The 56,366-nt window shown below is 71.8% G+C and carries 50 protein-coding genes and 5 pseudogenes (2 of these 55 only partly in view); 25 read left to right on the top strand and 30 right to left on the bottom strand.

The genetic code is table 11. The annotated features are described in order from the left end of the window. Positions 1-909: the 3' portion of an AraC family transcriptional regulator gene (locus LJ657_RS30975; RefSeq protein ID WP_232652148.1), read on the top strand. The gene continues 204 nt to the left of window position 1, outside the view; the window shows 909 of its 1,113 coding nt (coding positions 205-1,113); the start codon falls outside the window, past its left edge; the stop codon is at positions 907-909. A gap of 464 nt (positions 910-1,373) precedes the next feature. On the opposite strand, the gene LJ657_RS30970 is transcribed toward LJ657_RS30975, so the two are convergent. Then, complete coding sequence (locus tag LJ657_RS30970; RefSeq protein ID WP_232652147.1) at positions 1,374-2,846, bottom strand: APC family permease; 1,473 nt, start codon at positions 2,844-2,846, stop codon at positions 1,374-1,376. A gap of 53 nt (positions 2,847-2,899) precedes the next feature. Continuing rightward, complete coding sequence (locus LJ657_RS30965) at positions 2,900-3,625, bottom strand: FadR/GntR family transcriptional regulator (RefSeq protein ID WP_232652146.1); 726 nt, start codon at positions 3,623-3,625, stop codon at positions 2,900-2,902. 179 nt (positions 3,626-3,804) lie between these two features. On the opposite strand from LJ657_RS30965, the gene LJ657_RS30960 reads away from it, so the two are divergent. Next, a complete protein-coding gene (locus LJ657_RS30960) occupies positions 3,805-5,220 on the top strand; it encodes an amino acid permease (protein ID WP_232652145.1) in 1,416 nt (471 codons plus the stop codon). A 73-nt stretch (positions 5,221-5,293) separates the two neighbouring features. On the opposite strand, the gene LJ657_RS30955 is transcribed toward LJ657_RS30960, so the two are convergent. Continuing rightward, positions 5,294-7,201: an ABC transporter ATP-binding protein gene (locus LJ657_RS30955; RefSeq protein ID WP_232652144.1), complete on the bottom strand. Its 1,908-nt coding sequence runs from the start codon at positions 7,199-7,201 to the stop codon at positions 5,294-5,296. A gap of 159 nt (positions 7,202-7,360) precedes the next feature. Between LJ657_RS30955 and LJ657_RS30950 the strand changes: the two genes are divergently transcribed. Continuing rightward, positions 7,361-8,350, top strand: a complete 990-nt coding sequence (locus LJ657_RS30950) for a lysylphosphatidylglycerol synthase transmembrane domain-containing protein (RefSeq protein ID WP_372487990.1) — start codon at positions 7,361-7,363, stop codon at positions 8,348-8,350. Between the two features lie 14 nt (positions 8,351-8,364). On the opposite strand, the gene LJ657_RS30945 is transcribed toward LJ657_RS30950, so the two are convergent. Beyond that, the gene (locus LJ657_RS30945) at positions 8,365-9,174 is read right to left on the bottom strand and encodes an SDR family oxidoreductase (RefSeq protein WP_232652142.1); all 810 of its coding nucleotides are present in this window, start codon (positions 9,172-9,174) and stop codon (positions 8,365-8,367) included. 104 nt (positions 9,175-9,278) lie between these two features. Here LJ657_RS30945 and LJ657_RS30940 point away from each other — a divergent pair, with 104 nt between their 5' ends. Beyond that, positions 9,279-10,043 (top strand): crotonase/enoyl-CoA hydratase family protein, encoded by a 765-nt coding sequence (locus LJ657_RS30940; RefSeq protein WP_232652141.1) that lies wholly within the window; start codon positions 9,279-9,281, stop codon positions 10,041-10,043. On the opposite strand, the gene LJ657_RS49520 is transcribed toward LJ657_RS30940, so the two are convergent. Continuing rightward, positions 10,030-10,164, bottom strand: coding sequence for a hypothetical protein (locus LJ657_RS49520; RefSeq protein WP_505016523.1), 135 nt, complete (start codon positions 10,162-10,164; stop codon positions 10,030-10,032). The genes LJ657_RS30940 and LJ657_RS49520 overlap by 14 nt on opposite strands. A gap of 112 nt (positions 10,165-10,276) precedes the next feature. After that, a pseudogene (locus tag LJ657_RS49515) lies at positions 10,277-10,342 on the bottom strand (hypothetical protein); the annotation flags it as partial. 466 nt (positions 10,343-10,808) lie between these two features. Between LJ657_RS49515 and LJ657_RS30935 the strand changes: the two are divergent. Beyond that, positions 10,809-11,912: a mechanosensitive ion channel family protein gene (locus tag LJ657_RS30935; RefSeq protein WP_232652140.1), complete on the top strand. Its 1,104-nt coding sequence runs from the start codon at positions 10,809-10,811 to the stop codon at positions 11,910-11,912. A 29-nt stretch (positions 11,913-11,941) separates the two neighbouring features. On the opposite strand, the gene LJ657_RS30930 is transcribed toward LJ657_RS30935, so the two are convergent. Continuing rightward, a complete protein-coding gene (locus LJ657_RS30930) occupies positions 11,942-13,501 on the bottom strand; it encodes a M1 family metallopeptidase (protein WP_232652139.1) in 1,560 nt (519 codons plus the stop codon). A gap of 220 nt (positions 13,502-13,721) precedes the next feature. Here LJ657_RS30930 and LJ657_RS30925 point away from each other — a divergent pair, with 220 nt between their 5' ends. The 5 genes from LJ657_RS30925 to LJ657_RS30905 all read left to right on the top strand — a co-directional run bounded on the left by LJ657_RS30925 (position 13,722) and on the right by LJ657_RS30905 (position 19,181). Further along, positions 13,722-15,941 carry an NADP-dependent isocitrate dehydrogenase gene (locus LJ657_RS30925; RefSeq protein WP_232652138.1) on the top strand — a complete coding sequence of 740 codons (2,220 nt, stop codon included), beginning with the start codon at positions 13,722-13,724 and terminating at the stop codon, positions 15,939-15,941. A gap of 155 nt (positions 15,942-16,096) precedes the next feature. Beyond that, a complete protein-coding gene (locus LJ657_RS30920) occupies positions 16,097-16,396 on the top strand; it encodes a hypothetical protein (RefSeq protein ID WP_232652137.1) in 300 nt (99 codons plus the stop codon). A 141-nt stretch (positions 16,397-16,537) separates the two neighbouring features. Further along, positions 16,538-17,086, top strand: coding sequence for a YciI family protein (locus tag LJ657_RS30915; protein WP_232652136.1), 549 nt, complete (start codon positions 16,538-16,540; stop codon positions 17,084-17,086). Beyond that, entirely contained in the window at positions 17,086-17,889 is an 804-nt protein-coding gene (locus tag LJ657_RS30910; protein ID WP_232652135.1) for an N-formylglutamate amidohydrolase, read from the top strand. The genes LJ657_RS30915 and LJ657_RS30910 overlap by 1 nt, the downstream gene beginning before the upstream one ends. A 71-nt stretch (positions 17,890-17,960) precedes the next feature. Next, entirely contained in the window at positions 17,961-19,181 is a 1,221-nt protein-coding gene (locus tag LJ657_RS30905) for a cytochrome P450 (protein WP_232652134.1), read from the top strand. Between the two features lie 15 nt (positions 19,182-19,196). On the opposite strand, the gene LJ657_RS30900 is transcribed toward LJ657_RS30905, so the two are convergent. Genes LJ657_RS30900 through LJ657_RS30890 form a run of 3 tightly spaced genes read right to left on the bottom strand, consistent with a single transcriptional unit; the run spans position 19,197 to position 21,771 of the window. Next, the gene (locus LJ657_RS30900; RefSeq protein WP_232652180.1) at positions 19,197-19,694 is read right to left on the bottom strand and encodes a hypothetical protein; all 498 of its coding nucleotides are present in this window, start codon (positions 19,692-19,694) and stop codon (positions 19,197-19,199) included. A gap of 5 nt (positions 19,695-19,699) precedes the next feature. Beyond that, a complete protein-coding gene (locus tag LJ657_RS30895) occupies positions 19,700-20,275 on the bottom strand; it encodes an RNA polymerase sigma factor (protein ID WP_232652133.1) in 576 nt (191 codons plus the stop codon). 59 nt (positions 20,276-20,334) lie between these two features. After that, positions 20,335-21,771, bottom strand: a complete 1,437-nt coding sequence (locus LJ657_RS30890; RefSeq protein ID WP_232652132.1) for a S8/S53 family peptidase — start codon at positions 21,769-21,771, stop codon at positions 20,335-20,337. A gap of 110 nt (positions 21,772-21,881) precedes the next feature. On the opposite strand from LJ657_RS30890, the gene LJ657_RS30885 reads away from it, so the two are divergent. Beyond that, a complete protein-coding gene (locus LJ657_RS30885; RefSeq protein WP_232652131.1) occupies positions 21,882-24,485 on the top strand; it encodes a CHAT domain-containing protein in 2,604 nt (867 codons plus the stop codon). A gap of 143 nt (positions 24,486-24,628) precedes the next feature. Next, positions 24,629-25,156 carry a hypothetical protein gene (locus LJ657_RS30880; protein ID WP_232652130.1) on the top strand — a complete coding sequence of 176 codons (528 nt, stop codon included), beginning with the start codon at positions 24,629-24,631 and terminating at the stop codon, positions 25,154-25,156. 89 nt (positions 25,157-25,245) lie between these two features. Here the strand turns inward: LJ657_RS30880 and LJ657_RS30875 are convergent, their stop codons facing one another. Then, entirely contained in the window at positions 25,246-27,195 is a 1,950-nt protein-coding gene (locus LJ657_RS30875; protein WP_232652129.1) for a LuxR family transcriptional regulator AbsR2, read from the bottom strand. Positions 27,196-27,290: 95 nt separating this feature from the next. On the opposite strand from LJ657_RS30875, the gene absR1 reads away from it, so the two are divergent. Both absR1 and LJ657_RS30865 read left to right on the top strand, forming a co-directional pair. Continuing rightward, positions 27,291-28,376, top strand: coding sequence for a beta-glucuronidase AbsR1 (gene absR1 / locus LJ657_RS30870; RefSeq protein WP_232652128.1), 1,086 nt, complete (start codon positions 27,291-27,293; stop codon positions 28,374-28,376). Positions 28,377-28,680: 304 nt separating this feature from the next. Further along, positions 28,681-28,980 carry a hypothetical protein gene (locus LJ657_RS30865; protein WP_232652127.1) on the top strand — a complete coding sequence of 100 codons (300 nt, stop codon included), beginning with the start codon at positions 28,681-28,683 and terminating at the stop codon, positions 28,978-28,980. Positions 28,981-28,997: 17 nt separating this feature from the next. Here the strand turns inward: LJ657_RS30865 and LJ657_RS30860 are convergent, their stop codons facing one another. Then, positions 28,998-29,606 carry a TetR/AcrR family transcriptional regulator gene (locus LJ657_RS30860; protein WP_232652126.1) on the bottom strand — a complete coding sequence of 203 codons (609 nt, stop codon included), beginning with the start codon at positions 29,604-29,606 and terminating at the stop codon, positions 28,998-29,000. 148 nt (positions 29,607-29,754) lie between these two features. Between LJ657_RS30860 and LJ657_RS30855 the strand changes: the two genes are divergently transcribed. The 5 genes from LJ657_RS30855 to LJ657_RS30835 all read left to right on the top strand — a co-directional run bounded on the left by LJ657_RS30855 (position 29,755) and on the right by LJ657_RS30835 (position 35,536). Continuing rightward, on the top strand, positions 29,755-30,690 hold the full coding sequence (locus LJ657_RS30855) for an NAD(P)-dependent oxidoreductase (RefSeq protein ID WP_232652125.1): 936 nt from the start codon (positions 29,755-29,757) through the stop codon (positions 30,688-30,690). Positions 30,691-30,799: 109 nt separating this feature from the next. Next, a complete protein-coding gene (locus LJ657_RS30850) occupies positions 30,800-32,317 on the top strand; it encodes an APC family permease (RefSeq protein WP_232652124.1) in 1,518 nt (505 codons plus the stop codon). Positions 32,318-32,425: 108 nt separating this feature from the next. Next, positions 32,426-33,898, top strand: coding sequence for an FAD-binding protein (locus tag LJ657_RS30845; protein WP_232652123.1), 1,473 nt, complete (start codon positions 32,426-32,428; stop codon positions 33,896-33,898). A 105-nt stretch (positions 33,899-34,003) separates the two neighbouring features. Then, positions 34,004-34,450, top strand: coding sequence for a P-loop nucleotide/nucleoside kinase family protein (locus LJ657_RS30840; RefSeq protein WP_232652122.1), 447 nt, complete (start codon positions 34,004-34,006; stop codon positions 34,448-34,450). A gap of 234 nt (positions 34,451-34,684) precedes the next feature. Beyond that, a complete protein-coding gene (locus LJ657_RS30835) occupies positions 34,685-35,536 on the top strand; it encodes a methyltransferase domain-containing protein (protein ID WP_232652121.1) in 852 nt (283 codons plus the stop codon). A gap of 72 nt (positions 35,537-35,608) precedes the next feature. On the opposite strand, the gene LJ657_RS30830 is transcribed toward LJ657_RS30835, so the two are convergent. Continuing rightward, a complete protein-coding gene (locus LJ657_RS30830) occupies positions 35,609-36,574 on the bottom strand; it encodes a cytochrome c oxidase assembly protein (RefSeq protein ID WP_232652120.1) in 966 nt (321 codons plus the stop codon). Between the two features lie 218 nt (positions 36,575-36,792). Between LJ657_RS30830 and LJ657_RS30825 the strand changes: the two genes are divergently transcribed. Then, positions 36,793-37,302 (top strand): hypothetical protein, encoded by a 510-nt coding sequence (locus tag LJ657_RS30825; protein ID WP_232652119.1) that lies wholly within the window; start codon positions 36,793-36,795, stop codon positions 37,300-37,302. Between the two features lie 3 nt (positions 37,303-37,305). On the opposite strand, the gene LJ657_RS48725 is transcribed toward LJ657_RS30825, so the two are convergent. From LJ657_RS48725 to LJ657_RS30760, 15 genes and pseudogenes are all read right to left on the bottom strand, one after another. Further along, positions 37,306-37,836 (bottom strand): LLM class oxidoreductase, encoded by a 531-nt coding sequence (locus tag LJ657_RS48725; RefSeq protein WP_232652185.1) that lies wholly within the window; start codon positions 37,834-37,836, stop codon positions 37,306-37,308. A 251-nt stretch (positions 37,837-38,087) separates the two neighbouring features. After that, positions 38,088-38,327, bottom strand: a pseudogene (locus LJ657_RS48720) (LLM class flavin-dependent oxidoreductase); the annotation flags it as partial. 17 nt (positions 38,328-38,344) lie between these two features. Then, positions 38,345-39,718, bottom strand: coding sequence for an NtaA/DmoA family FMN-dependent monooxygenase (locus LJ657_RS30810; RefSeq protein ID WP_232652118.1), 1,374 nt, complete (start codon positions 39,716-39,718; stop codon positions 38,345-38,347). Positions 39,719-39,739: 21 nt separating this feature from the next. Next, positions 39,740-40,993: an LLM class flavin-dependent oxidoreductase gene (locus LJ657_RS30805; RefSeq protein WP_232652117.1), complete on the bottom strand. Its 1,254-nt coding sequence runs from the start codon at positions 40,991-40,993 to the stop codon at positions 39,740-39,742. Positions 40,994-41,072: 79 nt separating this feature from the next. Beyond that, the gene (locus LJ657_RS49110; protein ID WP_363183319.1) at positions 41,073-41,141 is read right to left on the bottom strand and encodes a putative leader peptide; all 69 of its coding nucleotides are present in this window, start codon (positions 41,139-41,141) and stop codon (positions 41,073-41,075) included. A 41-nt stretch (positions 41,142-41,182) separates the two neighbouring features. After that, positions 41,183-41,919 (bottom strand): annotated as a pseudogene (locus LJ657_RS30800) (GNAT family N-acetyltransferase). Between the two features lie 36 nt (positions 41,920-41,955). Continuing rightward, positions 41,956-42,978, bottom strand: coding sequence for a transporter substrate-binding domain-containing protein (locus LJ657_RS30795; RefSeq protein ID WP_232652116.1), 1,023 nt, complete (start codon positions 42,976-42,978; stop codon positions 41,956-41,958). A 51-nt stretch (positions 42,979-43,029) separates the two neighbouring features. Further along, positions 43,030-43,827 (bottom strand): amino acid ABC transporter ATP-binding protein, encoded by a 798-nt coding sequence (locus LJ657_RS30790; protein WP_232652115.1) that lies wholly within the window; start codon positions 43,825-43,827, stop codon positions 43,030-43,032. After that, positions 43,824-44,804 carry an amino acid ABC transporter permease gene (locus tag LJ657_RS30785; RefSeq protein WP_232652114.1) on the bottom strand — a complete coding sequence of 327 codons (981 nt, stop codon included), beginning with the start codon at positions 44,802-44,804 and terminating at the stop codon, positions 43,824-43,826. The genes LJ657_RS30790 and LJ657_RS30785 overlap by 4 nt, the downstream gene beginning before the upstream one ends. A 157-nt stretch (positions 44,805-44,961) precedes the next feature. Next, the gene (locus LJ657_RS30780) at positions 44,962-45,120 is read right to left on the bottom strand and encodes a hypothetical protein (protein WP_232652113.1); all 159 of its coding nucleotides are present in this window, start codon (positions 45,118-45,120) and stop codon (positions 44,962-44,964) included. A gap of 111 nt (positions 45,121-45,231) precedes the next feature. After that, entirely contained in the window at positions 45,232-46,095 is an 864-nt protein-coding gene (locus LJ657_RS30775) for a glutathione S-transferase C-terminal domain-containing protein (RefSeq protein WP_232652112.1), read from the bottom strand. Positions 46,096-46,151: 56 nt separating this feature from the next. Next, positions 46,152-46,262: a putative leader peptide gene (locus tag LJ657_RS49105; RefSeq protein WP_372487989.1), complete on the bottom strand. Its 111-nt coding sequence runs from the start codon at positions 46,260-46,262 to the stop codon at positions 46,152-46,154. A 117-nt stretch (positions 46,263-46,379) separates the two neighbouring features. Continuing rightward, positions 46,380-46,637, bottom strand: coding sequence for a hypothetical protein (locus LJ657_RS30770; RefSeq protein ID WP_232652111.1), 258 nt, complete (start codon positions 46,635-46,637; stop codon positions 46,380-46,382). A 602-nt stretch (positions 46,638-47,239) separates the two neighbouring features. Then, positions 47,240-48,679, bottom strand: a complete 1,440-nt coding sequence (locus LJ657_RS30765) for an NAD-dependent succinate-semialdehyde dehydrogenase (RefSeq protein WP_232652110.1) — start codon at positions 48,677-48,679, stop codon at positions 47,240-47,242. 88 nt (positions 48,680-48,767) lie between these two features. Next, entirely contained in the window at positions 48,768-50,039 is a 1,272-nt protein-coding gene (locus LJ657_RS30760; RefSeq protein ID WP_232652109.1) for an aspartate aminotransferase family protein, read from the bottom strand. 242 nt (positions 50,040-50,281) lie between these two features. On the opposite strand from LJ657_RS30760, the gene LJ657_RS30755 reads away from it, so the two are divergent. Beyond that, positions 50,282-51,895 carry a PucR family transcriptional regulator gene (locus tag LJ657_RS30755; protein ID WP_232652108.1) on the top strand — a complete coding sequence of 538 codons (1,614 nt, stop codon included), beginning with the start codon at positions 50,282-50,284 and terminating at the stop codon, positions 51,893-51,895. Here the strand turns inward: LJ657_RS30755 and LJ657_RS30750 are convergent. Beyond that, positions 51,879-52,088, bottom strand: a pseudogene (locus LJ657_RS30750) (hypothetical protein); the annotation flags it as partial. The gene LJ657_RS30755 and the pseudogene LJ657_RS30750 sit on opposite strands and share 17 nt — an antisense overlap. On the opposite strand from LJ657_RS30750, the pseudogene LJ657_RS30745 reads away from it, so the two are divergent. The 4 genes and pseudogenes from LJ657_RS30745 to LJ657_RS30730 form a co-directional block, all read left to right on the top strand. Then, positions 52,050-52,319, top strand: a pseudogene (locus LJ657_RS30745) (LysR substrate-binding domain-containing protein); the annotation flags it as partial. The pseudogenes LJ657_RS30750 and LJ657_RS30745 sit on opposite strands and share 39 nt — an antisense overlap. Positions 52,320-52,432: 113 nt before the next feature. Then, entirely contained in the window at positions 52,433-52,630 is a 198-nt protein-coding gene (locus LJ657_RS30740) for a hypothetical protein (protein WP_232652184.1), read from the top strand. Between the two features lie 153 nt (positions 52,631-52,783). Then, positions 52,784-54,118, top strand: coding sequence for a PP2C family protein-serine/threonine phosphatase (locus LJ657_RS30735; RefSeq protein WP_232652107.1), 1,335 nt, complete (start codon positions 52,784-52,786; stop codon positions 54,116-54,118). A gap of 95 nt (positions 54,119-54,213) precedes the next feature. Further along, a complete protein-coding gene (locus LJ657_RS30730; protein WP_232652106.1) occupies positions 54,214-55,230 on the top strand; it encodes an MASE1 domain-containing protein in 1,017 nt (338 codons plus the stop codon). A gap of 8 nt (positions 55,231-55,238) precedes the next feature. On the opposite strand, the gene LJ657_RS30725 is transcribed toward LJ657_RS30730, so the two are convergent. Next, positions 55,239-56,366 carry the 3' portion of an ABC transporter ATP-binding protein gene (locus LJ657_RS30725; RefSeq protein ID WP_232652105.1) on the bottom strand. 777 nt of this gene lie beyond the right edge of the window, so only the last 1,128 of its 1,905 coding nucleotides appear in the window; its start codon lies beyond the right edge, outside the window; its stop codon occupies positions 55,239-55,241.

Genomic DNA, 56,366 nt, shown 5'->3' with positions numbered 1-56,366 from the left:
GTCATCCGCCAGGCGGTGAAACTCACCGGGGACGAACACCTGGGACTGCGCGTGGGGGCGGCGCAGCACCTCACCGCGTGGGGGCTGATCGGCCTGGCCATGATGGCTGCCGACGCCCTTCAGGACGCCATCGAGACCGGCGTGCGCTATCAGAACCTGTCCGGGGCGATGACGGTGTGGTCGGCCCGCTGGGAGGACGCCGGCTATGTGCTGCGCGCCGATCTGCCGGACCCCGCGCTGGATCCGACGGTCGCCGTCTTCCTCACCGAGGAGGCGTACTCCAGCGTCGTCACCCTCACCCGGCTGAGCATCGGGGCCGCATTCGCCCCGCAGACGGTCGAGTTCGCCTTCCCGGCCCCGCGCGACACGCGCCCGTTCGACGAACTCTTCCGCTGCCCGCTGCGCTTCGACGCCACCGGCAACCGCATGGTGTTCCCCACCCGGTGGGCGCGTGCGACCATGCCGGGTCGGGACCCCATCACCCACGCCTCGGTGCGGGGCGTGCTGGACGGGGAGATGGCGTCACGACGCGACCAGCAGGACCTGCTCGAAGTGCTGGAGATCTCCCTCGCGCAGAGCCTTCCGGCTGTCCCCTCGTTCAGCGAACAGGCCCGCAGGCACGCGTCCAGCGAACGCACCCTGCGCCGCCGCCTGGCCGAGTGCGGCACCACGTACGAGGCCATCGTCGACGGGGTACGCCGCGAGCAGGTCGAACAGCTCCTACGGCGACCGGAACTGACGCTCCGTGACATCACCCGCCAGGCGGGCTTCGCCGACGTGAGCGCGCTCCGGCGGGCGATTCGCCGGTGGCACGGAGTGACCCCGCTCGAATTGCGCACCGGTCTGCTGGAGCGGGAGGCACCGACCGGCCGACCGCATGCGCTCCCCGAGCGGGGCGCCGAGCCCTAGCCAGTCGTGCGGCTCGCACACGAAACTGTGGTTGCCCGGCCCGAGGTCCGACACCGTGACCACCCCTTCGGTCACCTGCACGTCAGGCGTCGACGCACGATGTCGGTCCCACAGCGTGTGCCGGGCTGCGCGCACGCGGCGGTGGTGCCTTCGGGCCACCGGGGAGCCGCCTCGGGGGCGCGGGCGCCGCAGGACCGTCGCGGCCCCGCCGGGCTTGAGCAGGGCCTCCGCGTTGTCGACATCGCCTCTGCTCGTGACGGTGCGGACGGGCTGTACGGTGCGCGAGGACGGTGCCTGGACGTAGCGGTGCCAGCCCTTGGCGCGACGAGACCTGCCCGTCCCGGCCGGGGGCCGCTCCCTCCTCGGCGGAGAGTGCCGCCGGCGCGGGGAGCCCGGCGGAGGCGAGCGCCACCGTCAGGCCGACCGCGGCGGCCCCTGCCGTCACGGCCCGGCCGGGAACGCCCTCACTCGGCGTCGGCGACCACCGAACCAACTCGCTCGGCCAGCCCCGGATCGCGGCGGACCAGCAGGGTCGCGTAACCGACGGAGAGCAGCAGGGCGACCAGCGCTGCGACGGGGAACCAGTTGTACGGCGCGGGCTGGCCGGGCTTGGCCAGGTAGTACAGCGGGACCAGGATGGCCAGCGCGCCGAGGCAGGGCAGCACCAGGTGGCGGACCGTGCGGAACTCCTGCGGACGGTAGCGGCGGTAGTACAGCGGCAGGGCGATGTTGGACGCGAGGTAGACCAGCAGGATCAGGATGGAGCCCAGGCTGGAGGACTCGGTGAAGAAGACGACGGGGTTCATGGGGCCGCCGTCGGCCCCCAGCAGATGGCCCAGGCCCCAGCCTCCGATGATCAGCAGGGAGATGGCGGCGAAGGTGACGATCGCGTTGTTCGGCGTACGGCGGGTGGGGTGGACGTAGCCGAGGAATGCCGGCAGCAGTCCCTCGCGTCCGGCGTTGAACACCAGGCGGGCCTGGGAGTTGATGCCGGCGATCAGCACGCCGAGCGTGGAGGTCAGGCCGCCCAGGTAGGCGAGGAAGGCCAGTGCGCCGAGGGTGTGGTGGGCGACGTCGATGAAGGGGATGCGTGCCTCGCCGAGCCGGGCGACGTCGTAGTCGAAGCCGGTGACCGTGGCGTAGGAGAAGAGGATGTAGCTCACGGTCATGATGCCGATGGAGGAGAACACGGCGCGGCCGACGTTGCGCCGGGGGTTCTCCGTCTCCTCCGCCAGGGCCGCGGAGTTCTCCCAGCCGATGAAGAGGTAGACCGCGAGGGGGAAGCCCGCCGCCAGGCCCCGGAGGCCGTGGTGGATGTGGTCGGGCAGGAACGGCGCGGCGGAGAGGTTGCCGCGGTGTTCGACGAGCGCCGCGACCGAGACCACGACGAGCACCAGCATCTCGACGCCGAAGAAGTAGCCGGCCCACTTGGTGGAGACCACCACGCCGCGCAGCATCAGCACCACCGACAGCCCGGTCAGCAGCAGTGTCCAGATGATCCAGGGCAGGTCGACGCCGGTGTAGTGGTGCAGCGTGATCTGCACGAAGCCGCCGGAGATCGCGATGACGGAGGCCATCGCGATGATGTAGCCGAGTACGGCCAGCAGGGCCGTGGTCACCGCGCTGACCGGCCCGAAGGTCTTGCCGACGAAGGTGATGAAGCTGCCCGCCGAGGGATGCGCGCGGGAGAACTGGGCGAGCGTGTTGCCCAGCAGCGCGACCGCGACGCCCGCGGCGAGGATGGTCAGCGGGGACGCCACGCCGGCCGTGGTGGACAGGAAGGCGAAGCCGAAGAAGAAGCTCATGGCGGGGCCGACGTTGGCCATGGTGGCGGCGGCGATGTCCGCCATGCCGAGCACACCGCCGCGCAGCCGCTGGGGCGTGCCGCCGACGGCGCCCGGCGTCGGCGGCGGGCCGACGGCTTTGGGGTCGGGCATGGCGGCGGCTCCTTCTGATCCGGTGCGGCGGTGCGAGCGGTGCGCGGGGGATGTCAGCCGGGGTGGGTGTGCTGGTGTGCCTTCACGGCCTGTACGGCGGGGTCCAGCGCGCCGCGGCCGAGTTCGGTGAGCAGCTCGGCGTGGCAGCGGTTGCGTGCCCGTACGACCGCGAGGTCCGGGGCGGGCTGGACCAGGCACAGCCGGCCGAGGAGGTCGGCGGTGAGTTCGCGGACGCCCGCGCCGCCGAGCGCCTCGGCGAGGTCGAGGTGGAAGCGGGTCTCCAGCATGAGCAGTCGTCCGGGGTCCTCGGTCAGGTCCAGCGCGTCGACCAGCGTCTGCAGTCCGTCGAGCCGGTCGGCCGGTACCTCGCCCGCGCCGTGCGCCACCAGGCCGCACTCCAGGAGCAGGTGGAAGGCGCTCAGCGAGGCCGCCTCGTCGGTGTCGTGCAGCGCCGGGACGATCGTGTCCCAGCCCTGGGCGACGAAGGTGCCGCCGGTCCGGCCGCGCCGCCGGTCGAGCAGACCGTCCTGGCACATGGCCTCCAGTGCGCGCCGCACGGTGATCTCGCCGATGCCCAGCTCCTCGGCCAGAACCCCGGCGTCCGGCAGCCGGTCCCCCGGCGAGACGGAGGTCAGGCGCACCTGCAGGGCGATCCGTGAGCGGACGAGCTCCGCGCCCGTCTGGCCCCGGCCGGGCAGTACACGGGCATCGTGCACGCCGGCGACCGGCGCCGGTGCCGGCTGGCCGTAGGGCCCGAACTTGCCCGCTGCATTCACCACGACGTCACCTTAACGGCCTGCTGAGCGGGGGTTACGGCGGGCGGCGGAGCGGTGCCCTGTACGCGCTCGGATGCATGCTCGGAAAATAGAGCATGGTGAACAGTTAAACAAGACTGTTCTTTTGGATCGCACTGAACTAATTTCCCGGTCACCGTCCCCGCTCCCCTCATGGATGTGTGATGACCTCAACGCTCACCAAGAGTCCGCCCGCCGAGCCCGGCCTCAAGGCCGGCCTGAAGAACCGCCATCTGTCGATGATCGCCATCGGCGGTGTCATCGGCGCCGGCCTGTTCGTCGGCTCCGGCTCCGGCATCGCCGCCGCGGGCCCCGGCATCCTCGTCTCCTACGCCCTCGTCGGCATCCTCGTCGTCCTCGTCATGCGGATGCTGGGCGAGATGGCGGCGGCCAACCCCACCTCGGGGTCCTTCTCCGCGTACGCCGACCGGGCGCTGGGGCGCTGGGCCGGGTTCACCATCGGCTGGCTGTACTGGTTCTTCTGGGTCGTGGTGCTCGCGGTCGAGGCGACCGCCGGCGCGAAGATCCTGGCCGGCTGGATACCGGCGGTCCCGCAGTGGGGCTGGGCGCTGATCGTCATGGTCGTCCTGACCGCCTCCAACCTGGCCTCGGTCAGCTCCTACGGCGAGTTCGAGTTCTGGTTCGCCGGCATCAAGGTGGTCGCCATCGCCGCGTTCATCGTGGTGGGCGGTCTCGCGATCTTCGGTCTGCTGCCCGGCTCCGACCACCCGGCCTCCGGTTTCTCCAACCTGACCGCGCACGGCGGGTTCCTGCCGCACGGGCCGGGAGCGATCCTCACCGGCGTGCTGATGGTGGTCTTCTCCTTCATGGGCAGCGAGATCGTCACGCTCGCGGCCGGCGAGTCCGCGGACCCGCAGGGCGCGGTCACCAAGGCCACCAACAGCGTGATCTGGCGGATCGCGGTGTTCTACCTGGGCTCGATCCTGATCGTGGTGTCGCTGCTGCGCTGGGACGACCCGGCCATCCTCAAGGACGGCTCCTATGTCGCCGCGCTGAGCTCCATCGGCATCCCGCACGCGAGCCAGATCATGAACGCCATCGTGCTGACGTCGGTGCTGTCCTGTCTCAACTCCGGCCTGTACACGGCCTCACGCATGGCCTTCTCGCTGGCCCGGCGCAGCGACGCCCCCGCCTCCTTCGGCCGCACCACGAAGCGCGGTGTGCCGCAGGCGGCCATCCTGGCCTCGGTGGTCTTCGGCTTCGTCGCGGTCGCCTTCAACTACCTGTGGCCGGACACGGTCTTCCAGTTCCTGCTCAACTCCTCCGGCGCGATCGCCCTGTTCGTATGGCTGGTGATCTGCTTCTCGCAGCTGCGGATGCGCAAAATCATCGAGCGGGAGACGCCGGAGAAACTCGTCGTCCGGATGTGGCTCTACCCCTACCTGACCTGGGCGACCATCGCCCTGATCACCTTCGTCCTGGGCTACATGCTCACCGACACGGCCGACGGCGGCGGACGCGACCAGGTGGTCCTTTCCACCCTGGTGGCCCTCGCTGTGGTCGTCTTCGCGCTGGTCCGCGAGCGGGTGGGCCGGAAGAAGGACGCGCTGGTCCCGTAGGACGAACGCGCTGTCCCGCAGGACACCGGAACCCCGAGGGGCGGCGGCCCCGCTCCTCGGGGTCGACCGTCTGCTACGCCACGGCCTCCCCGGCCGCGGCGATCCCGGTCGCCTCCGCCGCCGGCTCCTCGAACTGCGTCCGGTAAAGCTCCGCATACCGCCCGCCGGCCACCAGCAGTTCCTCGTGCGTCCCCCGTTCCACGATCAGCCCGCCCTCGATCACCAGGATCACGTCCGCGGCCCGCACGGTGGACAGCCGGTGGGCGATCACCACCGCGGTGCGGCCCTCCAGTGCCTCGGCCAAGGCCTCCTGTACGGCGGCTTCCGAGGTGTTGTCGAGATGGGCGGTGGCCTCGTCGAGGATGACCACGCGCTGGCGGGCCAGCAGCAGCCGGGCGATGGTCATGCGCTGGCGTTCGCCGCCGGAGAGACGGTAACCGCGCTCGCCGACCACCGTGTCGAGGCCGTCGGGCAGGGACCGTACGAGATCGTCGAGGCGGGAGCGGCGCAGGGCGTCCCACAGGTCGGCCTCGGTGGCGGTGGGGGCGGCCAGCAGCAGGTTGGCGCGGACCGAGTCGTGGAAGAGGTGGCCGTCCTGGGTGACCATGCCGAGGGTGGCGCGCAGGGACTGTGCGGTCAGGTCGCGGACATCGGTGCCGCCGACGCGTACGGCTCCCCCGTCGACGTCGTACAGGCGCGGAAGCAGTCCGGCGATCGTCGACTTGCCCGCGCCGGACGAGCCCACGAGTGCGACGGTCTGGCCCGGTTCGGCGCGGAAGGAGATGCCGTGCAGGACCTCGTCGCCGCCCCGGGTGTCCAGGCTCGCCACCTCCTCAAGGGAGGCCAGGGAGACCTTGTCGGCGGACGGGTAGGCGAAACGGACGTCGTCGAACTCGACGGAGACCGGGCCCTCGGGCACGGCCTGCGCGTCCGCTTTCTCCTCGATGAGGGGCTTGAGATCGAGCACCTCGAAGACCCGCTCGAAGCTGACGAGGGCGCTCATCACCTCGACGCGCGCCCCGGCGAGCGAGGTGAGCGGCGCGTACATACGGGTCAGCAGCAGCGCCAGCGACACGACCGCGCCCGGCTCCAGGCTGCCGCGCAGCGCGAACCAGCCGCCGAGGCCGTAGACCAGGGCGAGGGCCAGGGAGGAGACCAGGGTCAGGGCGGTGATGAACACCGACTGGGCCGTGGCGGTGCGTACGCCGATCTCCGCGACCCGGCTTGCGCGGGCCGCGAACTCCACCGACTCTTCCTCGGGCCGCCCGAAGAGTTTCACGAGCGTGGCTCCCGGGGCGGAGAACCGCTCGGTCATACGGGTGCCCATCGCCGCGTTGAGCGTCGCAGCCTCCCGCTGCATGCGGGCCATGCGGCTGCCCATGCGCCGCGCGGGGATCACGAACACCGGCAGCAGCACCAGCGCGAGCAGGGTGATCTGCCAGGACAGCGTCAGCATGACCGCGAGCGTGAGCAGGAGGGTGACCAGGTTGCTGACCACTCCGGACAGTGTGTTGCTGAAGGCACGCTGCGCGCCGATGACGTCGTTGTTGAGACGGGAGACCAGCGCTCCCGTACGGGTGCGTGTGAAGAACGCGACCGGCATCCGCTGCACATGATCGAACACAGCCGTCCTCAGATCGAGGATGAGTCCCTCCCCGAGCGTCGCCGAAAGCCTCCTGCCGAGGATGCCGAGGGCCGCCTCCGCGACCGCGATGAGCGCGATGAGCAGGGCCAGACGTACGACCGTGCCCTCGTCGCGACCCGACACGATCGCGTTCACGACACGCCCGGCCAGTACGGGGGTCGCGACGGCGAGCAGCGCGGTCATCACCCCGAGCAGGACGAACTGCGCCATGCGGGCGCGGTGTGGTCGGGCGAAGGCGGCGATGCGGCGCAGCGTGGCGCGCGCGAGGGGGCGGCGCTCCTGCTCGGCGTTCATGACACTGTGCAGCTGCATCCAGGCTGTGGTCTCCATGCTCATGAGAGAGACCGTAGGACCTCAAGCTTCATTGAGGTCAATGTTTTCCTGACGTCCCCCGCGAAGGACCCGATGACCGTACGCAAGCCGCTGTCCCCGATTCAGCCGCTGTCCCCGCTTCCGCAACCCGCCGTTGGCACGGCCTGGAAACCCTCTCCGGATGTGACTGCGGTACACCTTCCCCAGGGGCCACTCCGCCCGGGACGCCTCCCCCGACGCGTCCCGGCCCGCGTGCTGCGGCAGATCCTGTGCCTGCTGCCGCTGCTGCTCGTGTCCGTCGTGGCCGTGCAGCACCGGTCCGTGCTCGTCGAGGGCTTCGGCCATCTGCGGGCCGCCGAGTGGCCCTGGCTGCTGGCGGCGGCCGGCGCCACCTGTCTGACCTGGGTGGCGGCCGCCTGCACCCGGCAGGGCGCGGTCGTCGACCGGTTGCCCAGGAGGCGGCTGCTCGCCACACAGTTCGCGGCGGGCTCGGCCAACCACCTGCTGCCGACCGGCCTCGGCGCGGGCGCGGTCAACCTGCGGTTCATGACCGTGTGCGGGATTCCGCTCGCCCGCTCCTCAGCCGCGCTCGCCCTGTACCTCCTGGCCGAGTCGGTCGCCCGGCTGACCCTGCTGGCGGGGCTGCTGCTCGCCTTCCCGGACGCGTTGCGGTTCGGCGCGCTGCTGCCCCACGGTGCGATGGGCCCGCTGCTGCTCGCCGTCGCCGGGGCCCTGGTCGTGGCGGCGGCCGTCCTGCTTCTCGTACGACGGCTGCGCACGGCCGTCGTGTCCTTCCTGCGCACGTCCCTGTGCGAGCTGCGCTCGGTGCACACCCGTCCGTCGCGCGCGCTCGCGCTGTGGGGCGGTTCGCTCGCCTTCCCCGCGCTGCAGGCGGCCGGACTGGTCCTGGTCGGGCTGTCGCTGGGGCTGCCGGTACCGCCCGTGCACATGGCGGTCGCGTATCTGGCGGCGACGGTCGCCGTCGCGCTCGTGCCGACGCCGGGCGGGCTCGGCTCGGTGGAGGCGGCGCTGGTCGTGGCGCTGGTGGCGGCGGGCGGTCCGGTGGCCGTGGCGACCGCGGTGGTGCTCGCCTACCGGATCATCACGGTGTGGCTGCCGCTGCTGCCGGGCGCCTTGACCCTGGGCGCGCTGGTACGGCTGAAGGTGATCTGAGCCGACTCCTGGCCTCACCAGGGAACCGGTTTGCCGTCCCGGAAGAAGCCCCCGGTCGGCCCGGTGTCGGGCAGCGTGGCGGCCCACACGATCCCGGCGGCTCCTTCGGCGACGGGACGTCCGCCACCGCCGCCCATGTCGGTGGCGACCCAGCCGGGGCAGATCGCGTTGACGAGGACGCGGTGCCGGCGCAGTTCACCGGCCAGCAGGCAGGTCAGAGCGTTGAGCGCGGCCTTGGAGACGCTGTAGGCAGGGGTGCCGCCACTCATCGACTGCAGCGAACCTCCCTCGCTGCTCACCATGACCACCCGCGGGTGCGGGCTGCGCCGCAACAGCGGGAGCAGCGCCTGGGTGACCCGCCAGGCACCGAACAGATTGGTGTCCAGGGCCCGTTGGACCTCGGCGAGGTCGGCCGACCGGGCCTGCGCCCAGGTGTCGTACAGGATCGCCGCGTTGTTGACGACCACGTCCACGCGCCCCAGCTCCCCGCCCACCCGTTCGGCCATGGCGGACACGCTCGCCGCGTCGGAGACATCGAGCCGCACCGCGCTCACCCGCTCGCCGCCCGGGTCGATTCGCGCCGCGGCGGTGCGCCCCTTTGCGAGGTCGCGGGAACCGAGCACCACGCGGTGACCGCGGCCCGCGAGCTGCCGTACGACCTCGAACCCGATACCGCGATTGGCGCCGGTCACGACGGCGACCGGCAGCGCATCCGCGTGTTCACTCAGGTTCGCCTCGCGATGTCCGCGCGGGTCATCCCGGCCGACCTGCCTGTCTGCCGGGGGCCCGGGCGTTGTCCGCCGGGAGGACGCAGCAGCTGCCATCAGGAGCACTCCCTCTGTACGGTGTTCCAGCCTCGCACAGCCGTTCCACGATCACGGCGCCGGTCGCCGCCCGCGCCGGCACTCTCGGAGAAAGGGGCCGCACCATGCCGGTCCGTACCGAACGCCAGGGACACGTCACCACGGTCATCCTCTCCCGCCCCGAGGTCCGCAACGCGGTGGACGGCCCGACTGCCGCCGAACTCGTCGCCGCCTTCCGTGAGTTCGAGGCGGACGATCAGGCGCGGGTGGCGGTCCTGTGGGGTGAGGGCGGCACCTTTTGCGCGGGCGCCGACCTCAAGGCACTCGGCACCGACCGCGGCAACCGGGTCTCGGAGGACGGCGACGGCCCGATGGGACCGACACGGCTTCGGCTGTCCAAGCCGGTGATCGCCGCCGTCGCGGGACATGCCGTGGCCGGCGGCCTCGAACTGGCGCTCTGGTGCGACCTGCGGGTCGCCGAGGAGGACGCCGTCTTCGGCGTGTTCTGCCGCCGCTGGGGCGTCCCGCTGATCGACGGCGGCACAGTACGGCTGCCTCGGCTGATCGGGCAGAGCCGCGCCCTGGACATGATCCTCACCGGGCGGGCGGTGCCGGCGCGCGAGGCGTACGAGACGGGCCTCGCCAACCGGCTCGTCCCCACCGGCACGGCACGCACCGAGGCGGAGACCCTGGCCGCCGAGATCGCCCGCTTCCCGCAGGCGTGTCTACGGGGCGACCGGGCGTCGGCACTGGAGCAGGACGGGCTGGACGAGTCGGCGGCCATGCGGGGCGAACTCCGGTACGGGATGGGCGTGTTGGCGGAAGGCCTGGAGGGGGCGGCGCGGTTCGCGGGCGGCGCGGGACGACACGGGTCGTTCACGGACGGGTGAAGGACGCGTCTGCGGCCGGGCGCGCGACATGCGGCTTCGAAGAAGTGACAAAGGCGTAGAGCAGCGTCCGTGAGGTCGTGCGTTCCTGGTCGAGCTCCGCCCGGGTCTCGGCGCGGTTGATCCGGTCGATCGACTCCAGTGCCTGCCGGCCGGCCTCCGCCGGACCCGGCTCCCTCCGTCAGCGGCTCCACCCGGAACATCGCCTCCAACGCGCCGGCCCGCAGGGCCTGTTCTTCTCCGCGCAAGTCACGCAGATCGGATTCGGGCAAGCGGTCACGCCGTGCGAACCAGAGGTCCATCTGACCCCGGCGGTAGTTCGCGAGCGCGCCGGCGAAAGCGCAGTAGGCCTCGATGCGTTCCTGCCGCAGCCGCTCGTTCCCGGTGAACTGTTCGGCCCGGTCGGCCGTGCGCCGCTGGAACACGTGGGTCAGCGCGGAGCCCAGCAGCGTGCCGAACACGGCTGTGACGCTCGTCGCAACAACCTCCATGCCCCAGAGACACCTTGAGGCCGTATCCCCTGGCTCGCAGGATCGAGGCTCCCGGACGTACACCCGCACCGCCCGCCCTTCGGATCAACACAGCACGCCCAGCGACCGCGAGGCGCAGGGACTCCCGAGGCCGCCGTGTACGGCTCCGAGTGCGACCAGGCGGAACCGGCGCAGGACGTCGTCCGAAACCGCACCGTCCCGCCGGCCACCAGGTACGAACTCCTGTGCGGAATAGGGCAGGATGAGCGGCTGCACATCCCGAACCTGGAGGTAGCCGGTGAACCGAGCGCTCACCGTGGACGACCTGGTCATCGCCTCAGTCGCGCTGGCGGCGGGCCTGTTGGCCGCGTTCCTGCTGCGTATGCTGCTGCGCTGGCTGGGCAAGCACGCCGACCGCACCCGCTGGAGCGGCGACGACGTCATCGTCGACGCGCTGCGCACAGTGGTGCCGTGGGCGGCGATCGTGGGCGGTGCGGCCTCCGCGGGCGCGGCGCTGCCGCTGACCGGAACGGTCCAGAAGCACGTCAACCAGGTGCTGACCGTGGTGCTCATCTTCGTCGTCACGGTGACGGCGGCCCGGGTGATCGCCGGGCTGGTGCGGGCGGTCACCACCTCGCGCTCCGGGGTCGCCGGGTCGGCAACGATCTTCGTCAACATCACCCGGGTACTGGTCCTGGCGATCGGCTTCCTGGTGGTGCTGCAGACGCTGGGCATCTCGATCGCGCCGATGCTCACCGCCCTGGGCGTGGGCGGTCTGGCGGTCGCGCTGGCGTTGCAGGACACCCTCGCCAACCTCTTCGCGGGCATCCACATCCTCGCCTCGAAGACCGTGCAGCCCGGTGACTACATCCGGCTGAGCAGCGGCGAGGAGGGCTACGTCGAGGACATCAACTGGCGTCAGACGACCGTGCGCGCACTCTCCAACAACCTCGTCGTCATCCCCAACGGGCAGCTGGCGAAGACGAACATGACCAACTTCATGCGCCCCGAGCAGCGGCTGACCATCCTGGTCCAGGTCGGAGTCGCCTACGACAGTGACCTGGAGCAGGTCGAGCGCGTGACCCTGGAGGTCATCGCCGAGGTGATGACCGGGATCGCCGGCGCGCTCCCGGACCACGAGCCGGCGATCCGCTTCCACACCTTCGGCGACTCCCGGATCGGCTTCACGGTCATCCTGGGCGTGGGCGAGTTCAGCGACCAGTTCCGGATCAAGCACGAGTTCGTCAAGGCGCTGCACAGGCGCTACCGCGAGGAGGGCATCCGCATCCCGGCGCCCGCGCGGACGGTGGCACTGCAGCAGGGGTCGGTGACCATCCCGCAGCAGCGTGGCCCGCAGGAGGCGGCCGTCGAGGCGGGCGAGATGTCCGCCCGCCTCGACTGAGAGCCTGAGGGTTCAAGGGCTCGGCGAGGTCAGAGCGTCGCCGAGTTCTCGTGCCAGTGCCCGCCCCTGCGGCTGTGCGGTGAGGCGAACGCCGAGTTCACCGGCGTGACCGTCCAGTCCGGGTGGCCGGGCATCCGCGGCGTCTTCGTACCGTAGAGCCAGTCCCTGAGGAAGCCGGACAGGTCCTGACCGGAGACCTCCGAGGCGACGGCGATGTAGTCGTCCGTCGTCGCCGAGGAGTTGCGGTGCCGGTCGAGGAAGGACCGCTCGATGGCGTGGAAGACGTCCTCGCCGACGACCTGGCGCAGCGCGTACAGGACCAGGACTCCGCCCGTGTAGCGCTGGCTGTCGAAGAGGTTCAGCGCGTTCGGGGCCGCGACCGGCCCGGAGTCGTGGCGCCACTGGTCGCCGACACCGTAGGTGTACTTCATGCGGTCCTCGAACGTGCTGTAGCCGAGCGAGTCGGTCCAGCCGCGCTCGTAGCGGTACAGCAGCCCGTAGAAGTCGGCGTGGCCCTCGTTCAGCCACAGGTCGGCCCAGTTGGCGGGGCTGACGAGGTTGCCGAACCAGGAGTGGACCAGCTCGTGCATCATGTGCGAGCCGATCTTCTTCTCCTCCTGGAGCAGGAAGTTCGGCTTGTACAGGGTGAGGGTCTGCGTCTCCAGGCCGGTGAAGTCGAAGGCGTTCGGGTTGTCGGAGTTGCAGGGCAGCAACCCGTACGTCTCGAAGGGGAACGCCCCGAGCCGCTGCTCCAGCCAGTCGACCAGCCCGGGAGTCAGCGCGAGCGCCGGTTCCAGGGCGGCGGCGCGGGCGGTCGGCACCACGTCCCGCAGCGGCAGCCCGTGCGGGCCCTGACGGTCCTTGACGACGTAGTCGCCGACCGTGATCTGCACCAGTTCGGTGGCCATCGGCTCACGGGAGCGGTACGCGTACGCCGTGCGGCCGTCGGCGAGGGTCTCGGTGCCGACGAGCAGGCCGTTCGCGACGCCTCGCAGGCCGGCCGGGACGGTGACGCGGAAGGTGAAGTCCGCCTTGTCCGACGGGTGGTCGTTGCAGGGGAAGACGGTGTGCGCCGAGTTCGGCTGCGGGCAGATCGCGAAGCCGTCCGGAGTGACGACCCAGGCGGTGTGCGCGAGGGTGCGGCTCGGGTCCGCGCCGTACTCGATGCACACGGTCGTCCGGACTCCGGCGGGCAGCAGGCGGACGGGCGTGATCCGCAGCTTCTCGTCCGCCTGATCGAAGACGGCGCTGCGGCCGCCGACGCGCACGGAGCGTATGTCGAGGCCGAGGGCGTCCAGCGAGAAGCGGGTGAGTGCCTGGGTGGTGGTGATCCTCAGGGTGGCGGTGGCGTCGACGAGCTTGGTCGTCGGGTCGTAGGAGACGTCGAGGTGGTAGGCGGAGACTCGGTAGCCGTCGTTGCCGAGGGTGGGGAAGACGGAGTCGCCGAGGGTCTCGGGGCCCGGGGTGCCGTTGTCCTTCGGCGTGCCCTTGTCCTTCGGTGCGGCGGACGCCGTACCCCCCACGGTCAGTGCCGCGGCCGTGCCGATCAGGGCGGCCGCGGGGGCCGTCACTCTGCTGCGATATCTCATGGTCAGCTTTCGCTCTGGCGGCCGGGAGGTCAGCTCCGGCCGTCGACGATCAGATGCACGATCTCCTTCCAGGACCCGGGAGCGGCCGCTTTGGTTGCACGGCGGGCGTGCGGATCCGGTTCCGGAGTGTGGGACGTGTGGCCGGGCCCCTGTCGAGCCGACCTCGATCAGGAGATATCTTGATGTCGAGCAATGTTGCAGACGTGGAGCGGAGCACCCGGTGACTGACTCGACCATCTTCTATACGCACACTGACGAGGCCCCGGCCCTGGCGACGTATTCCTTCCTGCCGGTGGTCCAGGCGTACGCCTCGCAGGCGGGTGTCTCCGTGGAGACCCGTGACATCTCGCTGGCCGGGCGCATCATCGCCCTGTTCCCGGAGTACCTGACCGAGGACCAGCGGATCCCGGACGCCCTCCACGAGCTGGGCGAGCTGGCCAAGACGCCCGAGGCCAACATCATCAAGCTGCCGAACATCTCGGCGTCGATCCCGCAGCTGAAGGCCGCCATCGCCGAGCTGCAGAGCCAGGGCTACGCGCTGCCGGCGTACCCGGACGACCCGAAGACCGACGAGCAGCGGGACATCCAGGCCCGCTACGACAAGGTCAAGGGCTCCGCCGTGAACCCGGTGCTGCGTGAGGGCAACTCCGACCGCCGCGCCCCCGCGTCGGTCAAGAACTACGCCAAGACCCACCCGCACCGCATGGGCGCCTGGACCGCCGAGTCCAAGACCAACGTGGCGACCATGGGTGAGAACGACTTCCGGTCCACCGAGAAGTCCACGGTGATCTCCGAGGCCGGCGCGCTGCGGATCGAGCTGCTGGGCGAGGACGGCACCACCACCGTGCTGCGCGAGTCCGTACCGGTGCTCGCGGGCGAGGTCGTCGACGCCTCCGTGATGCGCGCCGCCGCGCTCAACGAGTTCCTCGCCGCGCAGGTCGCCCGCGCCAAGGCCGAGGGCGTGCTCTTCTCCGTGCACCTGAAGGCCACGATGATGAAGGTCTCCGACCCGATCGTCTTCGGCCACGTGGTGCGCGCCTTCTTCCCGAAGACCTTCGCGAAGTACGGCGAGACGCTCGCCGCGGCCGGTCTGTCCCCCAACGACGGTCTGGGCGGCATCCACAAGGGCCTGGAGGCCCTGCCGGAGGGCGCCGAGATCAAGGCCTCCTTCGACGCCGAGCTCGCCGAGGGCCCGGCCCTGGCGATGGTCGACTCCGACAAGGGCATCACCAACCTGCACGTGCCGTCCGACGTGATCGTCGACGCCTCGATGCCCGCCATGATCCGCACCTCCGGCCACATGTGGGGCCCGGACGGCCAGGAGGCCGACACCCTCGCGGTGCTGCCGGACTCCTCCTACTCCGGCGTCTACCAGGCCGTCATCGACGACTGCCGTGCCAACGGCGCCTACGACCCCGCCACCATGGGCTCGGTCCCGAACGTCGGCCTGATGGCGCAGAAGGCCGAGGAGTACGGCTCCCACGACAAGACCTTCGAGATCAAGGCGGCCGGCACGGTCCGTCTGGTCGACCAGGCCGGCAACGTCGTCCTGGAGCAGCCGGTCGCGGTCGGCGACATCTTCCGCGCCTGCCAGACCAAGGACGCGCCGATCCGCGACTGGGTGAAGCTGGCCGTCACCCGCGCCCGCGCCACCGGCGACCCGGCGGTGTTCTGGCTGGACGAGACCCGCGGCCACGACGCCGTGATCATCGAGAAGGTCAGGCAGTACCTGCCGGAGCACGACACCGAGGGCCTGGACATCCGGATCCTCGCCCCGGTCGAGGCGACCAAGCTGTCGATCGAGCGCATCCGCCGCGGCGAGAACACCATCTCGGTGACCGGCAACGTGCTGCGCGACTACCTCACCGACCTCTTCCCCATCCTGGAGCTGGGTACCAGCGCCAAGATGCTGTCGGTCGTCCCGCTGATGGCGGGCGGCGGCCTGTTCGAGACGGGCGCCGGCGGCTCCGCGCCGAAGCACGTCCAGCAGCTGGTCAAGGAGAACTACCTGCGCTGGGACTCGCTGGGCGAGTTCTTCGCGCTGGTACCGTCCCTGGAGCAGTACGCCACGGCCACCGGCAACACCCGCGCCAAGGTCCTGGCCGACACCCTCGACCGCGCCACGGCGACCTTCCTCAACGAGGACAAGTCCCCGACCCGCCGCGTCGGCGGCATCGACAACCGCGGCAGCCACTTCTTCCTGTCCCTGTACTGGGCGCAGGAGCTGGCCGCGCAGACCGAGGACGCGGACCTGGCGAAGGCCTTCGCCCCGCTCGCCGAGACGCTCACCACGAACGAGCAGAAGATCGTGGACGAGCTGCTCGCCGTCCAGGGCAAGCCGGTCGACATCGGCGGCTACTACCAGCCCGACCCGGCCAAGGCCGCCGCGGTCATGCGCCCGTCGGCCACCTGGAACGAGGCGCTGGCGTCCCTGAGCTGACGCACCGGGCCTCGACGGCCCGTTCCTGACTCCGCCCCGGTCGGCACACTGCCCGGCCGGGGCGGAGCCGTGTCACGAACGGCGTACCACGGCAGGTGTCCGGTGGCCCGGCTCGGTCTACTGAGCAGGGGCACCGAACCGAGGAGGCAAGTCATATGGCTGTTGTGTTGTCCATGACCTGGCCGGGGGTCACGCCCCAGCAGTACGAAACCGTGCGGCAACTGGTCGACTGGGAGCAGGACCAGCCGGACGGCGCCGTCCTGCACGTGGCCTGGTTCGACGGGGGTGCACTGCACGTCACCGACGTGTGGAACGCCCAGTCCGACTTCGAGCGGTTCTTCGCCGGACGGCTGGCGGGCGCCGTCAAGGAAGCCGGCATCACCGGTGAGCCGCAGTCCACGTTCTCGCCGCTCCAACGGCGTTTCGTGGCCTCCGGAGTCAGCGGCGGCGCCTGAGCCACGCCAGGCGCTCCGCGCGCTGCGCCGACGTGCGGCAACGGCGCGGCGCGCGGCGCCCCTTCGGCCACACCGTGAGCCCTTGGCAGGCCTGCGGATATCTCGCGGCGACCGGCAGCGGGATACTGGCAGGCTGTGGTCATGGAGTTCTTCTGTTACCACCGTGACCGGCCCGGATCCCACAGCCTGCGTGGCGAGTTGGTGGAGGAGCACTGGTCCTACATGGACCGGTATGCGGCGGAGTTGATCGCCCGTGGTCCGACCTTCGCCGACGACGGTGAGACGGTCTCCGGGAGTGTGCACATCGTCGATCTCCCCGATGCCGCGGCCGCCCGCGCGTTCGCCTTCGACGAGCCCAACTACCAGGCCGGAGTGTACCGGGACGTGCTGCTGCGGCGGTGGCGGAATCTGCTGGGGCGCACGATGTGGGAGTTTCCCGGTGGGGCGAGCGGAGGCGACCGGTTTCTCGTGCTCGGCCTCGGTGCCGGCCCGGCGGCCGACCTTGAACTGCCGGCCGACCGGGCGGAGTTGATCGCGTACGGGCCGCTGTTGTCCGACGACGGCGTCAGCCGGCTCGGTACGGCCGCGCTGCTGCGGGCCGCGGACCCGGACCGGGCCCGCGCCGTGCTCACCGCGGAGCGCTACGCCGACGTCGAGGTGCACGCCTGGGAGTTCGGCGGGCGGCGCTGATGAACTCCACGGCACCGTCACCGTCCTTCGCGTTGCTGTCCGGCGCGGCCGACTCCCCCGTCATCCTGCATGTGCCGCACTCGGCGCGGGGGATTCCGGCCGATGTGCGGGCGGGCATCCTGCTGAACGGCCCGGCCCTGGAGCGGGAGTTGGACCACATCACCGACTCGCACACCGCGGAGCTCGCCGCGGCGGCGGCAGAGCTGGCCGGGGTCACTCCCTGGCGGTTCGTGAACCTGCTCTCCCGGCTGGTCGTCGATCCGGAGCGGTTTCCCGACGAGCGGGAGGAGATGCTCTCCGTCGGCATGGGCGCCGTGTACACGCGGACCACGCACCGGGAGGCGCTGCGGGGCGACGGCACCGACCCCGGGCCGCTGATCGAGCGGTACTTCCGGCCGTACGCGCAGGCCATGACGGAGGCGGTGGCCGATCGGCTGGCCGTCACCGGGCGTGCCGTGATCGTGGACGTCCACTCCTACCCGAGCGCGCCGCTGCCCTACGAGCTGCACGGCGAGGGCCCGCGGCCGCCCGTGTGCCTGGGCACCGACTCCTTCCACACGCCTCCCGAGCTGCTGGCCGCGGCACGCGAGGTGTTCGCGTCGTGCGGGGAGACGGGGCTGGACAGCCCGTTCAGCGGGACGTACGTGCCTCTTGAGTTCTACGGGAAGGACGCACGGGTCGGCGCCCTGATGGTGGAGATCCGGAGGGACACGTACATGAGCGAGCCGGGCGGGCCCGCCGGATCCGGGCTGGCGCGGCTGGCGGAGGCGCTGGCCGCGCTCGTCGACGCCGTGACGGGTTGAGGCACGGGCTCCGACCTCCGGCTGGAGCACTCCCGCGCGACAGGGGCGCGGGCCGCGGTGAGGGTGGGGGCATGACTGAGGAGATCACCACGCTGACGGAGCGGGTCCCGCCCCCGGTACGGGAGTGGCCCGCGCACGACCTGGCCGGGACGGAGTTCGACCCGGTGCTCGCGGACCTCATGCGCGAGGGCCCGCTCACCCGCATCCGGCTGCCGCACGGCGAGGGCTGGGCGTGGCTGGCCACCCGCTACGACGACGTCAAGCTGATCACCAACGACCCGCGGTTCAGCCGCACGGAGGTCACCCGCCGTCAGGTGACCCGGCTCGCCCCGAACTTCGCGCCCCGGCCGGGCTCGCTCGCCTGGGCGGACCAGCCCGACCACAACCGGCTGCGCAGGCCGATCGCGGGTGCTTTCACCGTGGGCGCGATGAAGCGGCTGCGGCCCCGCGCGCAGCAGATCCTCGACGAGCTGCTCGACGGGGTCGTACGCGACGGACCGCCGGCCGATCTGGTCGAGCGGGTCCTCGAACCCTTCCCGATCGCCGTGGTCAGCGAGGTGATGGGGGTGCCCGTCGAGGACCGGGAGCAGGTGCACGCCTGGACGCGGCAGATCATCTCCACCTCAGGTGGGTCCGAGGCCGCCGACCGGGCCAAGAACGGCATGTACGGGTGGATCAGGGACACCATCCGTGCGCGCGCAGAGAGTACGGCCGAGGACGTGTACGCGCTGCTCGGCGGTGCCGTCGGCCGTGGCGAGATCAGCGAGGAGGAGGCCGTGGGCCTCGCCGGGCCCCTGCAGATCGGCGGCGAGGCCGTCACCCACAACTGCGGCCAGATGCTGTTCCTGCTGCTCACCCGGCCGGAGTTGAGGGAGCGCATGAGGGAGCCGCAGGCGCGCGGGCGGGTGCTCGACGAGCTGCTGCGCTTCATCCCGCACCGCGCCTCGGTCGGCCTGGCCCGCGTCGCCCTGGAGGACGTCGAGCTGCACGGCCACCGCATCAGCGCCGGCGACCCGGTGTACGTCTCCTACCTGGCCGCCAACCGCGACCCGGACGTCTTCCCCGAACCGGACCGGATCGACCCCGGCCGCGAACCGAACGCGCATGTGGCGTTCGGCAACGGCACGCACTACTGCACCGGCGCCGTGCTTGCCCGGCTGCAGACCGAGGTACTCGTCGGCACGGTCCTGGAGCGGCTGCCGGGCCTGCGCCTCACGGTCCCCGCCGACCAGGTCGTATGGCGCCGCAAGACCATGATCCGCGGGCCGCAGACCCTGCCCGTCACCTGGTGAGGACAGGGTCCCGCGTCAGGCCGTCAGCCAGTCCGTGACGAGCACTCCCCCGCCGGTCCGCAGCCGTAGCGCGAAGGGGCCGACGGGGGGTTCGCCGTGGGTGAAGCGCCCCATGTCGTCGGTGGTCAGCGGAGAGCCCGCCTGCGGGCCGCTGAGCACCTCGATGTCGGCCGTCTGCGGCGGCAGAACCTGTCCCATGAGCCCCTGCGCGGACAGTTCGACGTCGACGGTCACCCCGCCCGCGTGGAACGTGAGCATCCGCGGCACGTCCGTCGCTCCCCTGACGGGGATGGCGTCGACCACCGAGTCGAAGGTCAGCTCGGCGATGCGGGCTTCGAGGTCGTGCAGCGCGAAGGCGTCGACGGCGATCTGCCGCAGCCCGGCCGGCACCGGGTCCAGGATGGCCGCGGCCCTGCGGAGTTCCTCCGCCAACAGGTCGTACGCCACGTCGTCGATGCCGTCGAGGGCGTTGATGAGGTCGTTGATGTCGTCGTTGTTGTCGGCGTCGTTCATGTCGGTCACACCGCTCCCCGTGCTTCCAGTCGTGCCCGCAGGCGCCGCAGACAGCGCTGGCGGAGCGGTCCGATGCTGCCCACGGCGATGCCCAGCGCCGCGGACACCTCCTGGTAGCTGGGCGGCGGCGAGGCCATCAGGACGCGCAGCAACTGCCTGCAGCGATCGCCGAGTTCCTCGAACTCCTGCCACAGGTGCCGGATGCGCTCGGTCTCTGCGGCAGCCTCCTCCAGGTCGAGGAACGACTGCTCGGGCGTACGGTCCTCACTGACCCGGTCGAGCAGTTGGGGATCGTCCGTGGGGGTCAGCCGCCTCAAGCTCTTGAGGACCTTCAGGGACTCGTGGCGCGCGGTGCTCGCCAGCCAGGACCCGGCCTTGTCGGGTTCACGGATGCGCCCCAGGTGCTGGGCGAAGCGGAACCAGACCGTCTGGTACACCTCGTGCGCGTCGGCCTCGGAGAGCCGGTGCGCGCGCACGACGGACCACACCAGTGGGCTCAGCCCCTCCACGAGCGCCTTCCAAGCCGCCGCGTCGCCGTCGACGGCGGACTGGACCAGCGCGCCGACATCTGCTCGGTCCACGGACCCACCCCTCGTGTACGGCAAGTCATCGTACGCCGTGGAGGGGACCGTTCCAGACCTCATGCGCGGGGAGCGAGCTGCACGACCGGACCCGGGCGCCAACCGGCCGGGCGCAGCGCCGGTACGTGCGCCCCGCGTACTTCCGCGAACCCGGTGTTGTGCGCGAGCAGTTGCTTACGGGCGGCACGCGCGTCGCTCATCTTGTTGGCCGTCATATAGGCGGCGACCATGCCGGCGGCCACGGGAGCGGAGAACGAGGTGCCGCTCCAGTGTGCGTACCCCTCGAACATCACCTGGTCCGCCTTGACGGAGGTGGGCGTGCCGGCCTCGCTCAGCGCGCCGGTGTGGCGCGGGTACTGGCAGGTGCAGGCGTAGGTGAAGCCGAAGCGGCAGGCGTCGTACGTGGAGTGCTGGTAGACGTACGGGACGGGCGCGTCGAAGCCGGTCAGGGCGCTGGTGAGGCGCTCGCCGGGGGCGTAGACGTTCACCCAGGAGCCGTGGTTGCTGAAGCAGGCGCCGTATTCGCCGTCGCTGCGCAGCGCGCCGACGGAGAGGACGGCGTCCGAGTAGTCGGGCAAGGAGGCGTAGGCGGCGGGCCAGAACGGTGTGGCGCTGGCGTTGTTGCCGGCCGCGGCCACCAACAGGGTGCGCTGGGTGCGCAGTTCCTGCATGAAGCTCTCGACGCCGAGCAGGCCGTCGGCGCGGCCGTTGGAGGTGCCGGCGGACAGGCTGATGACGTCCGGCCAGCCGTGCTCGTCGACTGCGTCGAAGAGCCGCTGCCCGAACTCGGACTCAAGAATGGCACCGGCGTCGTTGAGGGTGTTGCGCACGGTGACGTTCGTGTTGGGTGCGACGGCCGCGAGGAGGCCCGCGATGAACGTGCCGTGGCCGACGTACTGCAGCAGGTTGCCCTGGTCGTCGGTCTCGGTGCCGTGCAGGTCGCCCTCGACGTGGGCGAGCAGCGGCACCATGCCGTGGTCGTGGGTGAGGCCGTTGTCGACGACGAGGACGCCCACGGCGGTGTCCGCGTCGTGACCGGCCTGGGCCGCGGCCGGGTTGGTGCCCTGGGTGAGCGGGGCGGGCACGGGCTCGTCGCCGGGACAGGAGTTGACCGCGATCGACACCACGTGGTTGCGGCTGACCAGCCGGTGCTGGGCGCGCCCCTCGTGCTCGCGCATGGCCCGCAGGGCGTGCGCGACCGCCCGGTCGCCGCGCCGGTCGCCGTGGCCCGGGTCGCCGACCTGGATGCGGGTGATGCCCGAGCGGTTGGTCTCCGGACTCACCCGCCGCACATGGTCGGCGGTCAGGCCGGTCGCCTCGGTGAAGTGGCCGCGCACGGTGTCCTCGACGAGCCGCGCCTCCTCACCGTCGCGGGCCAGGACCACGCCCTTCTCGTAGATGAACTCCGCCGCGTCGTCGGGCCCCAGAGCGAGCGAGACGTCCGGCATCGAACGCTGGATCTGGTCGAACTGCTCGTGGAATCGCTGCGGTGCCATGGCGTGTCCTCCCCCTTGAGGCGACTGTCGTCAGTCAGAGTCGCGGAGCCGTCGATTGATACAGCGCCAAACCGGTGTGGGGCGCAACCACGGCCACTACCATCCTTTGAGTGACAGCGGGAAGCGACTCGGTTCTCGAACTGCTGCCGATGGTGTTCGCCGACCCCGGCGAGGCCCGGGCGCGGGCACAGGGCGTGCTGGACTCCGGTCCCACGCCGTGGCGCGCCTCCGTCGCGCACCAGGTGATCGGCATCTGGCAGCGGGACTGGGGCGACATGCGGATCGCGCTGCACCATCTGCGCCGCGCCCGCGATCTGGCCGCGCGCGCCCAGGCGCCCGACCGGGAGGCGGACATCCTGGCCACCCTCGGCGTGGCGCTGGTGCACTCCGGCCGCACCCGGCAGGGCCTGGAGGCGCTGGAGCGGGGTGTCGCGGTGAGCAGCGGGCACACCCGCGCGCGTGTCCTGTTCCGGCGGGCCTACGCGTCCTGGGTGCTGGGCCGGCACCGGGAGGCGCTGGAGGACGTACGCCGGGCGATTCCCGTGCTGCGGCAGGCGGATGACGTCATATGGACGGCGCGGGCGCTGACCCTGCGGGCCACGGTGCATCTGGCTCTCGGGGCGGTGGACCGGGCGGAGGCGGACTTCACCGCCGCGCATGCCCAGTGGGACACCACCGGCCAGGAGCACGACAAGGCGGACGTGGTGGAGAGCCGGGGACTCGCCGCGTTCCGGTCGGGCGACATCCCGGTCGCGCTGCGGCTTCTGGACGAGGCCGAGGAGCGGTACGCCAAGCTGGGCACGCCGTCGTTCATGCTCTACATCCGGCGCTGCGAGGTGTTGATGGCCGCCGGGCTCGCCCCCGAGGCGCTCGCCGAGGCGGACACGGCCATAGGGGCGCTCGACGGCATCGGCGGGCAGTCCACCCGGAAGGCAGAGCTGCTGCTGGTCGCGGCCCGCGCGGCGCGTCTGGCGGGCGATCCGCACACGGCGATCGCGCGCGCGGCGCTGGCGGTACGGCTGTTCGCCGGGCAGCGGCGCACCTGGTGGGAGACGCATGCCCGGCTGGTGCTGATCGAGGCGCGGGTGGCCGCCGGGCGCCGCTCGGGACGCCTGGTCGCGGACGCGGCGGCGGTGGCCGAGCGGCTCGCCTCGTTCGGCGCGCCGGCCGCCCCGGAGGCCTCGCTGCTCGCGGGCCGGATCGCGCTGGGCCTCGGCTGGACGGCGGACGCCGAGCGGCATCTGGCCGTCGCCGCCCGCTCCCGGCACAGCGGGCCGCCGCTGGCGCGGATGACGGGCTGGGCCGCGCAGGCGCTGCGCGCGCGGGCCGCCGGTTCCGGCCGGGGCGTCCTGGAGGCGTGCCGGCGTGGCCTCGACGTGCTCGACGACCACCGGATGACGCTGGGTGCCTCCGAGCTGCGGGCCCGCGCCACCGAACAGGGCGCGGAGCTGGCCGCGTTGGCCCAGCGGGCGAGCCTCGACGCGGGCAGCCCGCGCCGGCTGCTGATGTGGAGCGAACGCTGGCGGGCCACCGTCCTGTCCACGCCGCCCACCCGGCCGCCCGCCGACCCGGTCCTGCTCGGCAGCCTGACGGCGTTCCGGGAGATCGCCGCCCGCGCGGAGGAGGCCCGCAGCGACGGCCACCCGATCCCGACCCTGGAGCGTGAACAGCGGCGTCTGGAGCGGGAGATCCGCTCCCGGACCCTGCACATGCGCGGCGACGGGCCGGGCGCCGAGGACCGCTTCGACGTCGGCAGGCTGCTGGAACGGCTGGGCGAGGTGCGGCTGGTGGAGCTCGCCGTGCTCGACGGCCGGGTCCAGGTGCTGCTGTGCGGGCAGGGGCGGGTGCGGCGGTTCGAGGCGGGGCTGCTCGCCGACGCCGAGACCGAGGCCGAGCATGTGCAGGCCGGGCTGCGGCGGTTGGCCCACCCGGGCGCGGAGGCGCGGCTTCCGGTGGTCGAGGCCATGGGCCGCCGACTGGAGGAGCTGCTGCTCGGACCGGCCGCCGTCCAACTGGGCGGCGGCCCGGTGGTGGTCGTACCGCCCGGCAGGCTGCACCGCGTGCCGTGGGCGCTGCTGCCGTCGCTGCGGGAGCGGGTGCTGAGCGTGTCGCCGTCGGCCGGCAGCTGGCTGCGCGCCCACGAGACCGAGCCGCCGCCCGGCGGCCGCCACGTCCTGGTCCGCGGACCGGGGCTCGCCACCGGCGGCGCGGAAGTACCCGAACTCGCAGACCGCTACGGCAGACCCACCCTGCTGGAACACGACGACGCGCGCGTGCCGCGTGTCCTGGAGGAACTCGACGGCGCCACGCTGGCCCACATCGCCGCGCACGGCACGTTCCGCGCCGACAGCCCCCTGTTCTCCGCACTGCGAATGGCCGACGGGCCGCTCATCGTCCACGACTTCGAACGCCTGGCGCGCAGCCCGTACCGGATCATCCTGTCCAGCTGCGACACCGCCCGCCTCGCCTCGGTAGGCGCGGACGAACTCCTCGGCCTGGTCACCGCCCTGCTGCCCCTCGGCACGGCGGGGGTCGTGGCCAGCAGCGCACCAGTCAACGACCACGCCGTGGTGCCGCTGATGCTCGCCCTGCACAAGGGTCTGAGCGCGGGCCTGTCGCTGGCCGAGGCCCTGCGCGACGCGCGCGCCTCGCTGCCGGGGGATGCGCTGCACCAGGCGACGGGGTGGGCGTTCACGGCGTTCGGGGCGGCCTGAACTCGCGGGGCGTCGGCCCGAGTAGTCCTGGACGCGGCGCCCCAGAACGACGGTCACAGAATGATCACTCTCCTCACAGATTCTTCACATGCCTCCTTGTGGGGCACTACGGTCACTCCACCTGAAACACCCAGGGGGACGAGATGACCAACCCGTACACGGCACCCATACCGCCGGCGCCACGCCCGCCGGACATGCGTCCGCTGCGCAAGCGCAAGCGAGTGTGGCTCGGCGGCGCCGGCCTGCTCTTCGCGGGCGCGCTCATCGCCTCCCCCGCGAACAGCGACAAACAGCCCGTCGAGGCCAAGGTCAAGCCCGCGACGACCATCACGGCGACCGTGACGGCCACGCCGGAGCCGGGTCCGACGGTCACCGAAACCGTCAAGGCCGCGGCGAAGCCCGGCCCGACGGTCACCGTCACCAAGACCGCCGCCGCCAAAGCCGCCGGCACGGGCAGCAACAGCACCAGTAGCAGTAGCAGTAGCAGTAGCAGTAGCAGTAGCAGCCAGGACAGCGTGGGCACGTGCTCGATCACGTCCAACGCGGGCAACTGCTACTCGGCGGGACAGTTCTGCCGCGACAGCGACCACGGGGCGGTCACGACCACCGCGGGCGGCACGTCGATCAAATGCACGTACAGCGCGAGCCGGTGGCGCTGGACCTACGCCTGACGAGACACACCCGGCGCTCCCGGCAGCGGTCGGCGGCCTGACCCCTCCCCCGAATACTGGGGGTCAGACCGCCGGTTCATGGGCGCGGCTCAGGCGGGCTGCGCGTCCGGCAGCTCCACGAGCCACGGCAGAGCGCCCCGGTCGCTCGCACCGAGCCGGGCGTAGGCGCTGTAGAGGTGATTGCCGACGGTGCGGATGGACAGCGTGAGCTGTTCCGCGATCTGCCGGTTGCTCAGGCCCGCGGCCGCCAGGGTGACGATCTGCCGCTGGCGGGCGGTCAGTTCGCCCAGGACCAGCCCCGCCAGGGCCGGGGTGCGGGCGCCCTGGCAGCGGCGGGCCAGGGCGACGGCGCGCGTGCGTGAGGTGCGTGCGGCGCGGGGGTCGCGGTGCGCACGCACGGCCTGCGCGTACGCCTCGGCCGCGAACAGCAGGAACCCGCGCCCCTCCAGCGCCTCCGCGGCCCGGTCCAGCGCCGGTCCGTCCTCGCGGGCCAGCGCCTCGGCGTGCAGGGCGAACAGACCGTCGGCGGGGAGGCGCTCGGCGACCTTCTCCGGGGCTCCGAGCCGTACGGCGTCGTAGAGGGCGAACGCGCCGGCACTGCCGGCGATCTCGGCCGTCGCGGCGCCCCTGCGATCGGAGCTCGCGGCCATGCCGTCGCTGCCGTCGCCGTACCGTCGCACCATGCCGTCGGTGGTGTCGCCGATCGCCGCCAGCGCCCCGTCCACGTCCCCGCGGGCCGCGATCAGCCAGGCGGACGGCTCGTCCAGGTCAGGGTGGTCCGCCACGGCCTCCCGGGCCCTCGCCGCATCCCCCGACTGTGCGGCGGCCAGGGCGAGTTCGGTACGGCAGGACGCGTCGTCCGCAGCGCCCCGCAGCCCTTCGCGCGCCCAGGCCGCCGCCTCCCGCAGCTCCCCCCGAAGCCGCGAGAACCGCGCGCGCACGGCCGCGTACCCGGCGGGTACCGGTGCGCCCTCCTGAGCGAGCCACTCCCCCACGGGCGTCGGCAGCAACCGTACGTCCGTCTGCTCGATCCGGCGGGTCAGCGCTGCCGACTCGGCGGCGAGGGCCGCGGCGCACTGTGCCGGTGTGCGGGACAGGCGCCTCGCCCGGAGCCTGCCGGCCGCGGAGCGCAGCACCGGGCCGTGCAGGGGGTGGACGAGGCGGACCGTGCCCTGGTTGTCCTGGTCGCACTGGTCGTCGATGCGGATCAGGCCGTCGGCCTCGAGGTTTTCCAGGAGGCACAGGTCGAGGTCGTCCATGTGCAGGGGCAGGGGCTCCGCGAAGGCCAGGCGTTCGAGGATCCCGCGCTCCTCGGAGCCGGGACGTTCGAGGACCTGGGCGGTGCGCTGGCGGACGGTCGCCGTCACCGGCACCGGGCCGCGCCACGCCCATTCGTCCGTGTCCGGGAGGAGGCGGGTGAGCAGACCGCGCTCGCGCACGGCGTCCATCAGTTCGCGCAGCAGCCTCAGGTCTCCCTGGCACAGGTGGTGGAGGCGGTTCAGGGTGAGCGGCTCCAGGCTGCCCCCGGCGCCCGCCGCGAGGAGCTGCTCGGTGTCCTCGCGGGGCAAAGGCTCCAGGGCGAGGCGCGGCAGCAGCTCCCCGGTCCACAGCCGGGAGATCGCCCCGGGGTAGGGGCCCCCGTCGGCGACGACGACCAGGCGGGTGCGGCCGTGCACGGCCAGCTGGTGCACGAGAGCGGCCGAGGCGTCGTCGAGCAGGTGCGCGTCGTCGACCACCAGCAGCCGTACCCCGGACAGGAGTTGGACCGCCCGGTGCAGGGAGACCGCCTCGGGCAGCAGGTGGGCGAACGCGGCGAAGGGGAGGTGCCGGGTCTCGGGCGTCCCGGCCGCGCGGGCGCGGTCGCTGCCCCGCACGGCCTCGGTGACCAGCCGGGTCTTGCCACAGCCGACCGGGCCGGTGACCACGATGCCGTGCCGGCCTGCGGTCAGGGAGCGGCGGATCAGCTCGAGCTCGTCCTCACGTCCGGTGAACTGCCAGGGCAGTTCAAGGGTCTTCGCCTCGCGTTCGAAAGTCGTCACGGGAGTATGAGCGCGAGTACTCAACCCTGATACAGGGTGACTTGAGTAGCCCCCGACTCAGGCGCCTGTCACCCCGCCCACGGCAACCTGTGCGCATGACCGGACGCTGCTGCTCCCTCGCGCAGCGGTCGGCCCCCGCTTTCACACCGGGGCTGACCGCCGAGCGGCTCAGTGCGCTCGTCGGCGGACGGTCGATGTGGGTCAACGGCACGGTTGTGCACTACTGGTTCTTCGACGGCGACTCCGACGGGTCGGTCATTCCGGTACCGGGAACCGGGCAGTCCCGCCGGGTCTCGTGGGTCGGCACCAAGGAACAGCGGGACGTGGTGCGCGAATGCTTCCAGGAGTGGCAGGGCCTCGGCATCGGCGTGTCGTTCGTCGAGGTCGGCGACCGCTCGGAGGCCGAGCTGCGCATCGGGTTCCAGCTCGGTGACGGCTCCTGGTCGACGGTGGGCAAGGACTGTCTGCGGGTCGGCCAGAACGAACGCACCATGAACTTCGGCTGGGACCTGACCGCGCCCGGGGAGCACGGGACGGCACTGCACGAGATCGGGCACGCGCTCGGCATGCTGCACGAACACCAGAGCCCGTTCGCCGGCATCCACTGGGACGACGAGGCCGTCTACGCCGAGCTGGCTGGCCCGCCGAACTTCTGGAGCCGGGACAGGACGTTCTCCAACATCCTGCGCAAGCTCGACCCGGACGAGGTCAACGGCTCCGTCTGGGACCCGCAGTCGATCATGGAGTATGCGTTCTCGGACGGGCTGATCCTGGAGCCGGAGCAGTTCCGCGGGGGCCTGCACCCGCCCGGCACACTCTCGCCGGCCGACAAGGAGTTCGTGCTGCGCTGGTATCCGCCGGCCGACGTGCCACGGCCGCCCTCGCTCGTGCCCTTCCGCTCCGCGCCGCTCGGCATCGGCCCCGGCGAGCAGGCCGACTTCACCGTCGACCCGCCTCAGACCCGCGAGTACACCATCGGCACCTTCGGCGCGAGCGACTCCGTCGTCGTGGTCTTCGAGGAGCGGGACGGGGAAGCCCGCTACCTCGCCGGCCGGGACGACGGCGGAGCACCGCACAACGCCACCATCAAGGCCCGGCTCGTCAAGGGCCGCCGCTACTTCGTCCGAGTACGTCTGTACTCCGCGTGGGGTCCGGGGGAATCAGCGGTCATGTGCTGGTGACAGCACAGATCCGCGCCCACGCGGTCAGCCGGCCCACAGTCCGGCGCCGGGGGAGCGGTCGGGGAACGGTTGCCTTCGGGGGAGGGAAACCGTTCCCCGACCCATGTCCGGGGGGGCGCCCTCGCAGACTCCCGTTCCGGGGGTGATGTCAGTGGCGGCCGATAGCTTCGAGGCATGCGTCGATCACCCATCAGTGGATACGTCATCGGCGAGAACCTCCGACCGGGCGCGGTCTTCCAGCCCGAGGGGCTGCGCCTGCGCAACGTCACCCGCATCGACGTCTCGGCCGGTGCGAACCCCGCGCGTGAGTCCGGAGACGATCTACCAGGCGATCTATGTCCAGGCCCGGCAGCCCGGACTCTCGACGCTCGTCGAATGGGAGACCGACAGCGACGACGTGAGCGGACTCGCGGAGGCGCTCGCCGCAGCGCTGGAGCCGGAGAACGGCTGGTACGCCGACTTCACCGCCGGGGACGAGCGCGTGGTCGTCTTCGCCGGGAAGGTGTTCCGGTACCGGCGCGGGGACGAGGCGGGCCGCGCCGAAGCGGTCGCTTACGGGCGGTCGGTGGGGACTCCCGGGCATCAGCTCGACTGGAGCGAGTGAGCGGGGAGTGACGGGGGTCAGTCGCCGCTCTTGTGCACCGCGCCGTCGAGGAGGGGGCCCAGTTCCCGGGACACGTTCGTCAGCGCGCGGACGTCGCGCTCGGCCCGGGCGATGAGGATCGCCCCCTCCAGGGCTCCGATCATGAGCGTGGCGAGGACCCCGGCGCGTTCCTCGGGTACGCCCATGTCCGCCAGAGCGCGGGCGACCGAGCCGTTCCAGGTGCGGAACGCGGCGGCCACGGCCTCCCGTGTGGACGCGGTGGACTCGGCGCAGTCCACCGTGGCGGCCGCCACCGGGCAGCCGCCCGCGAACCCGGCGGTCTCGTACTCGTCGGTCCACTGGCGCACCATCTCGGCGAACAGCCCGCCGGGCGTCGGCGTGGGCAGCGCGGCGAGGAAGCGGTCGATCCGGTTGCCCGCGTAGCTCCCGGCCCAGCCCACCGCCTCGTTGACGAGCTGCTCCTTGCCTCCGGGGAAGTAGTGCTGGAGCGAACCGCGTGGCGCCTGCGCGTAAGCGGCGACCTCGCGCATCCCCGTGGATGCGACCCCGTCGCGCCGGATGAGCTGGGCCGCGCCGAAGACCATCCGCTCCCGTGGTCCACGCCGGGGCGTCTGTGCCGCCGTCATCCTCGGTCTCCTCCCAGCCCGCCGTGCACTGCCGAACCTCCCTCGCACTCTATGACCGCTGTCATAGCGCGGGCTACTATGACCACTGTCATAGTCGGGGGCAGTGGCAGCCCGGCTGCCTCCGGGTGAGCCAGGACGGTGGTGCGTCGTGTACGTGGGTTTCGTCGGCCTCGGGGTCATGGGGCAGCCCATGGCGCTCAACCTCGCCCGCGCCGGGACTCCTCTGGTCGTCTTCAATCGCACTCCGGCCCGGTGCGAAGCCCTGCGGGCCGCCGGAGCCGAGGTCGCGGCGAGCCCCGCCGAGGTCTTCGACCGGGCAAGGACCGTGATTCTGATGCTGGCCGACGAGAGCGCCGTCGACGCGGTCCTGGGGCGCGGCACCCCGGACTTCGCCGCGCGGCTCACCGGGCACACCGTCGTCCACATGGGCACGACCTCGCCGGAGTACTCGGCCGGCCTGCGGGAGTCCGTCCACAGCGCGGGCGGGCGTTACGTCGAGGGCCCGGTCTCCGGGTCCCGGGTCCCGGCGGAGCACGGACAGTTGGTGGCGATGCTGGCGGGGGACGACGACGCCGTGCAGGCCGTACGGCCGCTGCTGGCCCCCATGTGCCGGGAGACGTTCGGCTGCGGACCCGTACCGGGCGCACTGCTGATGAAGTTCTCGGTGAACCTGTTCCTGATCACGCTGGTCACCGGGCTGACCGAGGCGTTCCACTTCGCCGACCGGCACGGACTCGACCCGCGGCTGCTGCGGGATGTCCTGGACGCGGGCCCGATGGCCAGCGCCGTCTCCCGGACGAAGGCACCCAAGCTGCTGGACCGGGACTTCACCGTCCAGGCGGCGGCCGCGGACGTCCTCAAGAACAACCGGCTGATCGCGGAGGCCGCCCGCAAGGCCGGTCTCGCCTCCCCTCTGCTCGACGTCTGCCACACCCTCTTCGGTGAAACGGTGGCGCAGGGCCATGGTGGCGAGGACATGGTGGCGGTGCTGCGGGCGCTGGAGGCCCGGTCGGACGGCGCTGCCGTATCCACCGGTCCCGCGCCTTCCGGGTCCGATGTTTCGGCTGGGTTTCCGTTGCCCTGAGGCGCCGTGGCGATGGTCAAGACTTGCACAGGAACGCTTGTGCGGTTGTGCGGTGGCGCCGATCATTGGCCGAATCGCACCCGTACCCCGCGCGCACGCAGGAGCTCCAGTGACCGTTGGCCAGATAGCGTCCGAGCCGGCAGCGGCCCAGTCGGAGCGGCAGAAGCTGCGCAAGCATTTCGGCCGCTTCGACATTCTCTTCTTCCTTCTGTGCACCATCGTCGGCGTGGATACCATCGGCACGGTGGCCTCGAAGGGTGCCGAGGCGTTCACCTGGCTGATCGTGCTGGCTCTCGTGTTCTTCGTGCCCTCCGCGCTGCTGACCGCGGAACTCGGGGCCGCGTTCCCCGACGAGGGCGGTCCCTACATCTGGACCAGCCGGGCCTTCGGGCGCCTCGCGGGCGCCGTGAACAACTTCCTCTACTGGATCACCAACCCGGTGTGGCTGGGCGGCACGCTCTCCGTCTCCGCCGTCACGGCCTTCACCACCTTCTTCAACGACGGCAAGGACCTGAGCACCCCGGCCTTCTACGGCTTCACCCTCGTGTTCGTCTGGCTGGGTGTACTCGCCGCGATCCTCTCCTTCGACGTCGGCAAGTGGATTCCCACCCTCGGCGCCTGGAGCCGTTTCGTCCTCCTCGGCCTGTTCACCGTCACCGTCGTGATCTACGGGATCAAGCACGGCCTGCACGGCTTCGGGGCCGGCGACTTCTCGCCGACCTACGCGGGCTTCGTCGCTCTGGTGCCGGTCCTGATGTTCAACTACGTCGGCTTCGAACTGCCCAACACCGCCGGCGACGAGATGACCGACGCCCAGAAGGACGTGCCCTTCGCCATCTTCCGCAGCGCCGCCCTCTCCGTTGCGCTGTACGCACTGCCGATCCTCGGCATCCTGCTCGTCCTGCCGGTCAAGGCCGTCACCGGTCTCGGCGGGTTCCTCGACGCGATCCGGCAGGTCTTCACCGTCTACGGCGGCCACGTCGCCTCCGACGGCACGGCCACACTCAGCGGTGCCGGCAGTCTGCTCGGGGACCTCGCCGCGGTCATGTTCATCCTCACGGTGCTGTCCTCGGGCGTCACCTGGATCATGGGCTCCGACCGCGCCCTCGCCGTCTCGGGCTACGACGGTGCCGCGCCCCGCTTCCTCGGCGTCATCTCCAGCCGGTTCGGCACCCCGGTGCGGGTCAACATCCTCAGCGGCCTGGTCTCCACCGTCGTCCTGGTGCTGGCCCACGAACTGACCCACGGCAGCGCGGCCAAGCTCTTCGGCGCGGTCCTCGGCCTCGCCGTCTCCACGACCCTCGTCAGCTACCTGGGCATCTTCCCGGCGCTCGCGGTACTGCGCCGCAAGGCACCGGACGTCCCCCGCCCGTACAAGGCGCCCATCCCCCGCATCATCAGCGTCGTACTCACCGCCCTCATCCTGTTCGCCAGCGTGCAGCTGGTCGCCCCCGGCCTCGGCGACCACTGGTTCGGATCCGCGTACGCGCCGGACGGCTGGAGCCACGACGAGCGCTGGAAGTACCTGCTGACGGAGGCAGTACCGCTCGCCGGCTTCATGCTCCTGGGCGTGCTGTTCTGGGCGCTGGGCAAGCCGACCCGCGCGACACTCGCCACCAGGAAATGACCTGATCCGCTCCCCCGCGAGCAGCACGGCACACCACCGCGACAGGCCCAACTTGCCTAGGATGACGGAGAGTTGATCATCCAAGTCGCGTGCGAGGTGGTTGTACCCATGCCCCACACACCGTCACGGCGTGCCCTGCTGCGCGGACTCACGGCCTCCGGTGCGGCGGTGGTCGGCTTCGACCCCGCCGCCCGGAGCTGGGCCGTGGACGGCTCCGGCTCCGGAGGGGGCCTGGCGGGAATCCCCGCGCTCGACGGCGCGCTCGCCATCGACGAGGCCTCACTCGACGCCGCCTCCGACGACTACGGCCACATCGTGCGCCGCCGTCCCGTCGCCGTCCTGCGCCCCGGCTCGGTCCGTGACGTCGTCGCCATGGTCCGCTTCTGCAACACGCACCGCCTGCCCCTCGCACCGCGCGGCCAGGGACATGCCACCAACGGTCAGGCGCAGGTCCGCGGCGGCCTGGTCATCGAGACCGCCACCCTCGCGGACATCGGCCCCCTCAGCCCGGACGGCGCGACGGTCACCGTCGGCGCGGGCGCCAGATGGAGCGAGGTGACCAAGGCCACGATCGCCCACGGCCTCACCCCGCCGGTCTTCACCGACTACCTCGAACTCTCCGTCGGCGGCACCCTGTCCGTGGGCGGTCTGGGCGGCCAGACCCACCGGCACGGCGCCCAGGTCGACAACGTCACCGCCCTCCAAGTCGTCACCGGGGCAGGCGAGTTGGTGCACTGCTCCCCCACCCGGCACCCCGACCTCTTCCACGCCGTCCTGGCCGGTCTCGGCCAGTGCGCGGTCATCGTCGCCGCCACCCTGCGCCTGCTGCCGGCGCCTGAGACCGTACGGCACTACCTGCTGCCCTACGACGACCTGCAGACCTTCCTCGACGACCAGCGCACCCTGGTCCGGGAGGGCCGTTTCGACTACGTCGAGGGCCAGGTCTCGGCGGACGCCCATGGAGCCTTCAGCGTCCACACCCTGGAGGCCGTGGCCTACGGCCCGCCCGTCGGCCCCGCACCGGACGACACGGTCCTGCTGCGCGGACTGCGCCACAACCCGTCCGGCGTCGAGCGGGCCGACCTCCGCTACTACGACTTCCTCGACCGGATCGCCCCCGCGGTCGAAGCCCTGAAGAAGGCCGGCCTCTGGTCGTACGCCCACCCCTGGCTCAACCTCCTGCTCCCCGGCCGGTCCGCGGCCGCCCTCACCGGCGACGTACTGGACACTCTCACCACGACCGACCTGGGCCCCGGCGTCGTCCTCGTGTACCCTCTCCTGCGCGAGCGCCTCACCACGCCCCTCCTGCGCACCCCCGACGGCCCCGTCCCGTACCTCTTCGCCGTCCTGCGCGCCACCCCGCCGGACGACACCGCCACCGTCGACCGCCTCCTCGCCGCCAACCGCCGGGCCTACGAGGCCACCGCGGCGGCCGGCGGCACGCAGTACCCGGTCGGCAGCATCCCCTTCACCCGCGCGGACTGGCGCGCCCACTTCGGCCCGGCCTGGCCCCTGTTCGAGTCGGCGAAGCGCAGGTACGACCCGTGCGGGATCCTGGCGCCTGGTCAGGGCGTCTTCTGACACCGCACGGGGAGCAGGATGACCGCATGCTCGTGGTGATCGGAGGCCTGCCCCTCACCGGAAAGACCACCCCTGCGCCCGGCTCCTGGCCCAGGAGGCCGGGCGGTGCATGTACGGGTGGGCACCATCGAACAGGCACTGGTCCGCTCCGGGCCGGCGCGGCCTCCCGTGGGGCCGGCGGGTTACGTCGTCGGGTGCGCGCCGGCCGAGGAACATCCGCGGCAGGGCCTGGCCGTGATCGCGGAGTCGGTGAATCCGCCGGCGGTCACATGGGACGCCTTGCGGGACGCTGCGGTGCGGGCGGGTGTCCCCTGGGCCGAGGTGGAGGTGATCTGCTCGGATCCCGCGGAGCACCGGCGGTGCGTGGCATCACGGTCGGTGGACATCCCCGATCTGCCGCTGCCGCTGCCGCTTCCGGGCTGGGCAGACGTCGCCGCCAGGGAGTACGAGTCGTGGAACCGCGAACGCATCGTCGTGGACACCGCGGGGGCAGACCCAGAGGAACCGCCGGCCGCCCTGCGGAGGGCCCTGGTGACCGACCGTCATGCGTAGCTAGGCGGTTTCGCCGGTTCTCGTAGACTTGTGGTGTGGCATTCATGAGCACCCCGCACTGCTGCTTCCTGTGATCGGAAGGCGCTGAGGGCGATGCCGGACGGCATCGCCCTCCTTGGTGTGCCGACCGCGCGAACCACGTTCCCGGCGCTGTCCGTTCCTCATTGAGGCAGTGCCGTTCTGAGCGCGCGTGCAGGCACGGTTCCTTCCCTCACCCCTTGCCAGGAGTGCCTCGTGCCCGTGTCGCTTCCCCCTGCCCTCGAACTCTCCCTCGACCTGCTGCGCTGCCCCGCCTGCCGCACACGCCGCCTGCATCCCGACCGCGGCGCACTGCGCTGCCCGGTGGGCCACACCTTTGACATCGCCCGCCACGGCTACGCCGGCCTGCTGACGGGCACCCGCGCCACCAGCGGCGACGACGCGGCCATGGTCCGGGCCCGGGACCGATTCCTGTCCACCGGCACCTACGCACCCATCCGCGAAGCCGGGGCCAACCTGGCGGCCGACGCCGTGCCCGAGCAGGCCACGGTGGTGGACGTCGGGTGCGGCACGGGCTACTACCTGGCCGGCGTACTCGACGAGTTGCCCGGCGCCCGTGGCCTCGGACTGGACACGTCGGTGCGCGCGCTGCGCTCCGCAGCCCGAGCCCACGAACGAGCCGCCGCGGCGGCCTGGGACGTCTTCCGGCCCTTCCCGCTGGCCGACCGGGCGGCCGATGTCGTGCTGGACGTGTTCGCCCCGCGCAACCCGGCCGAGTTCCACCGCGTGCTGCGTCCTGCCGGCCGGCTGATCGTGATCCGTCCCACCGGGCGCCACCTGGCCGAGCTGCGCGGCCGGTTGCCCGCGATGGTCACGATCGACCCGGCCAAGGAACAGCGCCTGCACCAGGCACTGGACCCCTTCTTCAAGGCGACCGTCACCGAACGGGTGGAGTACCCCGCACCCCTGGCCAGGCCGGATGCCCTGGACCTGGTGGCGATGACACCGAGCGCACGGCACGTGAGGCGGGCAGACCTCGGCCATGACGGCTCCCTGCCCGATCAGGTCACCGTCTCCGTGCTGGCCACCGCCTACCGGCCCCGGTGAGCACGAGCGGGCGCATGGGCCTGCTGACCTACGTACGGTCGGCAGGCCTGGCGCCGGGGGCGGTGCGTCGGGTCACTGCTGCCGGATGCGCCGGGCGACCTCGCTGTTCTCGGTCTCCCACCATGGGCGTACGAGGTCGGGCGACTCGGGCTGCCCCTGCGGGGGCGCGGCCGGGATCAGTTCCGTTGCCAGCCTGCGGTCCAGCGCGGCGGTCGTCGCGCGTTCGGTGCGGGCCCACTGGGCCAGGATGGCAAGCAGGAAGGGCAGTGCCACCAGCTCGGCGATGCCGACCATCGCGCCGCCGCCGACCTGCTGGTCGTGGTGCACGTCCGGCGACCAGGGCGGGGCATGGTGCAGATACCAGGCACCGGCGATCAGCGTGCCGTGGGTCATGACCACGATGCCGGGGACGGCGTCGACGATGCCGTCGAGGAACACCAGCGCCGCCCGCACGGGATGGGTGCACCAGGCGGGCAGCGCCTCCTCGCGGGTGAGCACCGGCACCACGAACAGGCAACCGGCGAGCAGCAGGTGCAGATACATCAGCTGGTGCAGCCAGCCGTCGCGCAGGGCCGTCTCGAAGTACGGCGTGAAGTACACGGTCAGTTCGGTCGCCAGCACCAGGGCCGTGCTGACCAGCGGGAAGGTGAGCACGCGCACCAGACGTCCGGTCATCGCCCGTTGGACGCGCCCGGCGGCACCCTCGGGCAGGGCGCGGACGGCCAGTCGCAGCGGGTCGCCCAGCGCAAGGCCGAGCGGAGCGACCAGGTCGAGCAGGATGTTCTGCACCGCGGCCGGCCAGAACAGCACGCGGTCGTAGACGGCGAGGGCCGACATGGTCGCCACGACGAGGGTGCCGAGGCCGAGCACCACGAAGGCGGCGATGCGGGACACGGGCCAGCGTTCGCCCCGGCGCCGCAGTCGTCGTACGCCCCAGCCGTAGAGGGCACCCAGCAGCAGGACGAGCAGCAGCGCGGGCACGTCCGGTTGCCATGAGGACAGCAGCCGTCCCACGGTGAGTTCCGGCGGACTGGCCATCGCGCGCTCCCTCCACGGCATGTCGGGCCACCCGACCGGACCCGGCCAGGCACTTTACGCCGCCCGCCACCGGGCGGACCGCGCCGGGTCCGGCGTTCGCCGCCCGTCATACCGAGCTCATATCGAACCCTTACCGAGACCTCCAGGCCGTTCGTTTTCGGCCAGGAGCAGCCAGAGGTCGGCTACGCTGGCCGCCGACCTCAGGGGGAGACATGTTCATGACGCGTCGGTTGCCGGCTGCCGCGGTGGCGACCGTCCTCATGGCCGGGCTCGGTGCATGCGGTGGCGCAGGGACCGAGGCCGCCGGGCACGGGAGCGTCGTCAAGGAGACCCGGGCGAGCGCGGAGCGCGTCTCCGGGCTCCGGGACACCCTCCGTCACCTCCCCCGGAAGACGGTCACCGGCACCCGGGCACACCTGGTCACCAAGTGCACGTCCACCACCAGGCAGGTCAGGCACACGACGCGCCCGGGCACCGGCACCCGGAAGACGACCCGTGTCTGGTACACCACCGAGCACCACCAGAGCTGCCGGAAGGTCCGTCAGGGCACGGAGAGCTACCGGCGGGTCGTCCGCCCGGAACGGTGGTGCGTGAGCCTGGACGACGTGACCGGCGGCAAGTCTCGCGACGACGTCTGGTACCGGGTCACCCGCGAGACCTATCACCAGGTCCTGGCAGCGGACGCGCACGCGCGCGTGGCCTTCACCCCGACCGGCACGGGCTGCTGAGTCTCACCGCCGCCGCCACTCCTGCGCCGGCAGCTCGTACGACCTCACCCGGCCCGCCTGGTCGTGGGTGATCGTCGTGATGAGCAACTCATCGGCGCCGGTGGCCTGTTGGAGCCTTTCCAACGGGTCGGCCACCCGGGCCGGGGATCCGACGAACCGGGTGTCGAGGCGGTCCTGGACGAGGGCGCGGTCCTCGTCCAGGGGCGAGCGCGTGCGTCCTGCGGCGTCGGCAACTCGATCGCGCCCTCGGCCGTGCGGATGCTGCGCACCCGGGCCGTAACCGGTGGCGAGTTCGCGGGAGGTCTCGTCGTCTTCGGCGACAACGACGTCCACGGACACACTGACGTACGGCTTGTCGAGGGCGTCGGACGGCTGGAAGACGGAGCGGTAGCCGTCCACCGCCTCCGCGACGGTGGCCGGGCTGACGTGGTAGTCGGCAGCGAACCGCAGCCGGCGGGCGCCGGCGACCTCCGCGCTCTGGCCGCCGCTCCTGCCGGGGATCCACAGTTCGCCCTCGGCGCCCTCGCCCGGCACGGCATGCGTGCGCCTCGCCCCCTCCGGGGAGCGGTAGGTGCCGGCCAGCCGGGCGAGGGCGCCGTCGATCTGCTCGGCGTGGTCCTGCGATGCGGCGTCGGGGAGCAGGTCGGCCTGCGTCGCAGGGCGACGCCGGGTGAGCCCAGGAGGCGTTCGAAGGAGAAGCGGGGCGGGATGAGCAGGGCGTTCGGGGCGCGGCCGTCGACGACCGGGGTGGTCGTCGGCCCGGTCGCCCTCTCACCCGGCGGACCGCCGCCCGAGCGGCCGAGGCACAGGTCGAGGCGGCCGCCCGAGAGATGGTCGAGGGTGGCGTAGTCCTCGGCGCGGAACGGGTCCAGCAGGCTGAGGGTCGTCACGGCGGTGAACAGCCGGATGCGCCTGGTCAGCTCGGCGACATGGCTGAGCACCACCGGCGGCAAGGAGGAGACGAACGGCCGCTCGTGCCGCTCCCCCACGCCGAAGCCGTCGAAGCCCAGTTCCTCGGCGAGCAGGGTGATCGCGAGGAACCTCACGAGGCCGCCCGCTCGGCGGACGCCTCGTCCGGGTGGGCGAGGCCCAGGTGGTCGCGGAGGGTCGGACCCTCGTACTCGGTGCGGAACACGCCCCGTTCCTGGAGCAGTGGGACGACCTTGTCGGCGAAGACGTCGAGGCCGCTGGGGGTGATGTGCGGGACGAGGATGAAACCGTCGCTGGCGTCGGCCTGGACGTAGTCGTTGATGGTCTTGGCGACGGTGGCCGGGGAGCCGATGAAGTTCTGGCGGTTGCCGGTCTCGATGACGAGGTCGCGGATGGACCAGTGGTTGGCGGAAGCCAGCTCGCGCCACTCGCGGGCGGTGGCCAGCGGGTCGCGGTACATGCGCACCTGGGCGCGGCCCTTGGATATGTGGTTGTCGCTGACGTCCGGGTCGATGTCGGGCAGCGGGCCCTCCGGGTCGTAGGAGGACAGGTCCCGGTTCCAGACGAACTCCAGGTGCTTGATGGCGGTGGCCCCGCTGACCTGCTGGCGGCGCACCTCCTTGGCCAGCTCCTGCGCCTCCGCGTCGGTGTCGGCGAGGATGAAGCTCGCGGCGGGCAGGATCAGCAGCTGGTCCGACCGGCGGCCGTACGTGGCGAGGCGGTTCTTGACGTCCTTGTAGAAGGTCTGGCCGGCCTCCAGGGTGGCGTACCGGCTGAAGATCGCGTCGGCGGAGGAGGCGGCGAACTCGCGGCCCTCGTCGGAGTCGCCGGCCTGAAAGATGACCGGGCGGCCCTGAGGGGAGCGCGGCACGTTGAACTGGCCGTGGATGTCGAAGTGCCGGCCGGTGTGGACGAAGGAGCCGGCCCTCGCGTCCCGCAGGAAGGTCCCGGACGCCTGGTCCGCGATGATCTCGTCGCCGTGCCAGGAGTCGAAGAGCTCGTGGGCGGTGGCCAGGAACTCCTTGGCTCGGGAGTAGCGCTCGTCCTGCGGGAGGAAGCCGCCGCGGCGGAAGTTCTCGCCGGTGAAGGCGTCCCAGGAGGTGACGACGTTCCAGGCGGAGCGGCCGCCGGAGAGGTGGTCGAGGCTGGCGAACTGGCGGGCCACCTCGTAGGGCTCGTTGAAGGTGGAGTTGATGGTGCCGGTCAGGCCGAGGTGGTCGGTGACGGCGGCGAGCGCGGCGAGGATCGTGAAGGTGTCCGGGCGGCCGACGACGTCCAGGTCGTAGATTTCGCCGCCCTGTTCGCGGAGCCTGAGCCCCTCGGCGAGGAACAGGAAGTCGAACTTGGCGCGTTCGGCGGCCTGCGCGAAGTGGACGAAGGAGCTGAACTCGATGTGGCTGCCGGCCTTCGGGTCGCTCCACACCGTGGTGTTGTTGACGCCCGGGAAGTGCGCGGCCAGATGGATCTGCTTCTGCGGCTTGCTCATGTCGGTGCGGGTCCTTCCGGCTCAGGCGGTGGCGGCTGCGGCGTAGCGGTTCGCGGGGCGGGGCAGGCCCAGCAGGCCGCGCAGGGTGTCGGCCTCGTAGGCGGTGCGGAAGGCGTCGCGGCGCTGGAGTTCGGGGACCAGGCCCTGGGTGATGGCGGGGAGGTCGTGCCCGGTGACGGCGGGCCGCAGCCGGAATCCGGTCAGCCCTTCCGCCGCCAACTCCTGGAGCAGGTCCGCGAGTTGGGTGGGCGTACCGGCGAAGACCCGTGCGTCGCTCGTGTACGGCTCTGCGGCGAGGGCGTCGAGGCGTGCGCGCCGGTCTTCCGCGGCGGCCTGGGCGTCGTCGAGGAGGACAACCAAGTCACCGAAGACGTGCAGGAGTTCGCCCCCGCGCCCGGCGGCCTCCTGTTCGGCGCGGATCTCGGCGACGATCACGCGCGCCTGCTCGGCGTCGTGCGGGGTGACATAGCCGACGTCGGCCTGGCGGGCCACCAGGCGGTAGGGGACGGTCTGGTGGGCGAGGGCGGTGACGAGGGGCTGGCCCTGCGGCGGGCGCGGGGTGATGGACGGGCCCTTGACGCTGAAGTGCCTGCCCTCGAAGTCGATGTAGTGCAGCTTGTCGCGGTCGATGAAACGGCCGGTGGCGACGTCGCGGATCTCGGCGTCGTCCTCCCAGCTGTCCCAGAGGCGGCGCACGACCTCGACGTAGTCGGCGGCCTCGTCGAACAGGTCGGCGAGCCGTTCCTGTCCGGCCGGGCTCCGGAGTTCCTCCAGGTTGATCGGCGGGAAGGTACGGCGGCCGAAGTGGTCGGCCTCGTCCGGGCGGGCGGTGATCTGCACACGCAGTCCGGCCCGGCCCGTGCTGACGTAGTCGAGCGTGGCGATCGCCTTGGAGATGTGGAACGGCTCCGTGTGGGTGGCGATCACGGTCGGCACCAGGCCGATGTGCCGGGTGAGGGGCGCGATGCGGGAGGCGATCAGTACGGCGTCGAGACGGCCGCGGACCTCGTCGGTACGGCCGTCCAGCTCGCCGACGGTGGTCCCCCCGGTCGAGCGAAGTCGAGACTGGGGGAGCGAGGACTGCAGGCCGAGGCCGTCCTCGAAGGTGACGAAGTCGAGCAGTCCGCGCTCGGCCTCGGTGACCTGATCGGCCCAGTAACCGGCGGTGAACAGGTCCCGGGGGCGGGCGGATTGCTCGCGCCAGGAGGCGGGGTGCCAGCCGGTGCCGTCGAGCGCGACGGCAAGGTGCAGAGGGGAAGAGGGAGCTGAGGACACGAGGGTGCCTTCCTGGAGGTCCGTACGAGATCGCCGGCCCGGGCATCACGCACTCAGGGCTCGGCGGTGGGAAACGGGGTCAGGGGCGACAGAGAGCGCCGGCGACGCGCTGGAGGTCGATGTGCAGCCGGAGGTAGGGGGTACACACGTCCCTGCCTCCCGCCGTCGTAGCGCGTGCCTCGTCCCCGCTCACAACGCCCCCGCCACGGCATCTGTTCCTGGTGTGCGCACCTGGAGGACGGTGGTCCGGCGGCGCAGGGTGAAACCGATCGACTCGTACAGCCGGATCGCCCGCGCGTTGTTCGCGGCGGCGTGCAGGAACGGGGTCTCCCCGCGCTCCCTGATGCCCGCCGCGACGGCACGCACCAGCCGGGTCCCCAGGCCGCGGCCGCGGTGTTCCGGGGCGGTGCAGACGGCGCTGATCTCGGTCCAGCCGGGCAGGTGGAGCCGTTCGCCGGCCATGGCGATCAGGCGGCCGCGGTGCCGGATGCCGAGGTAGGTGCCGAGGTGGACGGTGCGGGGCAGGAAGGGTCCCGGTCGGGTGCGGGCGACGAGTTCAGGATCTCCGGTACGTCGTCGGAGCCCAGGCGTACGGCCTCCGGGGCGGGTTCGGCCCGCAGCCCGGTGTCGGTCAGCTGGACACCCTGGCCGCCGCCGACGACGTCCCACCCTTCCGGAACGCCGTCGACTCCCTTGATCCGGACGGTGGTTGCCGGGCCGAGCAGGGTGTGCAGGTCGTCCCAGGCGGCCGGGTCCGCCGGGTCGGCGAGCGCGGCGAACGCGTACACGTCCGCCGGATAGCGCGCCGCCCGGCCGACACGTTCGGCGAGTTCCGCGTGCGGGCCGTCCAGTGCCGCCCAGACGGGGTTGTCCAGCGGGCGGGTGCCGAGGGCTCCGCCACCGCGGACGTCGATCTGTTGGACCACGGTGGCGAAGTCCCTTTCGCTACGGGCCGGTGGTGGTCAGGAGTTGTCGAGCGGCAGGCCGGGCGGGTCGACCTCGGACTTGGCTACTGCCTCGTTGGAGAGGTTCCAGGCGGCCAGCCACTTGGCGTACTGGCCGTTCCTGATCAGGTGGTTGACGGCGTCGGCGACCGGCTTGGCCAGGCCGCTGTCCTTCTTGGCGGTGGCGGCGATGAGGCCCTGCAGCGAGGCGCCGGCGCCGGAGAAGGTGCCCGCGTTGCGCGTCGGGTCGGGCGTGTTGGCGGACTGGGTGATGTGGTAGGCGATGCCGGGGTTGGGGCCGAAGAAGCTGTCGATCTTGCCGCTGTTGAGGGCCAGGTAGGTGCCGTTGCGGTCCGGGTAGTACTTGACCGTGAGCTTCTTGCCCTCGCTCTCCAGCTTCTTCTTCCACTCCAGGAGGAGCTTCTCCTGGTTGGTGCCGGCGCCGACGGAGACGGTCTTGCCGGCGAGGTTCTCGTAGTCGCCGCCGAAGTTCCACTTGCTTGACTTGAGCACCTCGAAGCCGAGGTTGTCCTTGCGGTAGGAGGCGAACTCGTACTTCTTCTTGCGCTCCTCGGTGTCGGTGACGTTCGAGAAGGCCACGTTCACCTTGCCGCTGTCGATGCCGACGAAGAGGTTCTCCCAGGTGGAGTTCTTCAGCTCGGGCTTCAGACCGAGGACCGCGGCGACCAGGCGGCCGAAGTCGGGCTCGGCGCCGGTGAGGGTCTTCTGGTCGCTGCCGACGTAGGCCAGCGGCGCGAAACCGGCGGGCAGGGCGCCGATGCCGATCTCCAGCTTGCCGCTGCTCTTCACGGACTTGGGCAGTTCGGCGCTGATCGACTTCACCTCGGAGACCTTGAGGCTGGTCTGCTTGGCGGCTCCGTTGGAGAGCTGCCCGACGGTGACGGTCCCGTTGGCGGCGCCGGTCGTGGTGGCCGCGTCGCTGTTCCCACCGCAGGCGGCGAGCCCGGTGGCGAGGGTGGCGACCGCGGTGGCCGCGGTGATGCCGCGTATCAGGCTGCGTCGGGTGGAGTGGACAGACATGGCCGTTCCTTGTCGCTGAGAGAGAGTGGTGACGGGTGGGAAGCGGTGCGGTCAGAGGACCTTGCTGAGGAAATCCCGGGTCCGCTCGTGCCGGGGCCTGTCGAGAACCTCGGAGGGCGGGCCCTGTTCGACGATCCTTCCGCCGTCGATGAAGACGACCCGGTCGGCGATCTCGCGGGCGAAGCCGATCTCGTGGGTGACGATGACGAGAGTCGTGCCGCTGGTCGCCAGGTCCTTGATGACGGCGAGGACTTCGCCGACGAGTTCGGGGTCGAGGGCGGAGGTGGGCTCGTCGAAGAGGATGACGCCGGGGCGCAGGGCGAGGGCGCGGGCGATGGCCACACGCTGCTGCTGGCCGCCGGAGAGCTGCCTCGGGTAGGCGCCGGTCCTGTCGCCGAGACCGACCCGGCCGAGCAACTCGCGGGCGAGCTCCTGGGCTTCGGGCTTGCTGAGCCTGCCGGTGGCGACGGGGGCGGCCGCCACGTTGTCCAGGACCGTCAGGTGCGGGAACAGGTTGAAGTTCTGGAAGACGAAGCCGATCCGGCCGCGCTGCGTCAGGATGGCCCGCTCGCTCAGCTCCTTCAGCCGGTCGCCCTGCCGCTTCACGCCGATCAGTTCGCCGTTGATGCTGACGTGGCCGATCTCCGGCTTCTCCAGGTGGTTGACGACCCGCAGCAGGGTCGACTTGCCGGAGCCGGAGGGGCCGAGGATCACGGTCACCTCGCCCGGCCGCACGGTCAGGTCGATGCCGTTCAGCACGCGGTGGGCGCCGTACCACTTGTGTACGTCGTACACCTCGACGGTGGCGGCCTCGACGTCGGCCAGAGGTTCCAGAGTCCTCGCGCTCATACGGCGGCCTCCCTGCGGACACGGGCTCGCAGATCGGTGAGACCGGTGCGGAGCTTCTGCAACGGCGTCGGCGGCAGGGAGCGGGTGGCGCCCCGGGCGTAGTGCCGTTCGACGTAGAACTGGATGACGGAGACGACGCTGGTCAGGATCAGGTACCAGACCGTGGCGACCAGCAGCAGCGGCACGATGTCGCCGGGGTAGGTGGAACCCATGGACTGCGCGGTGCCGAACAGGTCGAGGAGGGAGACGTAGAAGACCAGCGAGGTGCTCTTGATCAGGCCGATGAGCTGGTTGACGTAGTTGGGGGTGATCGAGCGCAGCGCCTGCGGGAAGACGATCCTCGTGAACTGGTAGCTCTTCGGCAGGCCGAGGGCCGCCGCCGCCTCGTGCTGGCCCTGGTCGACGGAGAGGATGCCGCCACGGACCACCTCGGCCGCGTAGGCCGCCTCGTTGAGGCTGAGGCCGATCACGGCGACCACCATGTCGGTGGCGAGCTTCGACTCGTCGAAGGAGAGGAAGGCCGGCCCGAAGGGAACCCCGACGCTCAACGTCTTGTACAGGGCGCTGAAGTTGTAGAGGAAGAGCAGCACCACGATGAGCGGGATGGAGCGCAGCGCCCAGATGTAGGTCCAGCTGACGGCGCGCAGCACCGGGCTCTTCGAGAGCCGGGCCAGGGCGAGGACGATGCCGCCGATCAGGCCCAACACCGCGCTGTAGGCGGCCACTTCGAGGGTGATGAGCAGTCCGTCGAGGATGTTCGGCCGCAGGAACCAGTAGCCGAAGCGGTCCCACTGGTAGAACGGGTTGGTCGTCAGGCCGTGCAGGAACTGGGCCGCGAGGACCAGGACGACGGCGGTGGCGATCCAGCGTCCCGGCCTGCGCGGCGGCAGAACTCGCTGTGCGGCGAACTGCTTTGACGATGCGTCGGCGGTCGGCGCCTCGGCGAGGGCGACGGTGGCGCCAGGGGGTTCACTCATGGTGGCTCCGGCGGAGTCGGACGCCCCGGGCCGCGGCAGGCATGCGCTGGAGCAGCTTGCTCAGCGCACGGATGTGCAGGGGCACCGGGGGCGGGGAGGGCAACGGCACACCGCGCGGGCGGTGTTCGTCAGGGAGTGCGGGGGCTACGGGGAGGTGTCAGCCCCGGCAGCGGGCACAGCCCGGTGCGGTACACAGTGCGCTGTTCACGCGGAGCAGATCGACGGCACGGTTGGCGGCGAACAGCTTCAGCAGGTTCGCGTACGGCTGTACGCAGCCCTGAGGGCGGCGTGCGGCCGTCCTGGTAGCTGCGTACATGGCGTCACCATCACTGTTCCGGCCCTTGTGGGCCTCGCGCTTGTCGAAAGGTGGGCAAAGTCAAGACAGTTGCCGGAGGGAATGTCAACCTCGGTCCACCGGGTGGAACGGCTACCGGACGGCGTGTACCGCCCAGTCCAGGATCTGGACAGCGGCTCCGGCGGCCTCCAGGCCCTGGCAGCGGGCGTGGTGGCGCCGGGCGATGCCGTCCAGGTCGAGGTGGGCGCCGAAGGCCGGGTGGGCGGCCAGCCGGCGGGCGTAGGCCCACAGGGTGGGATGGTCGGCGATGCGCTGGACCGCGGAGGCGTCCAGGTGATTGCGGTGCACGGTGTCGAGTTGGACCAGCGCGACCCACAACTCCACGTCCGCGGCGGTGATTTCGTCGCGGATCATGTATGTACGCCCGATCAGCCACCGTTCCAGCGCATCGAGGGTTTCGAGCAGCGTCTCCAGCGCCCCCGCGCGCTCCGACTCCCCGCCGCCGGCCGCTCCGGCGCGCTGCGCGGCGTCCTCGATGCCCTGCGCGCACATCCGCTCGACGGCCTCGATCTCCGACTCCGCGCCGCACGGGTACGGCGAGGGGCGGTCGCCGCCGAAGCGTCGGGCGAGGTCGCGCATGATGTCCGGGGCGTGCGTGCTGACGATCCGCCCGGACCAGTCGTCGCTGAGCACGGGGGCGACGGCCGGGCCGGTGTAGTGGTGCGCGCTCGCCTCGTACAGCGGACGCAGGGCGCAGTGGCTGCCTTCGGGGGTGTCGGGGACTGCGGGCAGGAAGGTCGCCGGACAGACGGTGTCCAGGCCCAGCAGGCTGTGGGTGACGGCGATGCGCAGGCCGTCGGGACACGCGGTGGACAGATGGAGGCGGTAGCGGCCCGGTACGGCGTAGTGGCCGCTGCGGGCGTCGCTGCCGATCCGGCCACGGAAGGCGGGCGCGGGCTGGGCGGAGACGTGGGCGGCCAGAGGTGCGACGGACATGGGTCTCCCCGGGAGAGGGCGCGGACGTACGCGCGGCGGAAGCGACGTCGGGCAACTCAGCCCTGGGGGCTGATCGCACTGCAGACACGCTGCAGATCGATGTGACGGCGGGAGGTGAGGAGAGGCGAACGGGTCACTCGGACGGTGACCGGACCAAGGCGCCCCATGCTTTTCCCTACCTATTCACTAGGATTCCCTTTGGAGTGTCGGTCCCGCTCGGAGCCACGTCAAGAGGGCCGTCCCGCAATGCGGACACCGCAGTGGACACACCCCGTCCCCTGGCGTCACCGCCGCCTCGTCGGCCCCGGTGCAACCATTCGTCTCCCGCGCAGGACTTCGCTTGTGAACTGGCGTTGCCGCGTGGTTCGTCCGTCCGTCGCCGATGCCTCACCGGAGGACCCCCACATGCCCCGCAGGTCCACCGTCCCGGACGGCGGGCGGGCGAGGGTGAGGTCGAAGTCGACGGCCTGCATGAGCGTGCAGAGCAGGGCCGGGCCGTCACCGTCGGGCGGCCCGTTCAGGACGGCTCCTTCGAAGCTCACGTTGTCCGATGTCCGATATCCGGGTGCCGCGCAGGCGCACGGTGCCGTTCGCGGTGAACCCCCGGGAGAACTCAAGCGTCGAGGCCGCCGCGTTGTCCAGGGCGAGGGCCACCCCGCGCGGGCCGGGGCTCGCCAGCCGCGCGCCCCGCACGAACAGCCCGCCCGGCAACTGCGCGCCCAGCAGCCGGACTTCACCGTGGGCGACGAATCCGCCCCCGCAGAAGACACCTCCGTCCTGCTCGAACCAGCAGTCCTCGATCCAGAGGGGGTGATCGATCCGCGCTCCGGCCAGGTTGATCCGGCCGGTTATTCCGCGCGCCCGCGAGGACCAGAGTGCCGACCGCTCCGGGCTGCGCGGAGTGCGCGCCGAGCAGCAGCGCGGCCATCACCTCGGCCCGGACGGTACGCCCGGGCCCCCACTGCCCGCCGTCGGCCACACGGTCGTCCTCGACCACACCGGACCGCAGATCCACGAGGCGCCCCTCGGGGAACGCGTCCCACAACTCACGTTCCGGTGGCGTCAGTTCGTCGTATGCCAGCACACGGAAAGAGCAGTGATCGCTACTCGCCGCAGACCTGCCCCTGCGCGTTCCCTGCGGAGGTCACCTCACCGGGATCGCCAGGTACTGGTACTCCAGGAACTCCTCGATACCGATCCGGCCGCCCTCCCGGCCCAGCCCCGACTGCTTGACGCCACCGAACGGCGCCGCCGGGTTGGAGACCAGACCGGTGTTGAGACCGACCATGCCCACCTCCAGCCGTTCTCTGACCCGCAGCGCCCGGTCCAGGCCCTCGGTGAAGAGGTAGCCGACCAGGCCCCAGGGGGTGTCGTTGGCGCGGTGGACGACCTCGTCCTCGTCGTCGAAGGTGAGGATCGCGGCGACGGGACCGAAGATCTCCGTGTCCATCAGACGGCTGCCGGAGTCGACATCGGTCAGGACGGTCGGCGGGTAGAAGCAGCCCGGGCCCTCGGGTGCACGGCCGCCGACGAGCACCCTGGCGCCGCGGTCGACCGCGTCGGCGACCAGTTCCTCGACCTTGGCCCGGCCCGCCGTGTCGATCAGGGGGCCGACGTCGACGCCTTCCCGGGTTCCGGGGCCGACGACGAGTGCGCCCATGCGCTCGGCGAGGCGCCGTCCGAACTCCTCGGCCACCGAGTGGTGGACGAAGAAGCGGTTCGCGGCCGTGCAGGCCTCGCCCATGTTGCGCATCTTGGCGATCATCGCGCCATCCACGGCCACATCGAGGTCGGCGTCGTCGAAGACGATGAACGGCGCGTTGCCGCCCAGCTCCATCGAGGTCCGTACGACGGTGTCGGCGCACTGGGCCAGCAGCCGCCGGCCGACGGCGGTGGAACCCGTGAAGGACAGCTTGCGGATCCGGCCGCCGCGCAGGAGCGGTTCGCACACCTCGCCGGCGCGGGAGGTGGTGACGACGTTCAGGACTCCGTCCGGCAGGCCCGCCTCCTTCAGGACGGCGGCCAACGCGAGGCTGGAGAGCGGGGTCTGCGGGGCCGGCTTGAGCACCATCGTGCAGCCCGCCGCGATCGCCGGGCCGATCTTGCGGGTGCCCATCGCGAGGGGGAAGTTCCACGGGGTGATCAGCAGGCAGGGGCCGACCGGGCGGCGGGAGAGCAGCATGCGGTTGCGGCCGTCGGGGAGGGTGCCGTAGCCGCCGTCGATGCGGACCGCCTCCTCCGAGAACCAGCGGAAGAACTCGGCGGCGTAGGCCACTTCGCCCCGCGCCTCGGCGAGCGGTTTGCCCATCTCGGACGTCATCAGGTGGGCGAGCTCCTCGGTGCGGGCGAGGATGATCTCGTGCGCGCGGCGCAGGATCTCGCTGCGGGCCCTGGGTGCCGTACGGGCCCATTCCTGCTGGGCGTTGACGGCCGCGTCCTCCGCCAGGCGGGCGTCCTTGGGGCCCGCGTCGGCGACGTGGCAGAGGATCTCGCCGGTCGCGGGGTCGTCCACGGGCATGGTGGCGCCGTCCGCGGCGTCCGCCCAGGCACCGTTGATGAACAACTGCGTGGGGGTGTCGGTCATGAGGAGGCTCCATCGATCGTCTGCGGGTTCGTCGTGGTTGGTCGCGCTCCGCGGCGGAGCCGCACATGGATACGGACCCGCGCCCCTTTCAGCGCGCTGCGGTCGCCCCCGATGTACCGGCCTCCACTGCCGCCGCCCACGCCCGAAGCCCCTCGTCCACCCCCGACTCGTCGATGACGAGGGCGGGAATCATCCGTACCACCTGGTTCCACGCCCCGCACAGCAGGAGCAGCAGGCCCTCGTCGACGGCGGCCCGTTGTACGCGGGCGGCGGTGTCGGGGTCGGGGCGGCCGTCCTCGGTGACGAACTCGGAGGCGAGCATCAGGCCGAGGCCGCGTACGTCGCCGATGGCCGGAGTGCGCTCCGCGACCGCCTCCAGGCCGGTGCGCAGCCGCTTCCCCATCGCCTCGGCGTTCTCCACGAGCTTCTCGTCGCGTACGACGTCGAGCGTGGCGCAGGCGGCGGCGCAGGCCACGGCGTTGGCGCCGTACGTGCCGCCCTGCGAGCCGGGCCACGCCTTGGTCATCAGTTCCTCGGAGGCCGCGATCCCGGACAGCGGGAAGCCACTGGCCAGGCCCTTCGCGGTGACGAGGAGGTCCGGGGTGACCCCGAAGTGGTCGTGGCCCCAGAAGCGGCCGGTGCGGCCGACGCCGGTCTGCACCTCGTCGAGGATCAGCAGGAAGCCGTGGCGGTCGGCCCGTTCGCGCAGGCCTTCCAGGAAGGCGCGGGTGGCGGGGACGTAGCCGCCCTCGCCGAGCACCGGTTCGACGATGACCGCGGCGGTGTCGGTGGGCGAGGAGATGGTCTGGAGGGTGTAGTCGAGTTCCTTCAGGGCGAACCGGGTGGCGGTGTCCTCGTCCCAGCCGTAGCGGTAGGCCGTCGGGAACGGGGTGACGACCACTCCGCTCATCAGCGGCGAGAACCCGGAGCGGAAGCGGGTGCCGGAGGTGGTCATGGAGGCGGCGGCGACGGTACGGCCGTGGAAGCCGCCGTGGCAGACCAGGACGTTGGGGCGGCCGGTGGCCTGCCGGGCCAGCCGCAGTGCGGCCTCGACCGCCTCGCTGCCGGAGTTGGTGAAGAACAGGCTGTCCAGACCGGCCGGCAGTACCTCGCCGAGCTTGCCGACGAGCTGCCGCAGGGGCTGGTGCAGGACGGTCGTGTACTGGCCGTGGATGAGGGTGCCGACCTGCTCCTGTGCCGCCGCCACGACCTTGGGGTGGCAGTGGCCGGTGCTGGTGACGCCGATTCCGGCGGTGAAGTCGAGGTAGCGGCGGCCGTCCTCGCCGTAGAGGTGGACGCCCTCGCCCCGGGCCGCCACGACGGGGGTGGCCTGGCGAAGGTGCGGCGACAGTGCGGTCATGTTCGTCTCCTGGCCCGTACGGTGTCGACTGCTCCGGTCCTACGAGCCTCCCGGCCTCCGGGGTCGGCCACAACGCCTGAACCGTCCAGCCGGAGCACGGTGTTCGGACGTTGTGTCAGCCGCGCCGCGATGCAATACGCCGATTCGGGACGCCGGGACGCGCGTCCGGGGCGTCTTGCGCAGGTCAGCCCCGCTTGTCACAGTGTCCGGGCAGACAGGCCCGATGCCCGAGACGAGGCACCATGCGTGAGAACGCCGACAAGGCAAGCCGACCGCTGACCGTCGCCGACGCGCTGGCCCTGCCCGTGCTCGCCGCGGGGCAGCCGCAGGTCGTCACGGGGGTGGACCACCTCGACCGGCAGGTCCGCTGGGTCCACATCACCGAGCTGACCGACCCGGCGTCCTTCCTCAAGGGCGGCGAACTCGTCCTGACGACCGGCATGCCCCTGCCCGAGGAACCGGCCGGAGTACGCCGGTACGTGGACGAGCTCGCCGAGGCCGGCGCGGCGGCGCTGGTCATCGAGCTGGTACGGCGCTACCACCGCCCGCCGGACGCGCTCGTCGACGCGTGCCGGGCCCGCCGCCTCCCGCTGGTCACGCTTGCGGCGGACGTCAACTTCCTGGAGGTCACCCAGGTCGTCCACGCCCTCCTGCTGGGCAACCAGACGGACGCGGTGCGCCGCACCCAGCGCGTCCACGAGGCGTTCACCGCGCTGACGCTGCGTGGTGCGGGGCCCGAGGACGTGGTGCGCGCGGCGGCGGACATGAGCGGCCGTACCGTCGTGCTGGAGAACCTGGTGCACCAGGCGCTGATCTGCGAACCCTCCGGCAGCACGATCGATGAGGCGCTCACGGGGTGGGAGCAGCGCTCCCGGAGCGTGCCGTCCCGCGAGCGGGCCGAGGTGTGCGGCGACGAGGGCTGGCTCGTCGCGCCGGTGGAGTACCAGGGCGAGCGCTGGGGCCGCGCGGTCATGCTCCCGGCCCCGGCGCGGGCAGGGCTGTCGGACTTCGGGCCCGCGGACGTCACCGTGCTGGAGCGGACGGCGATGGCTCTGACCATCGCCCGTCTCATTCACGCCACCCCGTGGGAACGCACCGCACAGCGCAGTGCCCTGCGCGAGCTCGTCGAGCAGCGCCACCACTCCCCCGAGGACGCGCACGCCCGCGTCGCCGCGCTGGGGCTGCCCGCCGAGGACTGCGGCTTTCTCGCCGTACTGGTGGAGACGGGCGCACCGGAGGCGGCGGAGGACCGGCTGTCCGCGGAGCTGCGGACCGCGGGGGTACCGGCGCTCGTCGGTGCACTGGCTGCCGGCCGGCTCGGCGTCCTTCTCGCCCTGCGCGCCGCCCAGCCCTGGCGGCCCACGGTCGAGCGGCTGAGCCGCGCCGCGTTCACGCTCGACCCGGACGCGGTGGTGAGCGTCGGCTCCGAGGTCACGGAACTCTCCGACGCCGCCCGCTCGTTCGGCGAGGCCGGCCGCGCGGCGGAGGCAGCCCTGCCCGGACTGCCGCTGCCCGAAGGCCGTTCCTTCCACGAACTGTCCGACATCGGCCTGCGCCGCCTGCTGTACGCGCTGCGCGAGGACATCCGTGTCCAGGGCTACGCCGAACGGCAGCTCGGCCGACTCGTCGACCACGACACGCGGCACGGCACGGACCTGTTGGCGACCCTGCGCCACTACCTCGACGCGGCCGGCAACAAGACCACCGCCGCCCGCCGCGGCAACCTCTCCCGGGAGACCGTCTACCAGCGCCTGCGCACCATCGAGCGGCTGCTGGACTGCGACCTGGAAGCGGGTGAACGGCGCACCGAACTGCATGTGGCGCTGGCCGCGTTGGACGTCATGCGGGCACGCTGACTCCCTCTTCGGCGACCTCACGGTCCGTGGACGCGCCGGAGGCGATGCCGTACGTCGGCTCCGGCACCGTCCTCGGCTCCAGGAGTGTCGAGCGGCGGCCGTCCACGCCCACCGGCACGTCGCCGTCGATGGTGACGCGGCGCAGGGTGCGCGCGTGGTCGCCGGAGTCGTCGACGCCGTAGTGCTGGGTGGCCCAGCACCGCGCATCCCGCAACAGCTCCTGCGCATCGACGACCGCACGGCGGGCCTCACGCAGGGCAAGGTCGACGCGGTCCTGCTGCGCGGCGCGGTTCCGCCGGCCGGGCTGCGCACGGAGCTGCTGGTGCCGGAGGAACGGGTGGCGGTGATGTCGGCGGACAGCCCGCTCGCCGCGCTCCCCCGGGTCGTCCTGGCGGACCTCGCCGCCCATCCGATCCCCCTCGACACCGTCTCCGGCACCACGACGACGCAGCTGTGGCAGGCCACGGCCCGCCCCGCCCCAACCCTGGAGGTGGGCAACACCGCGCGTGGCTCCTGGCCATCGCCGCGGGCCGCGCCATGGGCATCTCCACGACGGCCACCCCGAGCGACCACACCCACCCGTCGCTGGTCTTCCGCCCGCTCGTGGACGCGCCGCCCGTCCCCCTCGTCCTCGCCCGGCGCGAAGGCCCCGGGCACCCGGCCGTCCCGGCCCTGCGGGGGCTCGCCCACGAGGTGCCGACGAGCGGAGCAGCCGGCCGACGGGGCGGTGCGTAGGCTGGTTGCGTGATCCGGCGCAGCCTGCCGGTTCCGGGGACTCTCGACTGGCACCCACCGGTCACAGGGAGCCGTGCCGTCGGTGGAGTAATTGCCGTTCGCCCTGGTCGGCCGTGCGACGCTGAGGTCTCGGGATCGGGTCAGGAGGCCGCCATGACGGGAGACAGGGAAGGGAAACAGCCGAGGCAGCCGGACCTTCGCGACCTGCAGCTGCGCCTGCGTTCCGAGGTGGGCCGGATCGACGAGCAACTGCGCGCCCTGCTGTCCGCCATGGACCGGCTACAGGGCCTGCTGGACGCGGTGATGGCCATCAGCCGCGAGGTGGAACTGCCCGCGGTGCTGCACCGCATCGTGACCACCGCCATGGACCTGGTCGGTGCCCGCTACGGGGCCCTGGGCGTGCTCAACGAGTCCGGGGAGGGCTTGGAACAGTTCATCTCGGCCGGTCTGTCCGAGCAGGAGAGCGCCGCTCTGGCCGAGACCGGCCTGCCCCGTGGCCTGGGCGTCCTGGGCCACCTGATCCGCTACCCCGAACCCCTGCGGGTCGACGAGATCCCGGCCCATCCGTCCTCCGCCGGGTTCCCGCCCCGCCACCCGCGCCTGCACACCCTGCTCGGGGTCGCCATCAGCGTGCGAGGCGAGATCTACGGCGACCTCTACCTCTCCGAGCGGCGCGACGGACAGCCCTTCGACGTGCACGACGAGAACGTCGTCGTCGCCCTGGCCGGCGCCGCCGGCATCGCCATCGAGAACGTCCGCCTCTTCGAACGGATCCGGGTCGGAGCCGAGCAGTTCCAGCGGCTTCTGCTGCCCACCCTGCCCGACCTGGGACCGTTCACCGCGGCCGCCATCTACCGGCCCGCCGCCGAGCCCAGTCAGCTGGGCGGGGACTGGTACGACGCCATCCCCCTGCCCGACAACGTGGTGGCGGTCGTCATCGGCGACGTGGTCGGCCACGATCTGCATGCCGCGGCCGCCATGGCCTCCACCCGGAACATGCTGCGCGCGCTGCTGTTCGACCAGCGCAATTCGCCCGGCGCGATCCTCGCCCAGCTGGACCGGACCCTGGAGGCCCTGACGAACAATCCCGTCACGACCACCACCCTGGCCCGCATCGAACCGGAGGGCCCGGGCTGGCGCCTGCGCTGGAGCACCGCGGGCCACGTCCCGCCCCTGCTGATCACCTCTGAGGGACGGGTGGAGTACCTGCTCGCCGAGCCCGGACTGCCGCTCGGCGTCGACACCGCCCAGCCGCGGCCCGACCACTCCCGCTTCCTGCCCCCGGCCGCCACCGTGGTCTTCTTCACCGACGGGCTGGTCGAACACCCCGGCCACCCCATCGACGAAAGCCTGAGCGAGCTCGCCGAACTCGCCGTGGCCCATGTGGCCCTGCCCCTGCCTGAGTTCGTCCAGGCACTGGCGGATCACCACCCCAGCGACGGTCACGACGACATGGCCATCCTCGCCCTGCGCGCCCCGGACGCCTGAGAGGCACCACCGAGCCGCGCGGTCCGCACCGTGGAGGATCTGCGAGATCGGGCGGATGATGGGGGTCGGGCCGATGTCGACACGGAGGTCGCCCGATGGCTGTCGCGCGGCGTGAACGGCTCCGGCACAGTGCCTTGGCCGCCCTGGAGATCTGTGTCATCGCCGCGCTGTATTTCGGCTCGGCCAAGGTGGGACTGCTCCAGCAGCTGGTGCGCGGCCAGGTCACCCCGCTGTGGCCGCCCAGCGGCATCGCGGTGGCGAGCCTCCTTCTGCGCGGCCCGCGGGTCTGGCCCGGGATCGCCCTCGGCGCGTTCCTGGTCAACGTCTCGCTGGGGCCGTCCGTCCCGGCCGTGCTCGCCATCGTGGCGGGCAACACCCTCGCGCCCCTCTGCTCCTACGTACTGCTGCGCCGTGCGGGCTTCCGCAACGCTCTGGACCGTCTGCGGGACGCACTCGCCCTGATCTTTCTCGGCGCGTTCACCGGCATGCTGGTCAGCTCGACCACGGGCAGCGCGACCCTGGTCCTCGCCGGAGTGCTGGGCGCGGGTGACTTCTGGCCGACGTGGTCGGTGTGGTGGACCGGTGACGCGATGGGCGTCATGTTGGTGACGCCGGTCCTGCTCGTCCTGCGCTCGGTACACCGGCCGAAGGACGCGCCGCCGTCCCGCTGGGTGGAGGCGCTCCTGCTGGTGGCCGCCACGGTCGGCGTCGGTCTCCTGGAGATCAGCCAGGCGCCGCTGCTGTTCCTCGGCATCCCGCTGCTGATCTGGGCGGCCTTCCGCTTCCAGCTGGCGGGGGCCGCGCCCGGCGCGCTCGCCGTGTCGACCTTCGCGATCATCGCCGCCGCCCGGCAGTCGGGCCCGTTCCACGGTCACGACCTGCTCACCAACATGATCACCCTGCAGGCGTTCAACGGCTCCGCGGCACTGACCGCGCTGCTGCTCGGGGCGGTCGTCAGCGAGCGGAACCAGACCCAGCAGGAGATCGGCCGGGCCTGCGGGCAGCTGGCCGAAATGGTGGCCAGGATGGCCACCGGAGACCTCCGCCCCACGCTTCCCTACCGCCAGGACGAGAGGGAAGCGCAGGACGGACAGACCCCGGGACGGGTGTGATCCGTCGTTCAGTGCAGATCGGCGCGGGCGGGACTGTCCTCCACGGCACTGCCCGCGGCGGCCCTGTCGTCCACGGCGCTGCCCGCGGCGGCCCTGTCGTCCACGGCACCGTCCTCCACGGCACTGTCGTCGAGGAAGCCGCCCGACTGGTGCTGCCACAGCTTCGCGTAGGCACCCTCCGAAGCGAGCAGTTCCTGGTGCGTGCCCTGCTCGACGATCCGTCCGCGGTCGAGGACGACGAGCCGGTCCATGCCGGCGACCGTGGACAACCGGTGCGCCACCACGAGCGCCGTCCGCCCTTCCATGAGCCGCCACAGCGCCTCCTGGACCAGGGTCTCGCTCTCGGAGTCCAGAGCGCTGGTCGCCTCGTCGAGCAGCAGGACCGGCGCGTCCCGCAGGATCGCGCGGGCCAGGGCGACCCGCTGGCGCTGTCCGCCGGAGAGTTTGATGCCGCGCTCGCCGACCATGGTGTCGAAGCCGTCCGGCAGCGCGTCGGCGAACTCGGTGACATGCGCCGCCTCGGCCGCGCGGCGGATCTCGGCGTCGGTGGCGTCCGGCCGGGCGAAGGCGATGTTCTCCTTCAGCGTGCGGTGGAACATCGCCGGGTCCTGCGGCACGTAGGCGATCAGTCCGCGCAGGTCGGCCTGGCGCATCCTGCTGATGTCCTGGCCGCCGATCAGGATCCGGCCGGCGTCGATGTCCATCATCCGCAGGAGGAGCCGTGACAGCGTGGTCTTGCCGCCGCCCGAGCGGCCGACGAGCCCGATCCTCGTCCCGCTGGACACGGACAGATCGAGGCCCTGGAAGAGCGGACGCCCTCCGCCGTGGGCGAAGGTCACCCGCTCGAAGCGGACGTCGGCGGGCCCCGGCAGCGGCTGCTCCGGCGACGCCGGGTCGAGCACGGTCGGCGGAACCAGCAGCAGCTCGGTGAACTGTGCGGCCTCCGTCATCGAGCTCTCCAGGCGGCGGTAGATCTGGTTGAACTCGAACATGATCTTCGTGGCGTTGCTGTAGTACGTGAAGGCGACCACGACCGCCTCCACCCCGTGCGCGCCACCGCCGAGCGCGACCGCGAGCAGCAGGCCCAGCACATTGGTCAGTACGGACATAGGCGCGACCAGCGTGTCGATGCGCAG

Origin of the sequence: Streptomyces guryensis (assembly GCF_021261325.1) — a bacterium.
Classification (GTDB): Bacteria; Actinomycetota; Actinomycetes; order Streptomycetales; family Streptomycetaceae; genus Streptomyces; species Streptomyces guryensis.
This window is presented reverse-complemented; position numbering and strand designations above follow the sequence as displayed.

Bases quoted from the DNA above. Each gene is read 5' to 3' on its own strand.
- LJ657_RS30790 (WP_232652115.1), bottom strand. From the start codon at position 43,827: ATGAGCGCGAGGACTCTGGAACCTCTGGCCGACGTCGAGGCCGCCACC.
- LJ657_RS30905 (WP_232652134.1), top strand. From the start codon at position 17,961: ATGACTGAGGAGATCACCACGCTGACGGAGCGGGTCCCGCCCCCGGTA.
- LJ657_RS30970 (WP_232652147.1), bottom strand. From the start codon at position 2,846: ATGCCCGACCCCAAAGCCGTCGGCCCGCCGCCGACGCCGGGCGCCGTC.
- LJ657_RS30945 (WP_232652142.1), bottom strand. From the start codon at position 9,174: ATGGCAGCTGCTGCGTCCTCCCGGCGGACAACGCCCGGGCCCCCGGCA.
- LJ657_RS30755 (WP_232652108.1), top strand. From the start codon at position 50,282: ATGCGTGAGAACGCCGACAAGGCAAGCCGACCGCTGACCGTCGCCGAC.
- LJ657_RS30785 (WP_232652114.1), bottom strand. From the start codon at position 44,804: ATGAGTGAACCCCCTGGCGCCACCGTCGCCCTCGCCGAGGCGCCGACC.
- LJ657_RS30825 (WP_232652119.1), top strand. From the start codon at position 36,793: ATGACGCGTCGGTTGCCGGCTGCCGCGGTGGCGACCGTCCTCATGGCC.
- LJ657_RS30845 (WP_232652123.1), top strand. From the start codon at position 32,426: ATGCCCCACACACCGTCACGGCGTGCCCTGCTGCGCGGACTCACGGCC.
- LJ657_RS30880 (WP_232652130.1), top strand. From the start codon at position 24,629: ATGACCAACCCGTACACGGCACCCATACCGCCGGCGCCACGCCCGCCG.
- LJ657_RS30960 (WP_232652145.1), top strand. From the start codon at position 3,805: ATGACCTCAACGCTCACCAAGAGTCCGCCCGCCGAGCCCGGCCTCAAG.
- absR1 (WP_232652128.1), top strand. From the start codon at position 27,291: ATGACCGGACGCTGCTGCTCCCTCGCGCAGCGGTCGGCCCCCGCTTTC.
- LJ657_RS30730 (WP_232652106.1), top strand. From the start codon at position 54,214: ATGGCTGTCGCGCGGCGTGAACGGCTCCGGCACAGTGCCTTGGCCGCC.
- LJ657_RS30775 (WP_232652112.1), bottom strand. From the start codon at position 46,095: ATGTCCGTCGCACCTCTGGCCGCCCACGTCTCCGCCCAGCCCGCGCCC.
- LJ657_RS30795 (WP_232652116.1), bottom strand. From the start codon at position 42,978: ATGTCTGTCCACTCCACCCGACGCAGCCTGATACGCGGCATCACCGCG.
- LJ657_RS30955 (WP_232652144.1), bottom strand. From the start codon at position 7,201: ATGAGCATGGAGACCACAGCCTGGATGCAGCTGCACAGTGTCATGAAC.
- LJ657_RS30930 (WP_232652139.1), bottom strand. From the start codon at position 13,501: ATGAGATATCGCAGCAGAGTGACGGCCCCCGCGGCCGCCCTGATCGGC.
- LJ657_RS30760 (WP_232652109.1), bottom strand. From the start codon at position 50,039: ATGACCGCACTGTCGCCGCACCTTCGCCAGGCCACCCCCGTCGTGGCG.
- LJ657_RS30900 (WP_232652180.1), bottom strand. From the start codon at position 19,694: ATGAACGACGCCGACAACAACGACGACATCAACGACCTCATCAACGCC.
- LJ657_RS49105 (WP_372487989.1), bottom strand. From the start codon at position 46,262: ATGGGGCGCCTTGGTCCGGTCACCGTCCGAGTGACCCGTTCGCCTCTC.
- LJ657_RS30765 (WP_232652110.1), bottom strand. From the start codon at position 48,679: ATGACCGACACCCCCACGCAGTTGTTCATCAACGGTGCCTGGGCGGAC.
- LJ657_RS30860 (WP_232652126.1), bottom strand. From the start codon at position 29,606: ATGACGGCGGCACAGACGCCCCGGCGTGGACCACGGGAGCGGATGGTC.
- LJ657_RS30915 (WP_232652136.1), top strand. From the start codon at position 16,538: ATGGAGTTCTTCTGTTACCACCGTGACCGGCCCGGATCCCACAGCCTG.
- LJ657_RS30830 (WP_232652120.1), bottom strand. From the start codon at position 36,574: ATGGCCAGTCCGCCGGAACTCACCGTGGGACGGCTGCTGTCCTCATGG.
- LJ657_RS30810 (WP_232652118.1), bottom strand. From the start codon at position 39,718: ATGAGCAAGCCGCAGAAGCAGATCCATCTGGCCGCGCACTTCCCGGGC.
- LJ657_RS30910 (WP_232652135.1), top strand. From the start codon at position 17,086: ATGAACTCCACGGCACCGTCACCGTCCTTCGCGTTGCTGTCCGGCGCG.
- LJ657_RS30740 (WP_232652184.1), top strand. From the start codon at position 52,433: ATGGGCATCTCCACGACGGCCACCCCGAGCGACCACACCCACCCGTCG.
- LJ657_RS30940 (WP_232652141.1), top strand. From the start codon at position 9,279: ATGCCGGTCCGTACCGAACGCCAGGGACACGTCACCACGGTCATCCTC.
- LJ657_RS30890 (WP_232652132.1), bottom strand. From the start codon at position 21,771: ATGGCACCGCAGCGATTCCACGAGCAGTTCGACCAGATCCAGCGTTCG.
- LJ657_RS30920 (WP_232652137.1), top strand. From the start codon at position 16,097: ATGGCTGTTGTGTTGTCCATGACCTGGCCGGGGGTCACGCCCCAGCAG.
- LJ657_RS30780 (WP_232652113.1), bottom strand. From the start codon at position 45,120: ATGTACGCAGCTACCAGGACGGCCGCACGCCGCCCTCAGGGCTGCGTA.
- LJ657_RS30735 (WP_232652107.1), top strand. From the start codon at position 52,784: ATGACGGGAGACAGGGAAGGGAAACAGCCGAGGCAGCCGGACCTTCGC.